The sequence below is a fragment of the Kineococcus arenarius subsp. arenarius genome (assembly GCF_050871845.1).
Classification (GTDB): Bacteria; Actinomycetota; Actinomycetes; order Actinomycetales; family Kineococcaceae; genus Kineococcus.
Genome location: NZ_JBJLSE010000007.1, coordinates 1 through 57,413, shown reverse-complemented (window position 1 = coordinate 57,413; position 57,413 = coordinate 1). Strand labels below are relative to the sequence as shown.

At 75.4% G+C, this 57,413-nt stretch carries 52 protein-coding genes and 2 pseudogenes (1 of these 54 running past the window's edge); 21 read left to right on the top strand and 33 right to left on the bottom strand.

The annotated features are described in order from the left end of the window. The 5 genes from ACRYM0_RS03560 to ACRYM0_RS03540 all read right to left on the bottom strand — a co-directional run. Positions 1–470 carry the 5' portion of a CheR family methyltransferase gene (locus ACRYM0_RS03560; RefSeq protein ID WP_432502214.1) on the bottom strand. It extends 349 nt beyond the left edge of the window, so 470 of the gene's 819 nt are visible here — the first part of the coding sequence; its start codon is at positions 468–470; its stop codon lies beyond the left edge, outside the window. Position 471: 1 nt separating this feature from the next. Continuing rightward, positions 472–1,683, bottom strand: coding sequence for a protein-glutamate methylesterase/protein-glutamine glutaminase (locus ACRYM0_RS03555; RefSeq protein WP_432502211.1), 1,212 nt, complete (start codon positions 1,681–1,683; stop codon positions 472–474). A gap of 151 nt (positions 1,684–1,834) precedes the next feature. Further along, on the bottom strand, positions 1,835–2,614 hold the full coding sequence (locus ACRYM0_RS03550) for a YcnI family copper-binding membrane protein (RefSeq protein ID WP_432502209.1): 780 nt from the start codon (positions 2,612–2,614) through the stop codon (positions 1,835–1,837). Positions 2,615–2,634: 20 nt separating this feature from the next. Then, positions 2,635–3,246, bottom strand: coding sequence for a hypothetical protein (locus ACRYM0_RS03545; RefSeq protein ID WP_432502207.1), 612 nt, complete (start codon positions 3,244–3,246; stop codon positions 2,635–2,637). A 122-nt stretch (positions 3,247–3,368) separates the two neighbouring features. Then, positions 3,369–4,295, bottom strand: a complete 927-nt coding sequence (locus ACRYM0_RS03540; protein WP_432502205.1) for a hypothetical protein — start codon at positions 4,293–4,295, stop codon at positions 3,369–3,371. A 217-nt stretch (positions 4,296–4,512) separates the two neighbouring features. On the opposite strand from ACRYM0_RS03540, the gene ACRYM0_RS03535 reads away from it, so the two are divergent. The 3 genes from ACRYM0_RS03535 to ACRYM0_RS03525 all read left to right on the top strand — a co-directional run bounded on the left by ACRYM0_RS03535 (position 4,513) and on the right by ACRYM0_RS03525 (position 6,649). Continuing rightward, positions 4,513–5,436, top strand: a complete 924-nt coding sequence (locus ACRYM0_RS03535; RefSeq protein ID WP_432502203.1) for a hypothetical protein — start codon at positions 4,513–4,515, stop codon at positions 5,434–5,436. Between the two features lie 9 nt (positions 5,437–5,445). Beyond that, positions 5,446–6,276 (top strand): hypothetical protein, encoded by an 831-nt coding sequence (locus tag ACRYM0_RS03530; protein ID WP_432502201.1) that lies wholly within the window; start codon positions 5,446–5,448, stop codon positions 6,274–6,276. A 91-nt stretch (positions 6,277–6,367) separates the two neighbouring features. Continuing rightward, on the top strand, positions 6,368–6,649 hold the full coding sequence (locus ACRYM0_RS03525; protein ID WP_432502198.1) for a hypothetical protein: 282 nt from the start codon (positions 6,368–6,370) through the stop codon (positions 6,647–6,649). 86 nt (positions 6,650–6,735) lie between these two features. On the opposite strand, the gene ACRYM0_RS03520 is transcribed toward ACRYM0_RS03525, so the two are convergent. The 7 genes from ACRYM0_RS03520 to chvE all read right to left on the bottom strand — a co-directional run bounded on the left by ACRYM0_RS03520 (position 6,736) and on the right by chvE (position 15,665). Next, positions 6,736–7,173, bottom strand: coding sequence for a chemotaxis protein CheW (locus ACRYM0_RS03520; protein ID WP_432502195.1), 438 nt, complete (start codon positions 7,171–7,173; stop codon positions 6,736–6,738). Position 7,174: 1 nt separating this feature from the next. Next, positions 7,175–9,610: a chemotaxis protein CheA gene (locus ACRYM0_RS03515; protein WP_432502193.1), complete on the bottom strand. Its 2,436-nt coding sequence runs from the start codon at positions 9,608–9,610 to the stop codon at positions 7,175–7,177. Between the two features lie 186 nt (positions 9,611–9,796). Beyond that, a complete protein-coding gene (locus ACRYM0_RS03510) occupies positions 9,797–10,426 on the bottom strand; it encodes a GTP-binding protein (protein WP_432502190.1) in 630 nt (209 codons plus the stop codon). Then, complete coding sequence (locus ACRYM0_RS03505; RefSeq protein ID WP_432502188.1) at positions 10,407–10,799, bottom strand: DUF742 domain-containing protein; 393 nt, start codon at positions 10,797–10,799, stop codon at positions 10,407–10,409. Before ACRYM0_RS03505 ends, ACRYM0_RS03510 begins: the two co-directional genes overlap by 20 nt. A gap of 7 nt (positions 10,800–10,806) precedes the next feature. Continuing rightward, entirely contained in the window at positions 10,807–11,253 is a 447-nt protein-coding gene (locus ACRYM0_RS03500) for a roadblock/LC7 domain-containing protein (RefSeq protein WP_432502186.1), read from the bottom strand. Between the two features lie 138 nt (positions 11,254–11,391). After that, positions 11,392–14,349 (bottom strand): sensor histidine kinase, encoded by a 2,958-nt coding sequence (locus ACRYM0_RS03495; RefSeq protein ID WP_432502184.1) that lies wholly within the window; start codon positions 14,347–14,349, stop codon positions 11,392–11,394. A gap of 242 nt (positions 14,350–14,591) precedes the next feature. Continuing rightward, positions 14,592–15,665, bottom strand: coding sequence for a multiple monosaccharide ABC transporter substrate-binding protein (gene chvE, locus ACRYM0_RS03490; protein ID WP_432502251.1), 1,074 nt, complete (start codon positions 15,663–15,665; stop codon positions 14,592–14,594). A gap of 110 nt (positions 15,666–15,775) precedes the next feature. Between chvE and mobA the strand changes: the two genes are divergently transcribed. Genes mobA through ACRYM0_RS03475 form a run of 3 tightly spaced genes read left to right on the top strand, consistent with a single transcriptional unit; the run spans position 15,776 to position 19,177 of the window. Then, positions 15,776–16,426, top strand: coding sequence for a molybdenum cofactor guanylyltransferase (gene mobA, locus ACRYM0_RS03485; RefSeq protein ID WP_432502182.1), 651 nt, complete (start codon positions 15,776–15,778; stop codon positions 16,424–16,426). Positions 16,427–16,436: 10 nt separating this feature from the next. Beyond that, a complete protein-coding gene (locus ACRYM0_RS03480; RefSeq protein WP_432502180.1) occupies positions 16,437–17,429 on the top strand; it encodes an NAD(P)H-quinone oxidoreductase in 993 nt (330 codons plus the stop codon). Then, positions 17,426–19,177, top strand: a complete 1,752-nt coding sequence (locus ACRYM0_RS03475) for a glycoside hydrolase family 15 protein (RefSeq protein WP_432502178.1) — start codon at positions 17,426–17,428, stop codon at positions 19,175–19,177. The genes ACRYM0_RS03480 and ACRYM0_RS03475 overlap by 4 nt, the downstream gene beginning before the upstream one ends. A 100-nt stretch (positions 19,178–19,277) precedes the next feature. Here the strand turns inward: ACRYM0_RS03475 and ACRYM0_RS03470 are convergent, their stop codons facing one another. Further along, the gene (locus ACRYM0_RS03470) at positions 19,278–19,790 is read right to left on the bottom strand and encodes an Hsp20/alpha crystallin family protein (RefSeq protein WP_432502176.1); all 513 of its coding nucleotides are present in this window, start codon (positions 19,788–19,790) and stop codon (positions 19,278–19,280) included. Between the two features lie 134 nt (positions 19,791–19,924). On the opposite strand from ACRYM0_RS03470, the gene ACRYM0_RS03465 reads away from it, so the two are divergent. Beyond that, positions 19,925–20,893, top strand: a complete 969-nt coding sequence (locus ACRYM0_RS03465) for an aldo/keto reductase (RefSeq protein WP_432502174.1) — start codon at positions 19,925–19,927, stop codon at positions 20,891–20,893. Between the two features lie 59 nt (positions 20,894–20,952). Here ACRYM0_RS03465 and ACRYM0_RS03460 read toward each other — a convergent pair whose 3' ends face one another. Then, positions 20,953–21,915, bottom strand: coding sequence for a sugar-binding transcriptional regulator (locus ACRYM0_RS03460; protein WP_432502172.1), 963 nt, complete (start codon positions 21,913–21,915; stop codon positions 20,953–20,955). Positions 21,916–22,091: 176 nt separating this feature from the next. Between ACRYM0_RS03460 and ACRYM0_RS03455 the strand changes: the two genes are divergently transcribed. The 5 genes from ACRYM0_RS03455 (at position 22,092) to hisS (ending at position 28,348) form a co-directional block, all read left to right on the top strand. Next, positions 22,092–23,462 carry an ABC transporter substrate-binding protein gene (locus ACRYM0_RS03455; protein WP_432502170.1) on the top strand — a complete coding sequence of 457 codons (1,371 nt, stop codon included), beginning with the start codon at positions 22,092–22,094 and terminating at the stop codon, positions 23,460–23,462. 99 nt (positions 23,463–23,561) lie between these two features. Further along, a complete protein-coding gene (locus tag ACRYM0_RS03450; protein WP_432502167.1) occupies positions 23,562–24,542 on the top strand; it encodes a carbohydrate ABC transporter permease in 981 nt (326 codons plus the stop codon). Continuing rightward, entirely contained in the window at positions 24,539–25,438 is a 900-nt protein-coding gene (locus ACRYM0_RS03445) for a carbohydrate ABC transporter permease (RefSeq protein WP_432502165.1), read from the top strand. Before ACRYM0_RS03450 ends, ACRYM0_RS03445 begins: the two co-directional genes overlap by 4 nt. After that, the gene (locus ACRYM0_RS03440) at positions 25,435–26,943 is read left to right on the top strand and encodes a mannitol dehydrogenase family protein (RefSeq protein ID WP_432502162.1); all 1,509 of its coding nucleotides are present in this window, start codon (positions 25,435–25,437) and stop codon (positions 26,941–26,943) included. The genes ACRYM0_RS03445 and ACRYM0_RS03440 overlap by 4 nt, the downstream gene beginning before the upstream one ends. A 124-nt stretch (positions 26,944–27,067) precedes the next feature. Continuing rightward, on the top strand, positions 27,068–28,348 hold the full coding sequence (hisS, locus tag ACRYM0_RS03435) for a histidine--tRNA ligase (RefSeq protein ID WP_432502159.1): 1,281 nt from the start codon (positions 27,068–27,070) through the stop codon (positions 28,346–28,348). Between the two features lie 19 nt (positions 28,349–28,367). Here the strand turns inward: hisS and ACRYM0_RS03430 are convergent, their stop codons facing one another. The 3 genes from ACRYM0_RS03430 to ACRYM0_RS03420 are packed head-to-tail and all read right to left on the bottom strand — an operon-like array spanning position 28,368 to position 31,880. Beyond that, positions 28,368–29,783, bottom strand: a complete 1,416-nt coding sequence (locus tag ACRYM0_RS03430; protein WP_432502157.1) for a metallophosphoesterase family protein — start codon at positions 29,781–29,783, stop codon at positions 28,368–28,370. 59 nt (positions 29,784–29,842) lie between these two features. Beyond that, positions 29,843–30,652, bottom strand: coding sequence for a DNA-formamidopyrimidine glycosylase family protein (locus tag ACRYM0_RS03425; protein ID WP_432502154.1), 810 nt, complete (start codon positions 30,650–30,652; stop codon positions 29,843–29,845). A gap of 43 nt (positions 30,653–30,695) precedes the next feature. Further along, a complete protein-coding gene (locus tag ACRYM0_RS03420) occupies positions 30,696–31,880 on the bottom strand; it encodes a DUF418 domain-containing protein (protein WP_432502153.1) in 1,185 nt (394 codons plus the stop codon). A 102-nt stretch (positions 31,881–31,982) separates the two neighbouring features. Between ACRYM0_RS03420 and ACRYM0_RS03415 the strand changes: the two genes are divergently transcribed. Together ACRYM0_RS03415 and ACRYM0_RS03410 are read left to right on the top strand one after the other, a co-directional pair. Then, positions 31,983–32,729, top strand: a complete 747-nt coding sequence (locus tag ACRYM0_RS03415) for an NAD-dependent epimerase/dehydratase family protein (RefSeq protein WP_432502151.1) — start codon at positions 31,983–31,985, stop codon at positions 32,727–32,729. A 70-nt stretch (positions 32,730–32,799) separates the two neighbouring features. Then, positions 32,800–33,570, top strand: coding sequence for a FadR/GntR family transcriptional regulator (locus ACRYM0_RS03410; RefSeq protein WP_432502149.1), 771 nt, complete (start codon positions 32,800–32,802; stop codon positions 33,568–33,570). Between the two features lie 23 nt (positions 33,571–33,593). Here the strand turns inward: ACRYM0_RS03410 and ACRYM0_RS03405 are convergent. Both ACRYM0_RS03405 and ACRYM0_RS03400 read right to left on the bottom strand, forming a co-directional pair. Further along, a pseudogene (locus ACRYM0_RS03405) lies at positions 33,594–33,962 on the bottom strand (GNAT family N-acetyltransferase); the annotation flags it as partial. Positions 33,963–34,097: 135 nt separating this feature from the next. Next, positions 34,098–34,910 (bottom strand): annotated as a pseudogene (locus tag ACRYM0_RS03400) (nucleotidyltransferase family protein); the annotation flags it as partial. A 362-nt stretch (positions 34,911–35,272) separates the two neighbouring features. Between ACRYM0_RS03400 and ACRYM0_RS03395 the strand changes: the two are divergent. Continuing rightward, positions 35,273–36,061 (top strand): hypothetical protein, encoded by a 789-nt coding sequence (locus ACRYM0_RS03395; protein WP_432502147.1) that lies wholly within the window; start codon positions 35,273–35,275, stop codon positions 36,059–36,061. Positions 36,062–36,093: 32 nt separating this feature from the next. Next, positions 36,094–36,246 carry a hypothetical protein gene (locus ACRYM0_RS03390; protein WP_432502145.1) on the top strand — a complete coding sequence of 51 codons (153 nt, stop codon included), beginning with the start codon at positions 36,094–36,096 and terminating at the stop codon, positions 36,244–36,246. A 57-nt stretch (positions 36,247–36,303) separates the two neighbouring features. On the opposite strand, the gene ACRYM0_RS03385 is transcribed toward ACRYM0_RS03390, so the two are convergent. The 10 genes from ACRYM0_RS03385 to ACRYM0_RS03340 all read right to left on the bottom strand — a co-directional run bounded on the left by ACRYM0_RS03385 (position 36,304) and on the right by ACRYM0_RS03340 (position 48,322). Further along, positions 36,304–37,644: a pectate lyase family protein gene (locus ACRYM0_RS03385; RefSeq protein ID WP_432502143.1), complete on the bottom strand. Its 1,341-nt coding sequence runs from the start codon at positions 37,642–37,644 to the stop codon at positions 36,304–36,306. Between the two features lie 91 nt (positions 37,645–37,735). Beyond that, positions 37,736–38,632, bottom strand: coding sequence for an amidohydrolase family protein (locus ACRYM0_RS03380; protein WP_432502141.1), 897 nt, complete (start codon positions 38,630–38,632; stop codon positions 37,736–37,738). Further along, positions 38,629–39,684 carry an aldo/keto reductase gene (locus ACRYM0_RS03375; RefSeq protein ID WP_432502139.1) on the bottom strand — a complete coding sequence of 352 codons (1,056 nt, stop codon included), beginning with the start codon at positions 39,682–39,684 and terminating at the stop codon, positions 38,629–38,631. The genes ACRYM0_RS03380 and ACRYM0_RS03375 overlap by 4 nt, the downstream gene beginning before the upstream one ends. Before the next feature lie 2 nt (positions 39,685–39,686). Continuing rightward, the gene (locus ACRYM0_RS03370) at positions 39,687–40,439 is read right to left on the bottom strand and encodes an SDR family NAD(P)-dependent oxidoreductase (RefSeq protein WP_432502137.1); all 753 of its coding nucleotides are present in this window, start codon (positions 40,437–40,439) and stop codon (positions 39,687–39,689) included. After that, positions 40,436–41,812 carry an L-fuconate dehydratase gene (locus ACRYM0_RS03365; protein WP_432502135.1) on the bottom strand — a complete coding sequence of 459 codons (1,377 nt, stop codon included), beginning with the start codon at positions 41,810–41,812 and terminating at the stop codon, positions 40,436–40,438. The genes ACRYM0_RS03370 and ACRYM0_RS03365 overlap by 4 nt, the downstream gene beginning before the upstream one ends. Continuing rightward, positions 41,809–42,660, bottom strand: coding sequence for a fumarylacetoacetate hydrolase family protein (locus tag ACRYM0_RS03360; RefSeq protein WP_432502133.1), 852 nt, complete (start codon positions 42,658–42,660; stop codon positions 41,809–41,811). Before ACRYM0_RS03360 ends, ACRYM0_RS03365 begins: the two co-directional genes overlap by 4 nt. After that, positions 42,657–45,110, bottom strand: coding sequence for a glycoside hydrolase family 95 protein (locus ACRYM0_RS03355; RefSeq protein WP_432502131.1), 2,454 nt, complete (start codon positions 45,108–45,110; stop codon positions 42,657–42,659). Before ACRYM0_RS03355 ends, ACRYM0_RS03360 begins: the two co-directional genes overlap by 4 nt. Before the next feature lies 1 nt (position 45,111). Continuing rightward, positions 45,112–46,059: a carbohydrate ABC transporter permease gene (locus ACRYM0_RS03350; RefSeq protein WP_432502129.1), complete on the bottom strand. Its 948-nt coding sequence runs from the start codon at positions 46,057–46,059 to the stop codon at positions 45,112–45,114. Continuing rightward, positions 46,056–47,009, bottom strand: coding sequence for a carbohydrate ABC transporter permease (locus ACRYM0_RS03345; protein WP_432502127.1), 954 nt, complete (start codon positions 47,007–47,009; stop codon positions 46,056–46,058). The genes ACRYM0_RS03350 and ACRYM0_RS03345 overlap by 4 nt, the downstream gene beginning before the upstream one ends. Beyond that, complete coding sequence (locus tag ACRYM0_RS03340; RefSeq protein WP_432502125.1) at positions 47,006–48,322, bottom strand: extracellular solute-binding protein; 1,317 nt, start codon at positions 48,320–48,322, stop codon at positions 47,006–47,008. The genes ACRYM0_RS03345 and ACRYM0_RS03340 overlap by 4 nt, the downstream gene beginning before the upstream one ends. Positions 48,323–48,509: 187 nt before the next feature. Between ACRYM0_RS03340 and ACRYM0_RS03335 the strand changes: the two genes are divergently transcribed. After that, the gene (locus ACRYM0_RS03335) at positions 48,510–49,499 is read left to right on the top strand and encodes an acetylxylan esterase (protein WP_432502123.1); all 990 of its coding nucleotides are present in this window, start codon (positions 48,510–48,512) and stop codon (positions 49,497–49,499) included. Positions 49,500–49,574: 75 nt separating this feature from the next. Then, positions 49,575–50,228 (top strand): HD domain-containing protein, encoded by a 654-nt coding sequence (locus ACRYM0_RS03330; protein WP_432502121.1) that lies wholly within the window; start codon positions 49,575–49,577, stop codon positions 50,226–50,228. A 32-nt stretch (positions 50,229–50,260) separates the two neighbouring features. On the opposite strand, the gene ACRYM0_RS03325 is transcribed toward ACRYM0_RS03330, so the two are convergent. From ACRYM0_RS03325 to ACRYM0_RS03310, 4 genes are all read right to left on the bottom strand, one after another. Continuing rightward, complete coding sequence (locus ACRYM0_RS03325; RefSeq protein ID WP_432502118.1) at positions 50,261–51,145, bottom strand: alpha/beta hydrolase; 885 nt, start codon at positions 51,143–51,145, stop codon at positions 50,261–50,263. Next, positions 51,142–52,119 carry a DMT family transporter gene (locus ACRYM0_RS03320; RefSeq protein ID WP_432502115.1) on the bottom strand — a complete coding sequence of 326 codons (978 nt, stop codon included), beginning with the start codon at positions 52,117–52,119 and terminating at the stop codon, positions 51,142–51,144. Before ACRYM0_RS03320 ends, ACRYM0_RS03325 begins: the two co-directional genes overlap by 4 nt. A gap of 63 nt (positions 52,120–52,182) precedes the next feature. Then, positions 52,183–53,835 (bottom strand): RecQ family ATP-dependent DNA helicase, encoded by a 1,653-nt coding sequence (locus ACRYM0_RS03315; RefSeq protein WP_432502112.1) that lies wholly within the window; start codon positions 53,833–53,835, stop codon positions 52,183–52,185. 199 nt (positions 53,836–54,034) lie between these two features. After that, a complete protein-coding gene (locus tag ACRYM0_RS03310) occupies positions 54,035–54,928 on the bottom strand; it encodes an SDR family oxidoreductase (RefSeq protein WP_432502110.1) in 894 nt (297 codons plus the stop codon). A 97-nt stretch (positions 54,929–55,025) separates the two neighbouring features. On the opposite strand from ACRYM0_RS03310, the gene ACRYM0_RS03305 reads away from it, so the two are divergent. The 3 genes from ACRYM0_RS03305 to ACRYM0_RS03295 all read left to right on the top strand — a co-directional run bounded on the left by ACRYM0_RS03305 (position 55,026) and on the right by ACRYM0_RS03295 (position 57,046). Then, complete coding sequence (locus tag ACRYM0_RS03305) at positions 55,026–56,090, top strand: spore photoproduct lyase family protein (protein WP_432502108.1); 1,065 nt, start codon at positions 55,026–55,028, stop codon at positions 56,088–56,090. Between the two features lie 17 nt (positions 56,091–56,107). Then, positions 56,108–56,458 carry a DUF3140 domain-containing protein gene (locus ACRYM0_RS03300; RefSeq protein WP_432502107.1) on the top strand — a complete coding sequence of 117 codons (351 nt, stop codon included), beginning with the start codon at positions 56,108–56,110 and terminating at the stop codon, positions 56,456–56,458. Positions 56,459–56,587: 129 nt separating this feature from the next. Continuing rightward, positions 56,588–57,046 (top strand): SRPBCC family protein, encoded by a 459-nt coding sequence (locus ACRYM0_RS03295; RefSeq protein WP_432502105.1) that lies wholly within the window; start codon positions 56,588–56,590, stop codon positions 57,044–57,046. The last annotated feature ends 367 nt before the right edge of the window (positions 57,047–57,413 follow it).

Below are 57,413 nucleotides of genomic sequence, written 5' to 3'. Positions count from 1 at the left end.
GAGTACGTCCCGGCCTTGGCCTTCTCCAGGACCTCCGAGGAGAGGTCCGTGCCGAGGATCTCCGCGCGCCACCCCTCGGCGATCAGGGAGTCCTGCAGCCCGATCGCCAGGCTGTAGGCCTCCTGACCGGTGGAGGAGGCCGCCGACCAGATCCGCACCGAGCGGGTGGAGGCGCGCGACTGCTTCAGCGCCGGCACCACCGTGGTGGAGAACGCCTGGAACGGGGCGCCGTCGCGGAACCACGACGTCTCGTTCGTCGTCAGCGCCTCCACGATCGCGACCTGCGTGCGCCGGTCCGGGCGCAGGCGCACCCCGTCGACGTAGGCGTTGACGTCCGCGGCCCCGGCCGCGCGCGCCAGCGGCACGAGCCGCGACTCGACGAGGTACTCCTTGCCCTTCTCCAGGACGATCGCGCTCTCCTTGCGGACGAGCGTGCAGACCCACTCGAAAGCCGTGGGGGTCAGAGCCATGTCACCACCTGCCAGTAGTGGGTCGGGCCGCTGCCGCGGCGGTGCGGTTCGCCGGCGGTGCCGCCGGCGCGAGGACGCCCACCCGGCCCGCGCCCGTGGCGGGGACGGCGGAGCGGACAGGAGCGTGGGGCAGTGCCGCGCGGGCACCGCCGAGACGACGAAGCAGGGCGTCGGGGATCGCGCCCAGCGGCAGGACCTCGTCGGCGATGCCCTCGCGGGCCACCGCACCGGGCATCCCCCACACGACGGAGGTGGCCTCGTCCTGGACGACGACCTGCCCGCCGGCCGCGGCGACGGCCTTGCAGCCGAGCTTTCCGTCGGAACCCATGCCGGTGAGGATCAACGCGAGCAGGTCCCCGCCGAACGCGGCCACCGCGGAGCGCACCATGACGTCCACGGCCGGCCGGCAGAAGTTCTCCGGCGGTCCCTGCTGCAGCTTCACGACGAGCGCGGTCCCGCGCCGCACGACCTCCATGTGGAAGTCGCCGGGCGCCACGTACACGGTGCCGGCCACGACGTCCTGGCCGTCGACGGCCTCCACGACGTTCAGCGCGCTGACCTTGTCCAGGCGCTGGGCGTACATGCGGGTGAACACCGGCGGCATGTGCTGGGTGACGAGGACGGGCACGCCCAGGCCGGCGGGCAGCTTGGCCAGCACGCTGGACAGCGCCTCGGGCCCGCCGGTGGAGGAACCCACGACCAGCGCGCGCGGCGTCCCGACGGCGCCGGTGCGCGAGCGCACGGCGACGGGCGCGGCGGGGGCCGCGGCACGGGCGCCGGTGGCCGCGGGCGGTGCGGCGACCCCCGGGACGAGCGCCTTGATCTTGGGGATGAGCTCGGCGCGCACCGACTCCATGGACTCGCTGACGCTGCCCACGTTGGCGGGCTTGGTCACGTAGTCGGAGGCGCCGGAGGACAGCGCCTCCAGGGTGGCGCTGGCACCGCGCTCGGTGAGCGTGGAGAACATGACGACGGGGAGCCGGCGGTCGAGGCGGCGGATCTCCTTGATCGTCTGCAGGCCGTCCATGACGGGCATCTCGATGTCGAGCGTGACCGCGTCGGGCTTGAGCTGCTGGATCTTGTCGAGGGCGACCTTGCCGTTGGGGGCGGTGCCGACGACCTCGACGGCGGGGTCGGAGGCCAGGACGTCGGTGACGATGCGCCGCACGACCACGGAGTCGTCGACGACCAGGACGCGGATCTTCTCGCGCACGCTGCACCCGGCCCTTCGCTCGGCGCGCCCCCGGTGGGCGGCTCACTACTCCATCGGCGCGAGCGGGCGAACCTTGAACCCCGCACCCCGTCCCGGCGCAGAACGCGCCGGGACGGGGCGGACGAGGGGTGGGCGAGGGGTGCGGGTGGTGTCAGCGGGGGGCGGGAGCGCGGCGGCGCAGCAGGGCCAGGACGAGCGCGGCCGCCCCCAGGACCAGGCCGGCGGCACCCAGGGCGCGGGCCGTCCCGTCCGCTCCGGACGTGCCGGAGGTCCCGGACGTGCCGGACGGGGCCGCCGCGGCGACGGCGGTGGCGTCCTCCCCGGCGGCGGTCGAGGCGTGGGTGCCGTGCCCGGCGGCGGCGGTGGTGGTGAACTCCGGTGCGGGGCTGTCGGGCTCGGCCGCGCCCTCGTCGGCGACCTGCGACCAGTCGGCCACCTCGCCGTCGGCGTACGTCTGCACCGCCGGCAGCACCACGCGGGTGCCCTGCGCCGGCAGCGGGCCGACCTGCAGGTCGAACTCCTGGAACTGCCCCACGGCGATCCCGGCGGTCCCCGGCTCGGCGGTCCAGGTGACGCTCAGCGGCGCCTGCGTGATCGTGGTGCCGGAGACCTCGACGGGCTCGGGCAGCGGGCCCTCCTGCACGGTCGCCGTCCAGCCCGGGACGGGTTCGACGGCGACGTGGGTGAAGGGCGTGCCCGTGGGCAGCGCGACCTGCAGCGAGGTGGTGGCGGCCGTGTCGGACTCGTTGGGCACGCGGAAGGTCACGACGCTGTAGGAGCCGGCGGCGGTGACGTCGGGCACGGCGCGCACGTGCGCGCCGGCGGGCAGGGCCGAGGCGAGCAGCAGGGCGGCGGCGCCGGCGGCGGGGACCAGCACCCGCACGGGCAGGGACGGGCGGGCGGGCAGGGTGGAGCGCAGGGTGGAGCGCACGGGGTTCCTCCGGGTGGTCTCTAGCGGGTGGTCGTGGCGGGGGCGAGCCCCGCCGGGGGACCACGGCGCGCCACCCGGCGCGCGACGACGGAGCGCGGGCGCGCCGCGACGACCACCGGTACCGGCGCCACCGGCAGCAGCACCGGCACCCGCAGCACGGCGAGCACCACGGCCCGCAGCGGCTGCAGCCACGCCCACAGGGACCACACGGCCCGCTCGCCGTGGGCCAGCACGAGGGCCGCGGCGAGCGTGGCGACGGCGTGGGCGAGCAGCATCGGCACCGGCGAGCCACCGCCGGGCGCGTGCTCGAGGGCACCGGCCGCCAGGGGCACCCACTCCTGGTGGTGCCCGTGGGAGGGCACGTCGACCGTGTCGGCGGCCAGGGCGCGCAGCGCCGCGTGCAGCGCGACCTGCCCGGCACCCAGCGCGATCAGCAGGGCGGGAGCGGACAGGCGCCGGCCGGTGAGGGTGAAGGCCGCGCAGCCGGTCAGGGCGCCCAGGGCCAGCAGGACCAGCGAGGGGGGCAGCTCCTCACCGCCGGCGACGTGCGCCAGGGAGGCGAGCGCGACGACGGTCAGCGCCACGAACCCCGCCCGGGCCAGGCGCACCGCACCCCTGGCCGGCGACTGCACGGCGACACCGTACCCACCGCTCCTGAGCGCCCCACCCGCTCCCCCCACCCCTCGGACCCGCGGTGATCATGCACTGTTGAGCGCTCAACAGTGCATGTACACCGCGGGTCCGGGGGGGGTGGTCAGGCGCCGAAGGCGGCGTGCCAGGGGCGCAGCAGCACCTCGCGCGTCTCCGAGGCCAGCATGTCGGCGACCACCTCGGCGTGCACCACGCCGCTCACCACGTTCCACAGCCCGCTCGCCCCGTCCGAGGCGTCCAGGCCCCCGGCCCGGAACGCGCGCACCGCCAGCAGCTGCGCGACGGCCGCCGTGCGGACCCGTCCGGACAGGTGCACCGCCCACGAGGCGTCGTGCACCGCGCTCGCCCACTCCCCGCCCCCGGCGCGGTGGGTGCCCGCCACCGCGCGCAGGCACGCCCGGTCGGTGCCGTCCAGGCGCGAGAGCCGCTCGAGGACGGCCCGCACGCCCGCCTGCGCCTGGCCCAGGTCCTCCGGCACGGACGGCAGCGGGGCCAGGTCCCGGGCGGCGTGCAGGTAGGGGGCGACCAGCAGCCGCCGCACCCCGTCGGGCAGCCGGTCGCCGAGGTAGGCGGACACGGCGGCGTCGGCCAGGACGTCCGCGGCGCGGCCGGCGGTCTCGGTGCGCAGCCGGGGCCCGCCGTCCAGGGGGGCGCTCCACGTCCAGTCGAAGACGTCGTGGTGCACCAGGCGCACCAGGGCGTCGGCGTCGGCGATCGTGGAGGCCTGCAGCACGCGCAGCACCCCCGTCTCCACGCGCGGGCCCACGACGTCCTCGGCGAACACCCCGCCGGCCAGGCCCTCGGCGACCTGGTTCAGCACGTCGGTGATCTGCGGCGCCGCCCGGGAGGCCTCGCGCACCGTGCGCCACGCCCGGGCGCGGGCGTCGGCGTCGTGGTGGGCGGCCAGCACGTCCACCTCGCGCGGGCCGCAGTCCAGGGCGCGCAGCAGGACCTCGGCGGCCGAGTCACCCGCCGGCAGGCGCACCAGGTCGAACCCGAGGACCGGTGAGCTCACGAGCGAGTACTGCATGGTGGTCGCCTCCAGGCTGCCGCGGCGACGCCGCCCGGCCGGGTGGCGCGTCCCCACCCTGGACCGGGTGGTGTCCCGCCACCCTGACACCGCGTGTCGGCGCTCACCACGCGCCGTCACACGTACGGGTGCGTGCCACCCCCGGGACGGCGCACGCGGCGCAGCCGCGCTGCTGCGTCGGGGGGACGGCCGGGCGGGGCGGTCGTACCGTCGGACCATGGCAGGCCGGGGCGCGCCGGACGGGCGCGAGCGGGACCACCGCCCCGCGGGCGGTCCGCAGGAGCACGCGGACCACGAGGAGCACGGGGACCACGGGGAAGGGCCCGGCGGGGACCGGGACGAGGGCTGGGCGGCGTGGCTGCTCCTCGTGGCGGCGGCCGCGCCGGTGCTCCTGGCCGCGGAGGGGTGCCGGCGCTTCCTCGCCGGGGCCCGCGACCAGGAGAACTTCGGCTGGCGCTCCGGCGACCTGTTCGGCACCGACGAGGCCGCGGACGGTGCGGCGGCCCTGGACCTGGCGGACCGCTGGCCGGCGATGCTCGGCACGGTCCCCGCGGGCACCGCGCTGCTGGCGTCGGTGGTGGGGCTGCTGGCCCTGACGGGCGCGGCGCTGGCGGGGCGGCCGGGGTGGCTGGCCCCCGGGCGCCGGCAGCGCTGGGCCGGGGTGGCGGTGGCGGTGGTGGTCGTGCTGGGTGCGCTGGGGCTGGCGGCCGGCTCGCTGGTGACGGTGTCACGCTCCGGGCAGGACGAGGCGGGCCTGCCGTCCTTCGTGCTGGACACCTGGGGGTGGCTGGAGGCCGGCGTCCCGCTGGGCACGGCGCTGCTGTCGGCGGTCCTGGCGGGGCTGTGCGGGGCGGTGCTGCTGCGCACCGGGGAGCCGCCGGCAGCTCCCGTGCGCTCCCCCGCCGCCGGGCCGGCACCGCTGCACGAGCCCTCCCCCGAGCCCGAGCCCCAGCCGCGGTCCCGGCCCGAGCCCCGGCCCGAGCCCCGGCCCGAGGTGGCACCGGTGGTCCCGGCCCGGCGGGGGGAGCGCACCACCGGGGCGGTGGAGGGCCCACCCCGGCCGAGCTCTGAGGACCTCGCCCTCTACCGGCGCCCGCAGCGGGTGCGCGGAACACCCCACCGCGGCGGCGAGGCGCACTAGCGTCGTGGTGTGGCACACCGCGACGCCCCGGCCCCGGCGGAACCCGCCGCCACCGCCCCCACCGGTCCGGCGCGCCGGTCCCGGCGCCCGGGGGCGTGGGGCGGCTGGGCGCTGACCGCGGCGGTCGCCGTCCCGCCCGCGGTGTGCCTGGAGACGGCCCGACGCGTGCTGGACGGCTCCCTGGACACCACGTTCGGGCTGGTGGACGCCGCCACGGGGATGCTGAACGGCCCGCAGGGCCAGGCGAGCGCCACCTCCGCGCAACTGCTCGCGGAACGCTGGTCGCTGCTGTGGCAGCTGCAGCCGCCGCACGTGCCGCTGCTGGCGGGCGCGCTGGGGACGGTGGTGCTGGCGGCGCTGGTGCTCGCGGGCCGCCCCGCGGCGGTGGTGCCCCGCGCGGGGGCGCGCTGGGCCGCGACCGCGGTCGCCGGGTGCACCGCGCTGGCGGCCCTGGCGGCGCTGGCCGGGTTCGTCGCCCAGGTGGCCGGGCTGCTCCCGCGGGGGACGTGGCTGGTGGGCACGCCGTTCCTCTCGCACGGCACCGCCGCGGGGGTGCTCGTCCTGACGACCGCGCTGGCGACGGCGGCGGCGCTCACGCTGCTGCGGGCCCCCGGCGAGGCGGAGGACGAGACCGACGACGACCCGGAGGACGAGACCGGGGACGAGGAGGGCGGGGTCGTTCCCGCGCAGACCGCCGCACCGGGTCCCGCGCCGACCCGCGACCCGGCCCCGGACCCCGCCGTGCGGGAGCACGCCTCGCCCGTCCCCGCGGAGCACCGCGCCGAGGGTCCGCCCCGGGTGCGCGAGGGGGAGCTGGCGCTGTACCGCCGTCCCCGCTGACGGTCCGGGCCGCGCGTCCTCCCCCGGTAGCAGGCGCGTCTCCCGCTGCGGGGCGACGCGCGGGGCGGGCGGGGCGGGTCAGGATCGCGGCATGGACGACGAGGACACCACCACCGTCTGCCCGAGCTGCGGCACCGCGTTCGCGAGCCCGGCCGCCACCCTGGACCAGGCCGGCGTGCACCGGACCGTGCGCGTCTGGTTCACCGAGCAGACGTGGGACACCGGCGAGACGACCCGCCGGGCGTACGGGCAGTACCTGGTGGAGAACGGCGGGGAGGCGGTGGGGCGGTCCAGGTTCGTCGCCGACCTGGCCCGCCTGGGGGTGCTGGAGCGACCCGGCCCGGACGGCGCGACGGTGCTGGTCTGCCCCTGAACCGCGGCGCGCTCCCGGGCCGCTGCCGCGCCCGGGAACGCCGCAGGCCCCCCACCGGTGCGGTGGGGGGCCTGCGGGGGCGGGCGTCAGGCGGTGGCCGCGCCCTCGATCTCCAGCGCCTTGTCGACGTCGAGGACGAGCAGCAGCGCGTCGTCGAGCTTGTAGGCACCGCGGATCAGCTCGCGGATCGGCCCGGACAGCGTGTCCGGCGGCGGCTCGAAGGTCGCGTCGGCGGCCTCGATGACCCCGCCGATGGAGTCGACCAGCAGGCTCCAGACCTCCTCGGCGGCGCGCACCACGACGTTCATCGCGGCCTGGCCCTCGGCGCGGTCGGGCATGCCCAGCCGGCGGCGCAGGTCCAGCGCGGTGACGACCTGACCGCGCAGGTTGATCAGGCCGGCGACCGCGCGGGGCGCCAGCGGGGCGGGCGTGCGGGGCTGCTCGGTGAGCACCTCCTGCACGCGTCGGACCTCCACGCCGAACAGGTGTCCGGCGAGGGTGAAGGTGGCGTACTGCGTCGACACGTCAGACCCCCAGTCGAGAGGAAGCGGCAGCGAACTCGTTCTGAGCCTGCTCGGAGAAGAAGTTCGGGTCGGCCGCGAGGATCGCCGCGCGGACGTCCAGCAGTTCCGTGACGCGGTCGCGGATGACCGCCGAGCCGACCAGGCCGGCGTCGTCGATGTCGCTGCGCGCGTCCTGGCCCGACACGATGTCGACGATCTCGTCGACGACGATCGCGACGGAGCGGCCGCGGGCCGAGTACACGACGCCGGGCAGCGAGGTGAGCTCCGGCTCGTCGAAGCCGCGCATGCTGCCCAGGTGGTTGGACAGGCGCACCAGCGGCAGGATCTCGCCGCGGTAGCGGACGACCTCGCGGCGCCCGACGCGCTCGATGGAGTCGGTCTTGAACTCCTCCAGGCGCGTGACGACGTCCAGCGGGATCGCGACCCGGCGGTCGTCGCCCAGGCCGACGACCAGCAGGCGCTGGCCCTCGCCGGTGGCGGCGGCGGTCGCGGCGGCCTCGGCGGCCACGTGCTCCAGGCCGTCGGCGCGCATGGTGCGCCGGGCCAGCGACTGCACGTCCAGGATCAGCGAGACGCGGCCGTCGCCGGCGATGGTGGCGCCCGCGTAGGTGCCGATGCCCTTCAGCGCCCCGGAGAGCGGCTTGACGACGATCTCCTCGGTGTCCAGGACGCGGTCGACGACGAGGCCGAAGCGGCGCCCGTCGCACTCCAGGACGGCGATGACGAGCTTGCTGGAGACCTCCACGCCGGCGGGGCGCTGCAGCTCCAGCGCCTCCTCCAGGCGGATCAGCGGCAGCAGCGCGCCGCGCAGGCGGTAGACCTTCGCACCGCCGACGTCCTCGATGGCCTTGGCCATGCGCTCGGCGTCCAGGCTGACGAGCTCGAGCAGGTTGACCTGGGGCATGGCGTAGCGCTGGCCGGCGCACTCGACCGTCAGGGCCGGCACGATCGCCAGGGTCAGCGGGATGCGCAGGCGCCAGACGGTGCCCGCACCGGGGGTGGACTCGACGTCGACGGAGCCGCCGATGCGCTCGATGTTCGTCTTGACGACGTCCATCCCGACGCCGCGGCCGGAGACGTTGGTGACCTTCGCCGCGGTGGAGAACCCGGGCAGGAAGAGGAACTGCAGGATGTCGTTGCTGGTCAGGCCCTCCAGCTTGGCGGCGGAGACCAGGCCCTTCTCGACGGCCTTGGCGCCGATGACGGCCGGGTCGATGCCCTTGCCGTCGTCGCGGACCTCGACGACGACCTGGCCGCCCTCGTGCGCGGCGCGCAGCTTCAGGGTGCCGACCTCGTTCTTGCCGGCCGCGCGGCGCACCTCCGGCGGCTCGATGCCGTGGTCGACGGCGTTGCGGACGATGTGGGTCAACGGGTCCTTGACCGCTTCCAGCAGGGTGCGGTCGAGCTCGGTCTCGCCGCCCTCCATCTCCAGCTTGATCTTGCGGCCCAGCATGTTGCCGAGGTCGCGCACGACGCGCGGCAGCTTCGACCACAGGTGGTCGATGGCCTGCATGCGGGTGCGCATGACGCTCTCCTGCATCTCGCTGGCCACCAGGTTCAGGCGGTGGCAGGCGCGGGTGAGCTCCTCGTCGCGCAGCCCGGAGGCGCGCTGGAGGATCTGGTTGCGGGCCAGGACCAGCTCACCGGCCTGGCGAACCAGGGACTCCAGCAGCTCCACGTCCACGCGGATGGTCGCCTCGGCGGCGGACGCCTTCTCGGGGGCGGCGCCGGCGGGGGCGGCACCACCGGCGGGAGCGGCGGGGACGGGGGCGGGGGCCGCGGCGGGGACCTCGGCCACCGGTGCGGCGACCTCGACGACCGGGGCCGGCTCCTCGGCGACCGTCTCCTCGACGGCGGGGGCCTCGGCCTCGGCCGGCTCCTCGACGACCGTCTCCTCGACGGCGGGGGTCTCGGCCTCGACCGGCACCTCGGCGGCGGGGGTCTCGAGGACCGGCGCCTCGACGACCGGGGCGGGGGCCTCGACCATCGGGGCCGGGGCCTCGGAGGAGACCTCCACGCCCGCGCCGTCGGCGGGCGGCAGCACCGGCTCCTCGCCGTCCAGGACGGCGCGGATCGCGGTGACCACCTGGTCGACCTCGACGGACGCCTCGGCGCCGTTCTCCTCGATGGAGGACAGCAGCGCGCGGATCGTGTCGACCATGCGCAGCAGGACGTCGGTGGTGACCGGGGTCATGACGAGCTGGCCGTCGCGCAGGCGGGCGAGCAGGTTCTCACCGACGTGGGCGACCGACTCCAGGCGGGAGAACGCCAGGAAGCCGCTGGTGCCCTTGATGGTGTGGATGGTGCGGAAGACGCTCGCCAGCAGCTCGCGGGAGCCGGGCTGCTGCTCCAGCGCGACGAGGTCGGAGTCCAGCTGGTCCAGGTTCTCGTAGCTCTCGACGAGGAACTCCTGGACGATCTCGTCCATGTCGTCCACGTGGCACTCCCGCTTCTCGCGTCGGTGCGGCCCGGTCGGGCCGCGGCATCCTGCTCACAGTGCTCATCGGCAGGTCGGGCCCCGAGCTGAAACGTCACCCGCCCGGCGGGTCCTCGACGTGGAGGTCCCCACGACGCAGGACGCCGGCCCCCCCGAGGGGGACCGGCGTCCTGCGTCGTGCCGAGCTCAGCCGGCGTTGAGCCGGGACAGGGCCGTCTGCACGAGCGTGATGAGGCTGTGCTTGGTCGCGGCCTTGCTGCGCGCGTCGGTGTAGACGAACGGCACGTGCTCCGGCACCGCGAGGGCCTCGCGGACGGAGTTCAGGTCGTGCTGCGCCACGCCGTCGAAGCAGTTCACCGCGACGACGAACGGGATGCCGCGGGACTCGAAGTAGTCCACGGCCGGGAAGCACTGGTCGAGGCGGTCGGTGTCGACCAGCACGACCGCGCCGATGGCGCCCTTCACCAGGTCGTCCCACATGAAGAGGAAGCGGTCCTGGCCGGGGGTGCCGAACAGGTACAGCCACAGGTTGCCCGGCAGGGCGATGCGGCCGAAGTCCATGGCGACGGTGGTGGAGGTCTTGCGGTCGGAGTTCAGGCCCGCGTCGTCCACGCCGACCGAGTGCTCGGTCATCGCGGCCTCGGTGCGCAGCGGCTCGATGTCGGAGATCGACCCGATGAAGGTCGTCTTGCCGACGGCGAACCCGCCGGCCACGACGATCTTGACGACGGTGGGCGGGGCGATGGGCTCCGTGGCGGTTCCCCCGGCAACAACGCCTGGCGCGGGGGTGCTCACGTCAGAGCGAGGAAATGCCATTGAGAACACTCTCCAGGACGCTGATGGTGGTCGCGGGTTGGGGGGAGGTGGCCAGCGTGAGGCCGTGGACGCGGATCTTCCCCGACGCGGCGAGATCGCTCACCACGACGCGGACGACACCGACGGGCAGGTGGACGTGGGCGGACAGCTCGGCGATCGACAGGTACGAGGTCCTGGTGAGTTCCAGGATCTTCCGCCGTTCCGGGGTCATGCCGACCTCCGGCTCCGCCAGCGCCTCCACGAGCGCCTCGACCGGCAGGTCGGCGTTCGTGGGGCGGGTGCGCCCACCGGTGACGGTGTACGGGCGGACGGTGAACTCCTCGGCGTCCTCGTCGTCGTCGGACCAGAGGTCCGCGCTCCCTGCTGCTGTCATGGCGGCGTCACCACCGGGCGCCGGCGGGCGCGGAGACGGGCAGCGCGGCCCGCATCTCCGAGACCAGCTGCGGGGTGAGGACGGACTCGAAGCGCTGCACCAGCATCGCCATCTCGTAACCGATGAGCCCGACGTCGCAGCCGGCCTCCGCGGCCACGGCCAGCACCGAGCCGTCGGAGACGTTGACGAGGAAGAAGAACGAGTCGTCCATCTCGATGATGGCCTGGCGCACCTCGCCGGACTCCAGCTGGCGGGCGGCGCCCCGGGCCAGGCTGGAGACGCCGGAGACGATGGCGGCGAGCTGGTCACCGGCCTCGCGGTGGAGCAGGTCGGACATCGCCATGAGCAGGCCGTCCGCCGAGACGACGACGGTGTGCTGAACACCGGGGGTGCTTCGGACGAAGTTGTCGAGGAGCCAGCTGAAGTCGGCGGCCTCGGAGCTAAGCGCGGTCACAGTGGGTTCCTCTTCTCGGAGCTGCTCCGGACATCCGGTGCACGGTCGGGATCGTGGTGGTTTCGGTCGTGGTCGTGCGGTCGGGCGGGCGGTGGCCCGACCCGTCCCCGCGGCCCCCGGGAGGGGCCGCGGGAAGCATCAGGCGTCGCCATCGGCACCGCCCGGGTGGGCGGGGACCGTCGGCGCGTCGCCCTCGGCGCGGCCGCGGGACACGCCGGCCTGGAAGCCGGACAGCATCGAGCGGACGTCGGCGGGGGCGCGGCGCTGGCGGGCGGCCGCGGGACGGACCGGCGCGGGCTTGGCCGCGGCCGGGGTGGCCCCGGCCTGGCGACGCACCAGCGGCGCGGAGCCCTTGCCCATCGCGGGGTTGAAGCCCTGGCCCTCGGTGAGGGCGGAGAGGGCCTCGGCGGCCAGCGCGTTGCGCTGGCGCAGCGTGTCACCCACGGTGCGGGCGACCGGCGTGACGGCGACCGGCGTGACGGCGACCGGCGTGACGGCGACCGGCGTGACGGCGGCCTCGGGGGCCGTGGCCTGGGCCGGGACGACCGGCACCGCGCGGGCGGGCTCGGCCGGGGCCGCGGCGGGCTCCGGCGCGAGGGGGGCTCGCACCGCGTCGGGGACCTGCGCGGCGGCAGCGTCCTGCGCGACGGCCGGGGCCTCGGGGGCCGGCTCCTCGGCCGCGGTCCCCGCCGCACGGCGGCGGGAGGTCCAGAAGGCCTCGGCCGCCGTCTTGGGCGGGGTGGCGGAGTCGCGCACGGCGCGGGGCTTGCGGCCGGCGCGGGGCAGGATGTCCTGCGCCGCGGCCAGCGAGGCGGGCGCCTCGGCCTTGCGCTCGCGCTTGGGCATCGCCGGCAGCGCGTCGGCCGGTGCGCTGGGCGCGGAGATCGGCTGCCAGCCCGGCTCGGCCGCCGGGGCGGCCGGGGTGACGGGGGCGGCCGGGGTGACGGGGGCGGCCGGGGCGGCGGGAGCCGCCGCGGCGCGGGCCTCGTCGGCGCCGGCGCCGCGGGTGGGCTTGCGGCGCGTGGGCAGGCTGCGGCCGGTGCCGGTCACCTGGGGCGCCGGGGCGGAGACCCCGGACTCGGTGGCCGCGCTGGCGGCGGAGCGCTCCAGCGTGACGGACAGGGCGCTGCCCACGCCGTCCGCGGCGAGCGGGTTCGCGACGATCGTCGAGGCACCCGCCGGAGCGGCGGGCAGCGCCACGGCGTCCGCGTCGGCGGCCGGCTCGGCCGCCGGCAGGGCCGGCGGGCCGTCCGGGGCGTCCAGTTCCGGCACCTGGGCCGAGACGCTGCCCGGGGTGAACACGGCCGGCCCCAGCAGCAGGGTCACCGAGGTGCCCTCGCCCTCGGTGGAGTCGAACGCGACGTCCAGGTCGAGGCGGGCGGCCAGGCGGCCGACCACGTAGAACCCGAGGCGCTGGGCGCCGACGAACTCGCTGGCGCGGCCGCCGTCGATGCGCTCGCGGGCGGCGCGCACCTCCTCCTCGTCCATGCCCAGGCCGGTGTCGGTGATCGTCACCTCGATGCCGCGCGGCCCCTCCTTGGTGCCCACGACGACGCGGGAACCGGGGTCGGAGAAGTTGGTGGCGTTCTCCAGCAGCTCGGCGAGCAGGTGCGCCATGGACAGCGCGAGGTGGCCGACGACGGGCGGGTCCACCTGCAGCGCCAGGTCGACGCGGTCGTAGTGCTCGATCTCGCCGGCCGCGGTGCGGATCACGTCCGACAGCGGCAGCGGGCGGCGCAGGCGGCGGCCGGTGTTGATGCCGGCCAGGACGAGCAGGGACTCGGCGTTGCGCCGCATCCGGGTCGCCAGGTGGTCGAGGGTGAACAGGTCCTCGAGGGTGTCAGGGTTCTCCTCGGTGCGCTCCAGCTGGTCCAGGAAGGACAGCTGGCGGGCCAGCAGCGCCTGGTCGCGGCGGGCGACGTTGATGAACATCTCGGCGATGGAGGCGCGCAGGGCGGCCTGCTCACCGGCGATCCGGAACGTGGTCTCGTTCAGGTCGTTGATGACGTGCGCGACCTGGCCGATCTCGTCGGTGCTGCTGACGGTCAGCGGGGTGAACTCCACGCCCGGGCCCTCACCCGGGGTCTGCATGCGCTCGACCATGCGGGGCAGCTCGTCGCGCACCTCGATGGCGGCGGCGGACAGGGCGCGCAGCCGGGTGCCGATGCTGCGGGCGGCGGTGAGGGCGAAGAAGACGGTGCCGCCGGCGACGAGCAGCGTCAGCAGGCTCAGCAGGAGGCCTTCCCACACGGCGGTGGCGGCGTCCTGGTCACCGTGGTCGGAGACGTGCTCGCCGGCGGTGTCGGCGGCCTGGTTGAGGGCGTCGACGACCGTGGTGGTCGCGGTCATCCACTCGTCCTGCGTGAAGGACGGGACGCCGGAACCGGCGGCGGTGAAGGCGTTGCGGTCCTTGCTGACGAAGGCGCGCGCCTGGGCGGCCTGGCTGGCGTTCAGGACGGTGTCGACCTCGGCGAGCAGCTCGGCGCTCAGCTGCGCCTCGGCCTGCTCGGCGTAGAACTCCTGCTGCGCGATGGAGGTGGCGCGCACCTGCGCCACGCTGGTGGAGGAGATGCCGCTGAGCACCAGCAGGCCGGCGGCCTGCTCGCGGGAGGCGGCCTCGCTCTGCTTGACCAGGTAGGCGAAGCCGGCCTGCTCGCGGGCGAGCTCGCGGTCGTCGGAGTCCGCCGCGATGGCCAGCGCCAGGTCGGAGTAGACGGAGATGAAGCCGTCGAAGGCGGTGAGGGTCTGCGCCGCGGTGGTGTTGCCGCCGTCGATGACCGCGCGCACGCGGGAGATCTCGGTGGTGGCGCTGGTGGCCTCGGCCACCGCCGCCGCGGTCGCGGACCCGTCGTCGGTCGCCAGGCCGACCTCGGTCAGCTCCGCGCCCAGGGCCGCGGTGGCGGCGTCGGTCGCCGCGCGGGCCGCGGTGATCTCCTCGGCGGTGGTGCCCGACCCCTCGACGAGGGAGCTGACGCTGACCAGGCGCTCGTTCTGCAGGGCCACGAGCAGCTGGCTGCCCTCGTCGGCGGTGCCGGCGAACTTCGCGATGCGCCGCGTCTCGACGGCGGCGGAGATGAATCGGACGTCGAGCGCCACGGCAGCGACCAGGAGCACCGTGAGCGGGACCGAGAGGAGTACCAGGAGCCTGGCTCTGATGCTCAGGTTGCGGAGCATGTCGACCTTCCGTACGTGAGTGGGCCTGAGGAGTGCCCACCCGGTGGTGGAGCAGACCTGCGTGTCATCGGGAGTTCCGCCCGCCGGGTTGAGCGCCGGGCGCGGCGGTTCGCCCGGAGGGACGTACCGGCGCCCCCGCCGGGCGGCCGGGGGCGCCGGACGGGTCAGCCGGCGAGCTGCTCGGCGGTGTAGTAGCCGCTGTCGACGAGCACCTGCTGGACGTTCGACGCGTCGACGCCGACGGGCTCGAGCAGGTCCGCGGGGACCTCCTTCACGCCGTTGTCGCTGACGGTGGTCGTCGTCGGCTCCTCGCCGGCCAGGACCGCCTCGGACATCTGCACGGTGGCCCGGGCGAGCTCGCGGGTGTCCTTGAACACGGTCTGGGACTGCTCACCGGCGATGATCGACCTCACCGACTCCAGCTCGGCGTCCTGGCCGGTGACCACGGGCAGCGGCTGCGAGGACCCGTAGCCGTGGGCCTGCAGGGCGGCGATGATCGCCCGGCTCATCCCGTCGTAGGGCGACAGGACGGCGTCGAGGCGGGTGCCGGAGTAGTTCGCGGCCAGGACGCTCTCCAGGCGGGACGCGGCGGTGGCGCCGTCCCAGCGCTCGGTGGAGATCTGGTCCATGGAGGTCTGGCCGCTGCGGACGACGAGGGCGCCGGAGTCCAGGTGGGGCTGCAGCACCTCCATCGCGCCGTCGAGGAAGGCGTAGGAGTTGTTGTCGTCGGGGGAACCGGCGAACAGCTCGATCGTCTTCGGGGAGGCGGGGTCCGGGGCGAGCGCGTCGACGAGGTGCTGGGCCTGCAGCCGGCCGACCTCGAGGTTGTCGAAGGAGGCGTAGTAGTCGACCGCCTCGCTGCCGACGACCAGGCGGTCGTAGGCGATGACGGGGATCTGCGCGTCCTCGGCCTGCTGCAGCACGCCGGTGAGCTGCTGGCCGTCGATGGCGGCGACGACGAGCAGGCTGACGCCGTCCTCGATCATCCCCTGGATCTGGCTGACCTGGCTGTCGACGTCGTCCTCGCCGTACTGCAGGTCGGTGGTGTACCCGGCCGCCTCGAACAGGTCGACCATGCTCGCGCCGTCGGAGAGCCAGCGGGTCGAGGAGGTGGTGGGCATGGCGATGCCCACGCTGCGCTTGCCGTCGTCCTCCGCCTCGGCGGCGTCGGCGCCGCCGCTGCAGGCGGTCAGCACCAGGGTGGCGCCGACGAGCACGAGCGCGAAGCTCTTCTTCAGCACGGGTGGCTCCTTCGTGGTCGGCGTCGGGGTCCGGGTGGTCCGGCGGCGCGTGCGGGTGGTGCGGGGGCCGGTGGGCGGGCCCGGCGGGGGCCGGGGACGATGGCCGGGTGCCCGAGCTCTCCCCGGACGGATCGGCCGACGTGGTCCTGCTGGCGGGCGGCGCGGGGCGCCGCTTCGCCGCGCAGCGCCCCGGTGTGGACAAGCTCACCGTTCAGTTGTGCGACACCACCCTCATCGGGCGCCTGGTCGCCGACCTTCAGCCCCGCTGGCGGATCCTGCTCGTGGGTCACCCGCTCGCAGCAGCGACGGCACCCGGTCGGGTGGTGCAGCTGCGCGAGGACCCGCCCGGCGGGGGGCCGCTGCCGGCGCTCGCCGCGGGCCTGGAGCGGTCCGGGGCGCCCGCGGTCGTCGTCCTGGGCGGTGACCAGCCGTTCGCGGCGAGCGCGGTGCCGCGGCTGCTGGCCGCGCTGGCCGCCGAACCCGGGGCCCTGGCCGCGGTGGGGGTGGACCCGACCGGCCGCCGGCAGCCGCTGCTCTCGGCGCTGCGGCGCGAGCGGGCCCTGCGGGCGGTGCGGGAGCTGGCCGCCGCCGGCGGCCTGGCGGGACGGCCGCTGCGGGCGCTGCTGACCCCCGGTGCGCACGGCGGCCTGGTCGAGGTGCCCGTCAGCGGGCGCGAGTGCCTGGACGTCGACGTGCCGGCGGACCTGGAGCGGGCCCGGGCGCTGCTCGCGGGGGCGCCGGAGCAGCCCGGCACGTAGTGTCCCCGGCGTGCGCGCAGTGACGGTGTCCGAGCCGGGTGGCCCCGAGGTCCTCGTGGTGCGGGAGGTGCCGGACCCGCGACCGGGCCCGGGCGAGGTGGTCGTCGAGGTGGTCGCGGCGGGCGTGAACCGCGCCGACGTGATGCAGCGGCTGGGCCGGTACCCGTCCCCGCCCGGGTCGCCCGAGCACCCCGGCCTCGAGGTCTCCGGCCGGGTGGCCGAGCTCGGCGAGGGCGTCAGCGGCTGGCGGGTGGGCGAGGAGGTGTGCGCGCTGCTGGGCGGCGGCGGGTACGCCGAGCGGGTCGCGGTGCCGGCCGGGCAGCTGCTGCCGGTGCCGGCGGGCGTGGACCTGGTGGACGCCGCCGCGCTGCCCGAGGTCGCCGCCACGGTGTGGTCCAACGTGTTCACCCTGGCGGGGCTGCGCCCGGGTGAGCTGCTGCTGGTGCACGGCGGTTCCAGCGGCATCGGCACGATGGCGGTGCAGCTGGCGCGGGCGGTGGGTGCGCGGGTGGCGGTGACGGCCGGGTCGGCGGCCAAGCTGGAGCGCTGCGCGCAGCTGGGCGCCCAGCTGGGCGTGAACTACCGCGAGGACGACTTCGTCGAGGCGGTGCGCCGCTTCGAACCGGCCGGCGCGGACGTCGTCCTGGACGTGGTGGGGGGCCCGTACCTGGCGCGCAACGTGGACGTCCTGGCCACGGGCGGGCGGCTGGTGGTCATCGGCACCCAGGGCGGCACCCGCGCCGAGCTGGACCTGGGGCGGTTGCTCGCCAAGCGCGCCTCGGTGCACGCGACGACGCTGCGGGCGCGCCCGGCGGCGGAGAAGGCGGCGATCGTGGCGGGCGTGCGCGACCACGTCTGGCCGCTGGTGGCCGACGGCGCGGTGCGGCCCGTGGTGCACGAGCGGTTCGCCCTGGAGGACGCGGCGCGCGCCCACGAGGTGATGGAGGGTTCCTCGCACGTCGGCAAGCTGCTGCTGACCACGGGGGCGCGGGGTCCGGCGTGACGCCGGAGGAGATCGCGGCGCGCTTCCCGCCGCAGGTGCTGCGCGAGTACGCCCTGGTGGCGGACGGCGCGCGCGGCGCGGTCGTCGGCCCGCGCGGGGACGTGGTGTGGATGTGCGCGCCGGGCTGGCACGACGACGCGGTGATCTCCTCGCTGCTGGGCGGGCGCGGGGTGTTCGCGGTCACGCCGGCGCACCCGTTCGTCTGGGGCGGCTGGTACGAGGAGGGCACGCTCGTCTTCCACCACCGCTGGACCAGCCGGGGCGACGGCACGGTGGAGTGCCGCGACGCCATGGCGATGCCGAGCGACCCGCACCGGGCGGTGCTGCTGCGCCAGGTCGTCGCGGTGGACGGCGACGCCGAGGTGGACGTGGTGCTGGACCTGCGGGCCCGTTTCGGCGCCCGGGCGCTGCGCGAGGTGCGCCGCGACGACGAGGGCCGCTGGCACGCGCGCACGGACGGGTTGCGGGTGCGGCTGTCGGGGCTGCCGGGCGCCGAGGTGGACGACGGGGTGCTCACCGGGCGGTTGCGGGTGCCGGCGGGCGGTCGGCACGACCTCGTGCTGGAGGTGTCCGACGCGCGGCTGCCGGAGCCGGTGGACCCGGAGCACGCGTGGGCCTCGACGCTGCACACGTGGCGCTCGGCGGTCCCGGAGATCGCGCACTCGGTGGCGCCGGCGGAGGCGCGGCACTCCTACGCGGTGATCCGCGGCCTGACCTCCGACGACGGCGGGATGGTGGCGGCGGCCACGACGTCGCTGCCCGAGCACGCCGAGCACGGCCGCAGCTACGACTACCGCTACGCGTGGGTGCGCGACCAGTGCTACGCGGGGCTGGCGATGGCGGCCTGCGGCGGCCCGTACCCGCTGTTCGACACGCTCGTGGGGTTCGTGGTGCGGCGGGTGCTGGCGGACGGGCCCGGCCTGGTGCCGGCGTACACGGTGCACGGCGAGGTGGTGCCGGCCGAGCGCAGCACGGGGCTGCCGGGGTACCCGGGCGGGTGGGACGTCGTCGGCAACCACGTGCGCGAGCAGTTCCAGCTCGACGTGTTCGGCACGGTGCTGCAGCTGCTGGCCGCGGCGATCGAGCACGACCGGCTGGACGCCGACGGGTGGCGGGCGGTGGACGTGGCCGTGACGGCGGTCGAGCAGCGCTGGCGGGAACCCGAGGCGGGGATCTGGGAGCTGGAGGGGGACTGGTGGACGCACTCGCGCCTGGAGTGCGTGGCGGGGCTGCGGGCCGTCGCGGCGGTCGCGCCCCCGCAGGACGCGGTGCGCACCGCCACGCTGGCGGACGCGATCCTCGCCGAGACGTCGCGCCGCTGCCTGCACCCGGACGAGGGGCGCTGGCAGCGCAGCCCGGGGCAGCCGGGCGTGGACGCGGCGCTGCTGCGCCCGGCGCTGCACGGCGCCACGCCGCTGGACGACCCGAGGCACCGGGCCACGCTGGTCGCCGTGCGGCGCGACCTGGTCGTCGACCACCACGTGTACCGCTACTCCCCCGACTCGATGCCGCTGGGCTCGACCGAGGGCGCGTTCCTGCTGTGCGGTTTCCTGCTGGCCGAGGCGCTGCACGCCGACGGCCAGCGGGTGGAGGCGTTCCGGTTCTTCGAGCGCAACCGGGCCGCGTGCGGGCCGGCGGCGCTGCTGGCGGAGGAGTGGGACGTGCAGCAGCGCCAGCTGCGCGGGAACCTGCCGCAGGCGTTCGTGCACGCGGCCCTGCTGCACAGCTCGGTGCGCCTGGGCACCTGACCCGCCCGAGCCCGTCGTCCCACCCCGCCACCGGAGAACCCTGCGGTGATCATGCATCGTTGAGACCTCAACCGTGCATGATCACCGCGGGGTGGGGGGGTCACTCGCCCTGCTGCTGCGGCTGCTGCTCGCCCTGCTCGGCCGGGGCCTCGACGGCCTGCGGCGCGGCGGTGGCGACGGCGATGCGGGTCGGCTGGGCGGTGGCGTGCGCACCGGCGACGCGCACGGTCAGCACACCGGCGTCGTAGCTCGCGCTCACGGCGTCGGCGGTGACGTTCGCCGGGAGGGTGAAGCTGCGGCGGAAGGCGCCGTAGCGGACCTCGCTGCGGCCGCGCTGGTCGTCGGTGCGGGTGTCCTCGCGCTCGCCGCGCACGACGAGGCGGTCGCCGTCGACCTCGACGGTCACGCCGTCGAGGGACACGCCCGGCAGGTCCAGGCGGACCAGGGCGTCGTCGCCGTCGCGGACGACCTCGGCGGCCGGCGCGAAGCCGGTGGTGCGCCCGCTGCTCGCCGGGGCGAGCGGCCCGAAGGCGCGGCGGACGAGGGTGTCGAACTGCGCGTCGAAGGCCGCCTCGAACGGGGTGCGGCGGTTCCACACGGAGAGGGTGTTCACGGCTGTCCTCCTGGGACTGTCCACGGCGCCCGGGGCGAGCGCCTTCGACTCAGACAACATGAGTCTCCCCGGCTCAATTCCGGGTTCGCCCCCGGCGAAGGGCGCAGCGGGGCGAGCCGGGGCAGGATCACCGCATGGACTACGTGAAGCTGGGTTCCACCGGCCTGGAGGTCTCCCGCCTCTGCCTGGGCTGCATGAGCTACGGCGACCCCGAGCGCGGCGGGCACCCCTGGACGCTGCCGCAGGAGGACAGCGCCCCCTTCCTGCGGAAGGCGCTGGACGCCGGCGTGAACTTCTTCGACACCGCGAACGTCTACTCGAACGGCTCCTCCGAGGAGATCCTCGGGAACGTCCTCCTCAAGCAGGTCCCCCGCGACGAGGTCGTGATCGCCACCAAGGTGCACGGGCGGATGCGCCCGGGCCCCAACGGCGCCGGCCTGTCGCGGCACGCGGTCCTCACGGAGATCGACAACAGCCTGCGCCGGCTGGGCACCGACCACGTCGACCTCTACCAGATCCACCGCTGGGACCCCGCGACGCCGGTCGAGGAGACCCTGGAGGCGCTGCACGACGTGGTGAAGGCCGGCAAGGCCCGCTACATCGGCGCCTCCAGCATGTGGGCGTGGCAGTTCGCCAAGGCCCTGCACCTGCAGGACGCCAACGGCTGGACGAGGTTCGCCACCATGCAGGACCACTACAACCTCCTCTACCGCGAGGAGGAGCGCGAGATGCTGCCGCTGTGCGCCGACGAGGGGATCGGCGTCATCCCGTGGAGCCCGCTGGCGCGCGGCAAGCTCACCCGCGACTGGGACGCGGCGACGAACCGCTCGGAGAAGGACGAGTTCGGCAAGACGCTGTACCGCGACTCCGACGAGCGGATCGTCGAGGCGGTCGCGCGCGTCGCGCAGCGCCGCGGCGTGCCGCGCGCGCAGGTGGCGCTGGCGTGGGTGGCGCGCAACCCGGTGGTCGTCGCGCCGATCGTCGGGGCGACGAAGCCGCACCACCTCGACGACGCCGTGGCCGCGCTGGAGCTGGAGCTGACCGACGAGGAGGCCGCCGAGCTGGAGGCGCCCTACGAGCCGCACGAGGTCGTCGGGTTCTGAACGTCGCCGGGCCCCGGGATCCGGCCCCGTCCCCGTCCCCGTCCCCGTCCCCGCGGGGGTCAGGCCAGGCGCAGGACCTCCCGGGCGAGCTCGGCGTGGGTGACGAGGGTGGTGACGAGGCCGCTGCGCAGCACGGCGGCCGTGGCGGGGGCCCGGGCCGCCACCTCCCCGCAGGACATGGCGACCACGTCGCCGGCGCGGCGCAGCTGCTCACCGGTGACCCCGATCACCCGGTCGGCCAGCCCGGCGACCTCACGGCCGTCGGCTCCGACGAGGACGCCGGTGACCTCGGCGACGACACCGGCGCGCGCCAGGCGCGCGCCGGTGTCCGCGTCGAGGGCGTCCAGGGCGGTGGACTCCCCCCGCCGCCAGGCGCCGACGGAGACGACGGCGCGGGTGAGGGCGTCGAGCTCGGCGAGGGCGTGCGCGATCTCCGGCTGGGAGCGCAGGCTGTCGGCGGTGGCGGCGTCGGGCACGGCCAGCGGGGCGTAGAACGTGGCGGCCCCGGAGCCGGTGGCCTCGGCGGCGCGGCGCACCAGGTCCACGGCGCTGCCCTCGACGTCCGGTCGGGGCAGGGCGCCGGCGAGCTGCACGAAGCGGGTGCGCAGCGGCGCGGACAGCGCCGCGACGAGCTGCGAGACGGTGCGTCCCCACGCCAGGCCGACGACGTCCTCGGGCAGGACGGTCTCCTCCAGCAGCCCGGCGGTGAACTGCGCGACGGCGCGCCGCCGGGCGGGCACGGAGTCGCCCTCGGCGCGCACCACGTAGGCGGCGCGCAGCCCGAAGCGGGTGCGCAGCGCCTCGCCGAGCTCGCCGTCGACGGAGGGCGGGACGAGGACGCGGATCTGCACGAGGCCGGCGTCGGCGGCGTCGGTGAGCAACCGGGCCACCTTGAAGCGGCTGATCCCGAGGTCGCGGGCGATGTCGACCTTCGTCTGCCCCTCCACGTGGAAGCGCCGGGCGACGGCGGCGGCCAGGGCCAGCCCGCTCGTGCTCGCCCCGCGCGCGGGCGCCTTCACCATCGTCCCCTCCTCGTCCCGACCGCCCGTGCGGACCGCACAGCGAGTTGACAGCCGCGGACCGCCGCGCCACTATCGCACATCTGAGACTGGCCCGCTCAAATGAGCGGGGCGGTGCACCACCCGGCAGGGCCGGCGCTGGCCCCGGCGGAGTCGTCGACGAAGACACGGAGGGCACGATGCTCGGACGTCACACCAGGCGCGGGGCACTGGCCGCAGCGCTGACCGGAGCACTGCTGGTGACCAGCTGCTCGGGGGCGGGCGGCGGCAGCGCCGGCGGGGGCGGTGACGACGGCGCGGGCGGCAGCATCAACGTCATCATGGTGAACAACCCGCAGATGGTGGACCTGCAGGAGCTCACCCCGCAGTTCACCGAGGAGACGGGCATCACGGTGAACTACACCGTCCTGCCCGAGAACGACGTGCGCGACCGCATCACCCAGGAGTTCGCCAGCCAGGCGGGTCAGTACGACGTGGCATCCATCTCCAACTACGAGGTGCCGTTCTACTCGCAGAACCAGTGGCTGGCACCGCTGGACGAGTACCTCGAAGGTGACGAGGAGTTCAACCAGGACGACATCCTCCCCGCGATGGAGTCCTCCCTGACCGGCGAGGACGGCTCCGTCTACGCCGAGCCGTTCTACGGCGAGTCCTCGTTCCTGATGTACCGCAAGGACGTGTTCGAGCAGGCCGGCCTCACCATGCCGGCCAACCCCACCTGGCAGGAGGTCGCCGACCTCGCCGCCCGGGTCGACAACGTCCAGCCCGGCATGCGCGGCATCTGCCTGCGCGGCCAGCCGGGCTGGGGGCAGGTCTTCGCACCCCTGACCACGGTCGTCAACACCTTCGGCGGCACCTGGTTCGAGGAGGACTGGACCGCGAAGGTGAACTCGCCGGAGTTCACCGAGGCCACCCAGTTCTACGTCGACCTGGTGCGCGCCCACGGCGAGGCCGGCGCCCCGCAGGCCGGGTTCACCGAGTGCCTGAACAACATGACGCAGGGCAACGTGGCGATGTGGTACGACGCGACCTCCGCCGCCGGATCGCTGGAGGCCGAGGGCTCCCCCGTCGCCGGCAAGATCGGTTACGTCGCCGCGCCGGTCGTCGAGACCGACTCCTCCGGGTGGCTGTACACCTGGGCGTGGGGCATCCAGGAGGCCTCGCAGAACAAGGAGGACGCGTGGGAGTTCATCTCCTGGGCCTCCAGCCAGGGCTACGAGGAGCTCGTCGGCGAGCAGCTCGGCTGGGCGCGCGTGCCCGCCGGCAAGCGCACCTCCACGTACGAGAACCCGCAGTACCAGGAGCAGGCCGGCCCGTTCTACGAGGCCACCCGTGACGCGATCCTGGCCGCCGACCCGCAGAACCCCGGCGTGCAGCCGCGCCCGGCACCCGGCATCCAGTTCGTCGCCATCCCCGAGTTCGCCGCGATGGCCACGCAGGTCTCGCAGTTCGTCAGCTCCGCCATCGCCGGCCAGACGACCGTCGCCGACGCCCTGAACCAGGGCCAGCAGGTCGCCACGGAGCAGGTGACCGAGGTCTACCAGGAGTGACGACAGCGGCCGTCCCGCCGCTCCACCGCGGCGAGACGGCCGCCCCTCCGGCCCGCACGGGCCGCCCCCTCACCCACGACTCCCGCAGGAGCGAAACCGATGAGCACGGGAACCGACACCCCGAGGGGGCGGCCCGCAGCCGGCACCGCCGTCACCCCTCCACCGATCACCGCGACCACCGGGGCCCGCCGGCTGTCGAACTGGGCCCGCCGGGCGCCGCTGGTGCCGGCGTTCGTCTTCCTCTTCCTCACCACCCAGATCCCGTTCATCACCACGATCGTCATCTCGTTCACGAACTGGAACGCGCTGCGCCCGGGTCAGCGCGACTTCGTCGGCGTCGACAACTACGTGGAGGTCTTCACCAACGCGCGCCTGCGTGAATCGGTGTGGAACACGATCGTCCTCACCGTCGTCGTCGTCGGCGTCAGCCTCGTCCTCGGCCTGCTCATCGCGCTGCTGCTGGACCGGAGGTTCTTCGGTCGCGGCGCGGTGCGCACCATGATGATCGCCCCCTTCCTGGTGGTCCCCATCGCCGCGGCCCTGCTGTGGAAGCACGCGCTGTTCAACCCCTCCTACGGTCTGCTCAACGGCGTGCTGACGTGGATCTGGAACCTGTTCGGCAGCGACAACCCCCCGCAGCCGGCGTACCTGACCGTCGCGCCCATGATGTCGATCCAGGCGGCGCTCATCTGGCAGTGGACGCCGTTCATGATGCTCATCCTGCTGGCCGGCCTGCAGTCCAAGCCCGCCGACGCGGAGGAGGCCGCCCGCATGGACGGCGCCAGCGGCTGGCAGATCTTCCGCTACCTGACCTTCCCGCACCTGCGGCAGTACCTGGAGCTGGGCGGCCTGCTGGGGGCCATCTACATCGTGCAGAACTTCGACGCCGTCTTCACCATCACCTCAGGCGCCCTCGGCACGGCCAACCTGCCGTACACGATCTACCAGACGTTCTTCCAGGCCGGGCAGTACGGGCTCGCCTCCGCGATGGGCGTCGTCGTCGTCATCGCCACGATCGTCATCGCCACGTTCGCGCTGCGGGTCGTCTCGACCATGTTCAAGGAGGAGGGAGCCCGATGAGCGCCACCACGAGCGGCAGCACCACCGGGGTGCGCCCGAGCGCCGGGTACGTGCCCACCAGCCGCCGCGAGCGCCGGGCCCGCGAACTGCACCGCGGCAACCCGCTGTGGGGGATGCTCGCCTGGATCGTCGGCCTGCTGTTCGTGGCGCCCGTGGTGTGGATGGTGCTCACGTCCTTCCACTCCGAGACCGACGCGGCCACCAACCCGCCGTCGATCGCGGCTGAGCTCACCCTGGAGGGCTACCGCAGCTTCTTCCAGGCCGGGCCGTGGCCGCCGCTGATCAACTCGCTGTCGGCGTCCCTCGGCTCGACGGCCCTCGTCCTCGTCCTGGCGATCCCGGCCGCCTACGCGCTGTCGATCCGCCCGGTGAAGCGCTGGACCGACGTCATGTTCTTCTTCCTGTCCACCAAGTTCATGCCGGTCGTGGCCGCCGTGCTGCCGCTGTACCTGTTCGCCCGCTACGCGGGCCTGCTGGACAACATCACCTACCTGACGCTGCTCTACACCTCGATGAACCTGCCGATCGCGGTGTGGATGATGCGCTCCTTCCTGGCCGAGGTGCCCGTCGAGATGCTGGAGGCCGCCTCCATCGACGGCGCCGGGCTGATCCGCACGCTGCGCTCGGTGGTGGCGCCGGTGGCGGTGCCGGGCATCGCCGCCACCGCGCTGATCTGCTTCATCTTCAGCTGGAACGAGCTGCTGCTGGCGCGCACCCTGACGGCCGTGGTCGCCCAGACGTCACCGGTGTTCCTCACCGGTTTCGTCACCAGTCAGGGGCTGTTCCTGGCGCAGCTGTGCGCAGCCGCGACCGTGATCTCCCTGCCGGTGCTCGTCGCCGGCTTCGCCGCCCAGGACAAGCTGGTCCAGGGCCTGTCCCTCGGAGCCGTCAAGTGACCTCGAGCTCGACCGCGTCCGCCGTCGCCCTGTCGCCGCAGAACCTCGCGGCGATCGGCGCACGGGTGCCGGTGCCCACCTACGACCGCTCGGCCGTCACCCCGGGCATCGTGCACCTCGGCGTGGGCGGTTTCCACCGCGCCCACCAGGCCATGTACCTGGACCGGCTCATGGAGCAGGGCCGGGCGCTGGACTGGGGGATCCGCGGTGTCGGCGTGCTGCCCCACGACGCGCGGATGAAGGAGGTCATGGACCGTCAGGGCGGGCTGTACACGCTGGTGCTCAAGCACCCGGACGGCACGCGCGAGCCGCGCGTGATCGGCTCGATCCTGGACTTCACCCTGGCGCCGGAGGACCCGGAGGCGGCGATCGAGGCGATGGCCGACGAGCGCATCCGCATCGTCTCGCTCACCGTCACCGAGGGCGGCTACAACGTCGACGCCGTCACCGGTGAGTTCCTGCTGGACAACCCGGACGTGGCCGCCGACCTGGTGGGCGGGGCCGCCGCACGCACCAGCTTCGGCCTGGTCACCGAGGCGCTGCGGCGCCGCCGCGACCGGGGCCTGGCGCCGTTCACGATCATGTCCTGCGACAACATCCAGGGCAACGGGCACGTGGCGCGCAAGGTGTTCACCGCCTTCGCGTGGGCCAGGGACCGTGAACTGGGCGCCTGGGTGGAGCAGAACGTCCGCTTCCCCAGCTCGATGGTGGACCGCATCACCCCCGTCACCACCGACGACGACCGCGCCGAGGTCCGTGAGCGCTTCGGCGTGGACGACGCCTGGCCGGTGGTGTGCGAGCCGTTCACCCAGTGGGTCCTGGAGGACGACTTCACCGACGGCCGGCCGCCCTACGAGGACGCCGGCGTGCAGGTCGTCGCCGACGTCGAGCCGTACGAGCTGATGAAGCTGCGGCTGCTGAACGCCAGCCACCAGGCGCTGTGCTACTTCGGGCACCTGGCCGGGTACCGGCTGGTGCACGAGGTGGTGCAGGACCCGCTGTTCGCGCGGTTCCTGCTGGCGTACATGGAGCGCGAGGGCACCCCGACCCTGCCGCCGGTGCCGGGCATCGACCTGGACGCCTACCGGCGTGAGCTGATCTCCCGGTTCTCCAACGGCGAGGTGCGCGACACCGTCGCGCGGCTGTGCAACGAGAGCTCCGACCGCATCCCCAAGTGGCTGCTGCCGGTGGTGCGCCACCAGCTCGCCCACGGCGGGGAGTTCTTCCGCGGCGCGGCCGTGGTGGCGAGCTGGGCCCGCTACGCCGAGGGCGTGGACGAGCAGGGGGACCCGATCGAGGTCTCCGACCGCCTCGCCGAGCGCCTCGTGGCGACCGCGCAGCGCAACCGCACCGAACCGACCGCGTTCATCGCCGACCGCGGCCTGTTCGGCGACCTGGTCGACGACGAGCGGTTCGTCGCCGAGTACACCGCGACGCTGGACTCCCTGCACCGGAAGGGCGCGCGCGCCACCCTGGAGGAGCTCGTCGCCCGCGACACCCCCTGACCGCCACCGCCCCCTCCCCACTCCCGGTGATCAAGGAAGTTGCCACTTCCTTGATCACCGGGGGGTGGGGAGGGGGCGGTGGCGGCGGCGGGGAGGGGACGGGGGCGCCACTACCATGGCGCGCATGGCCTCCAAGATCGTCCCCGCGCGCGGCATGCGCGACGTCCTCCCCGCGGAGAAGGCCCGCCGGGAGCACGCGCTGCGGGTGATCCGCGAGGTCTACCGCTCCTTCGGGTTCGACGAGATCGAGGCGCCCGCGCTGGAGGAGCTCAGCCGCCTGGAGTCCGGGCAGGGCGGCGAGAACGAGAAGATGCTCTTCAAGGTGCTGCGCCGCGGCCTGGACCCCGACGAGGCGCTCAAGCCCGCCGACGCCGCCGACCTGGGGCTGCGCTTCGACCTGACGGTGCCGCTGTCGCGCTACGTCGCCACCAACGCCGCCGCGCTGCGCACTCCCGCCAAGCTGCTGCAGATCGGTCCGGTGTGGCGCGCGGAGCGCCCGCAGAAGGGCCGCTACCGGCAGTTCGTCCAGTGCGACATCGACGTGGTCGGTGAGCCGGGTCCCATCGCCGAGGTGGAGCTGGTCACCGCCACCGACACCGCGCTGCGCCGGCTCGGCCTGACCGGCACGACGCTGCGCATCAACGACCGCGAGGTCCTCACCGGCCTGCTCACCGGCTGCGGGTTCGCCGAGGACGCGCACGGCAGCGTCCTGATCACCGTGGACAAGGCCGACAAGATCGGCCTGGACGGCGTGATGGCCGAGCTGCGCGAGAAGGGCTTCGCCGACGGGCACGTCGCGAGCCTGCGGTCCGCGCTCGACGAGCTCCTGACGATCACCACCCTGTCGGACCCCGCCGCGCTGGCCGCGGCGCTGCCGGGCGCGGTGCCCGAGCAGGCGGTGCAGCGCCTCGGGGAGATCGGCGCGGCCCTGGCCGTGTCGGCGCCGGAACTGCCGGTGGTGTTCGACGTCAGCCTGGTGCGCGGCATGGGGTACTACACCGGCCCCATCTTCGAGATGGCGCTGGCCGGTTCCGGTTCCTCCATCGCCGGCGGTGGGCGCTACGACCGCATGGTGGGCCGGTTCAGCGGTCGCGACCTGCCCGCGTGCGGGTTCTCCATCGGTTTCGAGCGCATCGCCGAGCACGTGGTCCTGGAGACCGACGCCTCCCGCGCGGTGGCGCTGGTGCACGCGGCGGACGTGCCCGCCGGGGACCTGGTGCGCCGCCAGCGCGAGATGGCCGCCGAGGGGTACCGGGTGGCGCTGGTGAAGCAGGCGAAGCGGATGCAGCCGCTGTTCGACAAGCTCGTCGAGGAGGGCTACGGCAGCGTCGTGCGCGCCCGCGTCGGCGACGACGGCGCCGCGGTGTTCACCGACCCCGCACCGCTGGGGTCCAGCGCCGGCTGACCGGCGCGGGGGTTCCCGCTCACCCGGCCCGCTCGGTCGGCTCGGTCGGCTCGGCGGAACCGTACGAGGAGGCCGGGCGCCGCTCGACGAGCACGCGCTGCTGCCCGAGGCCGGCGACCGTGATCTCGTCGACGGCCACCAGCGCCCGCGTGGCGGGGTCGAAGTGCAGCACGGACAGCTGCAGCGGCAGGGTCCGCCCGCCGTCCAGCATGCGCAGCCCCGCACCGCCGGAGGAACCCTGCGTCAGTTCCAGGGTTCCTCCGCGCCTGCGGCTGCGGCGCTCGTGCACGTGGCCGTCCAGCACGAGCGGGACGTGCCCGTGCAGCGGCGGCGCCATCGACGGTTCGTGCACGAGGGCCACGTCGACGGGTTCGGGCGAGGCGTCCACGGCCCGGGCCAGCGCCTCCCCCGCGCGCGCGAGCTCGGCGGCGGCCGCCCCCGGAGCCTCCTGCAGCCGCTTGACCGGGGTGAAGCGGGGGTCCCCGGTCCCGGCGAAGCGCAGCCCCGCGACCTGCGCGGTCGCGCCGTCGTCGAGGACGCGCACGTTCGGCAGCGTCGCCAGGTACGCCTGCGTGGCCGCGGAGTCGTGGTTGCCCCGCACCCACAGGTACGGCACCGGCAGGTCGGCGATGCCGGCGAGCTGCCGGTTCTCCACGTCCGTGCCGAGGTCCGTGGAGTCCCCGGTGTCGACGACCGCCTGCACGTCGTGCTGCTCGACGAGCGTGCGCACCAGCGAGTACGCCTGCGGGTTGTTGTGGACGTCGGAGACCCACAGCACCCGGGTGCCGTCCCCGGTGCTCGTCCCCGGCAGGTCCTGCAGCCGCGCGTGCAGGCGGGTGACGCCGGAGACCAGCTGCGCCAGCCGCTCGCCGTAGGCGCCGAAGTCGGTGCGGGCGTTGCGGGCGGCGCCCGCGAGGGCCGGCGCCCGGGCCAGCAGGCCGGTGCACGCGGGCCGGGTGATCGCCTGCGGGCGGGCGGTGGCCGCGACCACGGCCCCGGTGGCGGCGAGCCCCGCGAGCACCGCGGCGGCGCCCACGGCCACCGCGCGCGGGTCGCGGAACACGAGCGCACAGGCCAGGGCCCCCGCCAGGAGCGCCACCGCCGCGGAGCGCAGCGCCAGGGCCCGCAGCGCCGAGCGCACGTCCGCCTCCACGTCGCGCACCAGTTCCTCGCGCGGCACCGCACCGGTCAGCACACCGCGGGCCGCGGCCGGGTCGACGTCCTCCACGCCGACCCGCACCGCGAGGGGGCCGGAGTGGGTGTCCATCGTCAGGCGCCCCAGCGGGGGCAGCTCGACGCGCGTGCCGCCACGGGCCGCGAGCGCGAGCGAGAGCCGGGCCGTCACCGAGCCGACGCCGCGGCGCACCGCCCCGGCGCCGGGGACCGCCAGCGCCGCCGCGGTGCAGGCCACCGCCACCACGAGAAGCCAGTGCACGACGATCCTCCGATCCGCTCGTCCGCCGCCGGTGGCACGGGTTTCAGCGCTGGCAGTCCTCAGCGTTGGCAGTGCGGGCACCACCAGGTCCGGCGCCGCTCCGGGTCGCCGGGCACCTCGGCGCTCACCTGGACCGGGGTGCCGCAGCGCAGGCACGGCTGACCGGCCCGCCCGTACACCCAGTGCTGCCGCCCCGGGCGGGTGTCACCGGTGGTGACCTGGTGGGCGCCGTGCGGGGCCACGGAGAAGCGCAGCAACTTCGCCGCCAGGCGCACGAGGGGTTCCAGGTCGACCTCGCCGACGGGGCGGGTGGGCAGGTGCCCGCGCAGGAAGCACAGCTCGTTCACCCACAGGTTCCCCAGGCCGGCCAGGACGCGCTGGTCCAGCAGGGCCGCGGCCAGCGGCCTGGCCGGTTCCCGCGCGAGGTTGCGCACCGCCCCCGCGACGACCTCGTCGAGGGGGGTGCCCGCGTCGAGGAGGTCGGGGCCGAGGTGCCCCACGGCGGTGTGCTCCTGCTCGGTGGGCAGCAGTTCCACCACACCCAGCTTCAGCCCGGCCGCGGTGGGCCCGGTGGTGCGCAGCAGCACCCGCACGTCCGGGGCCAGCCTGCGCGGCAGCACCTTCCCGGCGGTCAGGACCGTCCAGGAGCCGTCCATGCGCAGGTGGGTGTGCAGGGTCAGCGCGGAACCCCCGAGGTCGAAGCGGGTCAGCAGGTGCTTGCCGCGCGGGACCGTGCCCAGGACGCGCGCACCGGTGAGGTCGGCGGTGGCGTGCCGGGGCACCCGCAGGTCGGCCGCGCGCACCGTGGTGCCGCGCAACCGGGTGTCCAGGGTGCGCGCCACCCGGTAGACGCTGTCCCCCTCCGGCACCCGCCCACTGTCACCGGTGGTGCGCCGCGGCGCGAGCCGGGGTTCAGCGGCGGCCGTAGGTGAGGCGGCGCAGCAGCACCTCGGCCGGTCCGCGACCCCCGGTGCGCTCCAGCGCCACCGCGCACAGCAGCAGCACCACCCAGGTGCCGACGGCGAGCGCCGACGCCTGCGCGACGCCCAGCTCGGCGCCCAGCCCGAGGGTGGAGGCGGGCAGCAGCGCGGCGAACACGATCGAGTGCCCCAGGTACCCGGACAGCGAGCGCCGGCCCAGGGCGACCAGGGCGCGGCCCGGCGCGGCGAGCCCCCCGCGGCGGGCCGCGCCGGCCACGACGAGCCCGGCCAGGGCCGCGTAGCCGACGCCCCCGGCGTACCCGGTGACGGCGTGCACCACCCCGGCGACCGCGACGGTGGCGCTGCCGGGTTCCCAGGCGCCGACGGCGACCAGGGCGAGGGGCAGGCCGCCGAGGGCGGCGAGCGCGACCCCGCCGGCGCCGGCGGTCAGCAGGGTGCGCCGGTGCCGCGCCGGGTCGTCGAGCACCCCGCGACGGGCGGCGAGCGCCCCGACCGCGACCGCGCCGAACACCACCAGCGGCCCGACGAGGGTGCCGGTGCACCACTCGACCAGGCGGACCGCCAGCGCCCCGGCGATGCTCTCGCGGGCGGAGGAGCCCGCGAGAGGCTGAGCGTCGTCCGGCAGCGGCACCGCGGCGAGGGCACCGAACGCACCGACCAGCACGGTCCCGGTGACGGCGAGCACGACCAGGCCGCGCGTGCGCGGCGAGGCCAGCGCCCCGGCGAGCAGGACGAGCAGCACCCCGTAGGTGGCGGCGATGTCGCCGGAGAACAGCAGCACGCCGTGCAGGGCGCCGACGAGCAGCAGCGCCCAGCCGCGGCGGCGCACGAGCCGTCGGACCTGCGGGTGCTGCGCCCCGGCGTCCAGGTGGCGGCGCACCAGCTGCCAGGTGCCGTAGCCGACGAGCACGGAGAACATCGGGAACGAGCGGGAGTCCACGAAGGCGGTCTGCAGGACGGTCACCACCCGGTCCCACTGCGACAGGCTGCCGGCGGCGGGGTAACCGGTCGGCCCGGGCGGGCGCGCGTGCAGGTACACGTGGACGTTGGCCAGGCAGATGAACAGCAGCAGCGCCCCGCGGGCCAGGTCGGGGGCGGGCACGCGTTCGGACAGGGCGGTGGCGCGCGGCGGAGCGGCGGGCAGCGTCGGGTGCACGGTCGTCATCGTGGTGCTCGCCGGGAGCGGGGCGCGTCCACCGGTGGTCGCGCCGGTGCGCTCCGGAGGGCGGATCCGGGCCCGGTGGGCCAGGCTCGGCGCATGAGCGCGGAACGGGTGCTGGTGACGGGAGCGGCGGGCAGCGTCGGCGGGCAGTTGCTGCCCGGCCTGGCGGGACGGCCGTTGCGGTTGTTCGACCGGGAGGCGGCGGACCACCCCGACGCCGAGGTGGTGACCGGGGAGCTGACCGACCCGGCCGCGCTGGAGCGTGCCCTGGACGGCGTGGGCGCGGTGGTGCACCTGGCGGGGAACCCGGACCCGTCGGCGCCGTGGGAGGAGCTGCGCGGGCCCAACGTGGAGGGTTTCGCGGCCCTGCTGGCCGCGGCGGAGCGCGCCGGGGTGCGGCGGGTGGTGTTCGCCAGCTCCGTGCACGCGATGGGTGCGTACGAGGCCGACGGGCGGGTACCGGTGGACGCGGCGTGGGCGCCGCGGGCGTGCTGCCCGTACGGGGCGACGAAGGTGTTCGACGAGGCCGTCGCGCAGGTGGCGTCCCGGCGCGGCCCGGTGAGCACGGTGGGGTTGCGGCTGGGCGCGACGGTGCCGGAACCGACGAAGCGCTCGCAGCTGGCGAGCTGGCTGGGGCCGGCGGACCTGCGCCAGCTCGTGGTGCGCGCCCTGGACGCCGACGTCCACCACGGCGTGTTCCCCGCGGTGTCGGGCGGCACCCGCCGGCACTGGGACCTCACCGCGGCGCGCACCGGCCTGGGCTACGAGCCCGCGCTGGACTCGGAGGAGTTCGCGTCCGGCGTGCAGGACGACGGCACGGACACCGGCGTCTGCCCGCGCTGACGGCCGGGCGGGGGCGCCCGGGTCCGCGCACTAGGCTCGGGGGTTCCGGCAACCGGCGGGGAGGGGGCACGTGGTCGACGAGGACCCCGCACGCGACGGGGGGCGCGGCGGACCGCGCTCGCAGACGGACGTCGTCGTGGAGGGCATCAAGCGGATGCTCGCCGAGGGCGTGCTGCGCCCGAACCAGAAGCTGCCCGTGGAGGCCGACCTGGCCCGCGAGCTCGGCGTCTCGCGCGGACCGCTGCGCGAGGGGGTGCGGGCGCTGTCGCTCATGGGCGTGCTGGAGTCGCGCCAGGGCGCCGGCACGTACGTGACCGCCCTGGACTCCTCCGTGCTGCTGACGCCGATGGCCTTCCTGGTGGACCTGCAGCAGCAGCCGGGTGCGCAGGCGCTGCACGCGGTGCGGCGCCTGCTGGAGACGGAGGCCGCGGGACTGGCCGCGCTGCACGCCGACGAGGAGCAGGTCGCGGGGCTGCGGGCGGCGCTGGAGGACTCGACGGCCGCTGCGCGGGGCGCGAGCGACCCGCACGCGTTCGTGGAGGCGGACATCCGGTTCCACGACCTGGTGGCCACGGCCAGCGGGAACCCGGTCCTCGCCTCGCTGGTGCACGCGTTCGCCGGTCGCACCGCGCGCGCCCGCGTGTGGCGGGCGATCGCCGAGGACGGCGCGCTGGAGCGCACCCTCCAGGAGCACCGGGCGATCCTGCGGGCGGTCCAGGAGCGCGACCCGGACCGGGCGCGGCTGCGGATGGGCCACCACCTGCTGGCGGTGGAGGACTTCGTGGCCGGTCCGGGCGGCGAGGGGCCGGACGAGCCGGGCGGGGCGGGCGCACCGGGCTGACCCGCCCCGGTGCGCCGGGACGGTCACGCGGGTGCAGCGCTGCGCCGCAACCGCTCCTCCCCGACGCCCGGGGAACCGGGCAGGGGTTTCCGCTCCCCCGTCGGGAGGAAACCGAGCCGCTCGTAGAACCGCCGGGCCCGCGGGTTGCCGTCGACCACCCACAGGCTCACCGTCGCCGCTCCCCCGGCGGCGGCCCGGTCGCAGGCGGCCTCCACGAGCCGGGTGGCCGTCCCGCCGCCGCGGTGCCCGGGTTCCACCCACACCGAGACGAGTTCACGCTCGCCCGCCGGGGGGAACGGCTCGACGGGGACCAGGGCCGCCACTCCCACCGCGCGCCCCGCGGACCACGCCAGGAACCAGTCGCCGCGCTCCACCCGCCGGCGCCAGGTGCCGTCGTCGAAACCCTCCTCGCGCGCCAGCGTGGAACCGAACGCCTGCGGCGCGTCGGCCAGCGCCCGCAACCGGACGTCCCGCACCACCGGCCACTGCTCCGCGGTCGCCCGCTGCACGCGCGCCGGGCCCGTGCCGCAGCAGCGCCCGGTGTCGTCCACGATCCGCTGGGCGGCGTCGAGGGCTGCCAGCAGGCCGACCGGTCCGCCGCCGAGGGAGGTCAGGGCCGCGTCGACCCGCTCGGTGAACCGCTCGGGCGCCCCCGGCAGCCGACCGGCGGCCGCCACGGCGCCCTTCTCGTTGACGACCCACCGGCCGGCGTGGGCGTGCAGGGCGTGCGCGCACAGCAGCAGCACCCGGAACAGGCAACCGGCCACGTAGGCGGTGTCACCGCGGGGCGCGGCCTTTCGGGCGCCGCCGACGAGGAAGGCGGCCTCCCCCAGCGAGCCGACCACCGCCTCGCGCAACCGCGGCGGGTACGCCCGCGCAGCGCGGTGCAGGGCCGTCAGCTCACCGGTGGAGTCGGCGAGGACGACGGCCAGGGCCGCCTCCCCGGCGTAGGCGAAACCCGGGAAACCCAGCGGGTGCCCGGTCTGGGCGTGCCAGGTGAGCTCGCCGTCCTGCGCCTGGCGCCAGCTGCGCTGCACGCGGTCCAGGTCGCGGTAGATCCAGTCCACGGCGGTCCCGTCGACGCTCAGCCAGCCGCCGCCGTCCACCCACGGCCCCCAGCCGCCGGGTGCGGTGACCCGCGCGTCCGGCCCGGCGACCTCGCGGGCGAGCCGGCCGAGCGCCGCCACGTCCAGGGGCGGGCGGTAGTACAGCCCCAGGTCGACGTCGGAGTCCGGGGAGTGCTCACCCCGGGCGCGGCTGCCGCCGAGCGCCACCGCCTCGATCCCAGGCACGCGGAGCAACCGCTCCGCGACTTCCTGCAACTGCACGTCGTCGAACACCCGGCCAGGGTGCCGCCGCCGCAGCGCGAGCGGTACTGGTTTCGCGGCCCCCCTGAGCACGCTCCCGCGACGGCGGACCACGGGTCGGCCGAACGATCGTCGACTGCGCATCACTTCGCGTGACGGGAGATGAGCCGAACGAGGGACAGTGGTGGATTCGACGGGGCAGCCCGCCCCTCGTGCGACCGAACCCCTGTCGACCCCGCTAAGTTGGCGCACAGGTCGCTCACACCGCCGGTGCGGCACGCTGCGCCGGCTGCGGCTCTCGGCAGAGAGCGGCGGGCGAACCGTTCCGCGTTCCGCCCGCCCAGCCCCGGCCCGCTCCGGAGCGCGGCGGCAGTCGACACCAGGAGATCCGCACCGTGATGACCCGCCTCCGCCGCACCGGCGCCGTCCTGGCCACCGGTTCCGCCCTCGCACTGGGCCTGACCGCGTGCGGTGGCGACGACGCCGCCGGTTCGGTGGCCGAGGCCGTCGCGCAGGGTGCGGCGACCGTCGGCCTGGACGACTGCCGGGAGGAGGCGCCGGTGGACCCGGAGGCGGCCGGCGTCTTCGGCGCCGACGAGGTGCGCGACGCCTACTGCGCCGCCGTGGCGTTCACGCTGGACACCTCGTTCGTGCCCGGCCTCGCTCACCGCGACGCCGGCTCCCGCCACGAACCCGGGGAGTTCGCCTTCGCGGCCGAGCACATGACCCCCGGTGCGGCCGCTGAGTGGTCCGAGCTCGTGGACGCCGCTCTCGCCACGGACAGCGAGGACGACGACGACGACGTCAAGATCATCACCTTGTTCGACGTCTACTTCGACAGCGGCGTCGCAGACGGCTGGGTCACGACGCCGGCAGGAGGGCCCGCAGCCGTCGACGTGGTGGTGACCCCCGGCCACACCGCGGTGCAGCCCGGCACCGTCGCGGGCACGCTGCTGGAGGTGTCCCTCACGCTGACCGCCAACCTCCTGGTCGCCGAGGCGGACGACACGGTCGTCTACGCACCCACCGCGAAGGAGATCACCTACTGGATGGCCCCTGGCGCGGAGCCGAGCGACCCGTGGCTGGTCTCCGGCTGGCAGGGGGAGTTCTCCACCGGTGAGACGAGCGCGACGCACCCCACCGCGCCCGTGACCGTCGACGCTCCGGCGACCGCCGCTTCCTGACGTCGCGCGGCGCGGGCCTGGCGCGGGCGCCGGTGAGCCTCCGGGTCGAGGACGTGGCGGCGTTCCGCGAGGACCTCATTCGCTCGGGCTCGCCCTGCTCCCCCGTCCAGGGCGACCCGGCGACGTGCCTGTTCGTCACGGCGGCGGGCCCGGACGGCAACACCGTCCTCGTCGTGGACCGCTGACCGGTTCCCGGCGCCCGCCCGGGGTGCGCGCGGTGGGCGCGCACCCCGGGGCACCCGTCAGAGGTTCCCGCTGCCCGCCAGGCGTGGTACGCGCGACGGCAGCGACTGCGCGGGGTCGACACGCTCGCGGTACCGCGGGGTCCAGTCCACCGCGTCCTCGAGGAACTCCCCGGGGGCCGCGGCGTTGTGCAGGGCGACCAGGTCGAGCTCGTGGTGCTTCGACCGGCCGTTGACGAGGTTCCCCTCGGCCCGCAGGGCCGTACCGCCCCAGCCCTTGACCACGTCGGCGGGGTCGATGCCGTCCGCCAGCTCGAGGTAGTTCTCCTCGGCGATGATCTGCGACTCCACGCCGGCCCCCCACACGTACCCGAAGAAGTCCGGGTCCGTGGCGCGGTAGACGTTGTTGTAGACGTCGACCTGACCGAACCGCACGCGCGGGGTGCGTTCCTTGGTCCGCTCGAAGACGTTGTGGTGCAGCGTGACCCGCAGCTTCCCGCGGTCGGTGGTGCGACTGTCGGAACTGCCGATGAGCATCGTCTTGTCGTGGTCGGTGAAGGTCGACCACGACACCGTGACGAGGTCCGAGGCGTTGGTGACGTCGAGGGAACCGTCGTGCACCTCGTAGCGGGCACCGAAGTACTGCGGCAGGCTGTCCGGCGGGTTCTCGCCGTCGTCGAAGCTGGCGTGGTCCACCCAGACGTTGGTGGAGCCGACGATGCCGAGCGTGTCGTACTCGGAGTTGAAGTTCCCCCCGGAATCGCCCGGGTCCCACGCGGGGAAGCAGTCGTAGGAGTCCGACAGGCGCAGGTTGCGCACGATGACGTTCGAGGAGTCGCGCACCGTGAGCGCGGCGCCCACCAACTGGGCGTCCCGCCCGACCCCCACGATGGTGACGTTGGAGCCGACGTGCTGACGGACCTGCGCCTCCTGCGCGTCCTGGCTGGCCGCCCGGGCGGCCTCCAGGGGGTTGACGAACTCGCCGTCGGCCGGGTCGTGGCCCAGGGGCCTGCCGTCCGCGTCGTAGGCCGACAGGTACCGCTCGAGGTCGTACCCGTCGACGGCGTAGTCGTCGCAGGTCAGACGCTCGCCGTCGGCGCCGGTGTTCGCATCGATCCGTCCCACGACGCGCACGATGCGCGGTTCGTCCTCACCCCGCGCCGCGTCACCGCCCAGGGCGTCGCGGAACTCCTGCCAGGTGCGGACGGTGAAGACGTTCTCCTGCGCGGCGGCGGAACCGCCGGTGGTGCCGCCACCGGCGGCGGCCCAGCCGTCGCGGTCGCCGAGGACCTGGCGCTCGAGCGGGGTGGGGGCGGCGGTCGCGGGTGCTGCGCCGGCCGCCGTCAGGGACGCCACCGCGAGGGCGGCGCCGGCGATCAGAGGGGTGGTGCGTCGTCGCACGGGGGCCTCCAGGCCACGTCGGTGTGGGAAGCGCTTTCACGCTAGGTCGCCGCGTACCGGGCGTCAACCGGCGGGCAGCTCCCCCGCAGGGTCAGCCGTCCACCTCCGGGAGCCCCGCGGCCCGCGCACCGGCCCGGCCGAGCCCGTAGACCGACCGGGCCGTGCCGGCGAGGACGGCGTCCCGCTCAGCACCGGACAGGTCGGCCAGCAGCGCGACCGTGCGCCGCACCACGTCGCCGTAACCGCCGGCGAGGGTGCTGACCGGCCAGTCGGTGCCGAACACCAGCCGCCGCGGGCCGAACACCTCCAGCAGGTGCCGCACGACGGGTAAGAGCAACTCGTCGCCGCCACCGGGCGGCAGGAGCGTGAACAGGCCCGACACCTTGCAGAACACGCCGCCGCAGCGGGCGAGGTCGGTGACGCGCTCGCGCCACACCGCCAGTCCGCCGGGGTCCAGCGGGGGTTTGGCCGCGTGGTCCAGCACGAGCACCGCACCGGGCAGCTCATGCGCCAGGGCGGTCGCGGCGGGCAGCTGGTCCGGGCGCACCAGCAGCTCGTGCACGAGGCCGGCGGCCGCGACGGCGGCGGCACCGCGGCGCACGTCGCTGCGGCGCAACCAGTCCGGGTCGGGTTCGTCCTCCACCTGGTGCCGCACGCCGCGCAGCAGCCCTCCGCCGGGGGCGGCACGCAGTTCCGCCACGTCGTCGGCGACCGCCGCGCCGCGCAGGTCCACCCAGCCGACGACGGCGGCGACGAGCCCGCCGGACGCCGCCGCCGCGGCCAGGAACTCCCGCGTCTCGGCGGTCTCGGCGACGGTCTGCACGAGCACCGTCGAACCCACCCCCGCGGCGGTCGCCTCCCGCGCCAGGTCCGCGGGCCCGAACGGTCGGTGCAGCGGTTCCAGGCCGGGGCGCCGCATCCACGGGTAGCGCCGGCGCGCAGGGTCCCACAGGTGGTGGTGAGCGTCGACGATCCCCGCCGGGTTCACCGGGGTTCGCCCGGCAGGGGTTCACCGGGCAGCAGTTCACCGGGCAGCGGTTCACCGGGCAGCGGTTCACCGGGCAGGGGCGCGTCGGCGCGCACCAGGCCCTCCGCGCGCAGCGCCGCCCAGAGCGCGGCGGGCACCGGCACGTCCGGCAGGGCGACGTCCGCGCGCACCTCCTGCTCGCTGCGCATGCCCAGCAGCACGGCGGCCACGGCGGGGTGGGCGAGGACGGCCTGCACCGCCACCGCGGGCAGCGGCACGCCGTGCGCGGCGGCGAGCGCGGCCAGCCGCTGCGCCCGCGCCAGCACGTCCGGCGGCGCGGGCGCGTAGGAGTACGTCGCGCCCGGCGCCGGGGCGTCGGCGGCCAGCAGGCCGGAACCGAACACGCCGCCGAGGACGACGGCCGCCCCGGCGCGCTGCGCCGCGGGCAGCAGGTCGTCCAGCGCGCCCTGCTCCACGAGGTTGTAGCGGCCGGCGAGCAGCACCACATCGAGGTCGAACTCCGCGAGGAACCGGGTGGGCATCGCCGCCTGGTTCATCCCCACCCCGACGGCGCGCACGACGCCCTCCTCGCGCAGCCGCAGCAGCTCCGGCAGGGCGCCGCGGCGCGCCTCGTCCTCGAACTCGTCCGGGTCGTGCACGAGCACGACGTCGACGCGGTCCACGCCGAGGCGCTCCAGGCTCTCGGACAGGCTGCGCCGCACCCCCTCCGCGGAGAAGTCCCACACCGGATCGACGTCACCCGGGACGGCGAACCCGTGCGGGTGGTGCACGGGCTCGCCGCGGCGCGGCCGCAGCAGCCGGCCCACCTTGGTCTGCAGGACGACCTCCTCGCGCGGCACGCCGCGCAGGAACGCCCCCACGCGCCGCTCGGACAGGCCCAGGCCGTAGTAGGGGGCGGTGTCGTAGTACCGCAGGCCGCCGTCCCACGCCGCCTCCAGCGCGGCGCGCGCCTGCGCCTCGGGGACCTGCTCGTACAGGTTCCCCAGCGGCGCGCACCCGAACCCGACCACGGGGACGTCGAGACCGGTCCTGCCCAGAGCTGCGGTGCGCACCCTCACACCTTGGCGGGCAGGCGCAGCGAGTGCATCCCGCCGTCGACGGCCAGGGCGGTGCCGGTGGCGCCGCAGCGCGGGTCGGCCAGGGAGGCGATGGCGTGCGCGACCTCCTCGGGGGTGACGAGCCGGCCGGTGGGCTGGCGGGCGGCGAGGCGGGCGCGCTCGGCGTCGGGGTCGTCGGCCGCGGCCAGCAACCGCTGCACCCACGGGGTGTCCACCGTGCCGGGGTCCACGCAGTTCACGCGGATCCCCTCGGCGAGGTGGTCGGCGGCCATCGCCAGCGTCAGCGCCTGCACGGCGCCCTTGGACGCCGAGTACAGCGCGCGCTGCGGCAGCCCCGCCCACGCGGCGATGGAGGAGGTGTTGACGATCGAGGCGCGCTCGGAGCGGCGCAGGTGCGCCAGCGCGGCCCGCGTCGTGCGCACCACGCCGACGACGTTGACGTCCAGGACGCGGTGCCACTGCTCGTCGTCGCCGTCCTCCACGGTGCCGCGGGCACCGATCCCCGCGTTGTTGACGAGCACGTCGAGGCCGCCCAGGGCCCCTGCGGCCTCGGCGACGGCGGCGCGCACGGACGCGTCGTCGCCGACGTCGGCGGCCAGCGCGACGGTGCCGGCGGGCGCGGCGGACGGGTCCAGGTCCAGCACGGCGACGGCCGCCCCGTCGGCGAGCAGGCGCCGGGCGGTGGCGGCGCCGATCCCGGAGGACCCCCCGGTGACCAGGGCGCGGCACCCCGCGAACGGCCCGCTCACGCGGGCACCGCGCCGTTCACCGCGCCCGACGGGGCGTCCTCCAGCACTGGTGCCCCGGGCGGTCCCGGCACGGCCCCGCCGCACCACTCCGGGCCGTCGGGGAAGGCGAACCGCTGCAGCGTCCCCGGCACCAGCTCGGCGGAGAAACCCGGCGCCAGCGGCGTCCGGTAGCGCCCGCCGGCCACCTGCACAGGGTGCACGAAGTGCTCGTGCAGGTGGTCGACGTACTCCACGACCCGGTCGTCGGTGGTCCCCGAGAGCGCCACGTAGTCGAACATCGACAGGTGCTGCACGAGCTCGCACAACCCCACCCCACCGGCGTGCGGGCACACCGGAACCCCGAACTTCGCGGCGAGCAGCAGGATCGCGACGTTCTCGTTGACGCCGGCGACCCGGGCGGCGTCGATCTGCAGGACGTCCAGGGACCCGGCCTGCAGCAGCTGCTTGAAGACGATGCGGTTCTGGACGTGCTCGCCGGTGGCGATCTTCACCGGTGCCACGGCGCGGCGGATCGCGGCGTGCCCCAGGACGTCGTCGGGGCTGGTGGGTTCCTCGATCCACCACGGGTCGAACGGGGCCAGCGCGCCGATCCACTCCACCGCCTCGGCGACGCCCCAGCGCTGGTTGGCGTCCACGGCGATGCGCACGTCCGGGCCGACGGCCTCGCGGGCCAGCCGCAGCCGGCGCACGTCGTCGCCCAGGTCGGCACCCACCTTCAGCTTGATCTGGGTGAAACCGTCCGCCACGGCCTGCCGGGACAGCGACACGAGCTTGCCGTCGGAGTACCCCAGCCAGCCGGGGGTCGTGGTGTAGGCCGGGTACCCGGTGCGCAGCAGCTCCTCGCGGCGGGCGGCCCGGCCGGGTTCGGCGTCGGTGAGCAGCCGGAGCGCCTCGGCGGGCGTGAGCGCGTCGGTGAGGTAGCGGAAGTCCACCAGGGAGACGAGCTCGGCGGGGCTCATCCGGGACAGCAGGTCCCACAGCGGCAGCCCGGCGCGCTTGGCCTTCAGGTCCCACAGGGCGTTGACGACCGCGGAGACCGCCATGTGCATGACGCCCTTCTCCGGCCCGAGCCAGCGCAGCTGCGAGTCGTCCGCGAAGGAGCGCCAGGTGGCGCCCATGTCGCCGAGGACCTCCTCCACGTCGCGCCCCACCACGTGGCCGGCCAGCGCCCGGATCGCGGCGACCTGCACGTCGTTTCCGCGCCCGATGGTGAACGCGAAGCCGTGCCCCTCCAGCCCGTCGGCGTCGTCGGTCCCCAGGACGAGGTAGGCCGCCGAGTAGTCCGGGTCCGGGTTCATCGCGTCGGAACCGTCGAGGTGCCGGGAGGTGGGGAAGCGCACGTCGTGCGTCTCGAAGCGGGTGAACGTGCTCATCGGGCGGCTCCCACGGGGTGGCGCATCCGGCCCAGGCCGTCGATCTCGAGTTCGACGACCTGACCGGCACGCAGGTACGGCTTGGGGTCGGGACGGCCCAGCGCCACGCCGGCCGGGGTCCCGGTGTTCACGACGTCCCCGGGTTCGAGGACGAGGAACCTGCTGATGTACGCGACGAGCTCACCGACGCCGAACACCATGTCGGCGGTGGTGCCGTCCTGGCGAAGCTCCCCGTCCACCGACAGGCGCAGGCCGAGGGCCTGCGGGTCGGGCACCTCGTCGGCGGTGACGAACCAGGGCCCCAGCGGGTTGAAGGTCTCGCAGTTCTTGCCCTTGTCCCACTGCCCACCGCGCTCGAGCTGGAACTCCCGCTCGGACACGTCGTGCGAGACGACGTACCCGGCGACGTGCGCCAGCCCCTCCTCGGCGCTGTCCAGGTAGCGCGCCCGGCGGCCGATGACGACGCCGAGCTCGACCTCGTAGTCGGTCTTCACGCTGCCGCGCGGCACCAGCACCTCGTCGTTCGGTCCCACCACGGTGGCCGGGGACTTCAGGAACAGGATCGGCTCGGCGGGCAGCGGGGACCCGGTCTCGGCGGCGTGGTCGCGGTAGTTCAGCCCCACGCACACGATGGTCACCGGACGCGGCAGGGGGGAACCCACCCGCTGCCCGGCCGGGTCGACCCGGGGCAGGCCCCCGCGCCGCACCGCTGCGGCGGCCGACCGCAGGTCCTCGGCCGACCAGGGCCGGTGCGGGTCCAGCACACCGGTGAGGTCGGCACCGGAACCGTCGTCCAGCAGGGCCAGCGGGCGCTCGCGGCCCACCTCCCCCACGCGCATGAGCTTCACGTCGGCTGCTCCTCGTCCTTCGAGTCCTTCGGGTCCTCGGGGTTCTCGGGGTTCTGGGGGTCCACGGGCACCTCGGCGCGCTCCCCGGCGGCCAGCCGGAACACCCCCAGGTGGCTGTCGTCGCCGGGCGGACCGGCGTGGACGGTGACGCGCGCGGCCCGCAGCGCCGTGAGCGCCGCGCGCACGGGCCGGCCCGCGCGCCAGGTCAGCTCGACGCTCACCCCGGCGCGGGTGCGCAGGCCGCGCACGGAGCCGTCCGGCCAGTCCGGCGGCAGGGCGGGCAGCAGCCGCACCACGTCGTCGCCGGACTGCACCAGGGCCTCGGCGACGGCGGCGGCCAGGCCGCTGTTGCCGTCCAGCTGGAACGGGGGGTGCGCGGAGAACAGGTTCGGGTACAGGCCGCCGGCGTGCGGGCCGGCGTCGTCCGGCACCGGGCGCAGGCAGCGCCGCAGCGTCTCGCCCACCCGGTCACCGCGACCCAGCCGCGCCCACAGGCACGCGCGCCAGGCCAGCGCCCAGCCGGTGGACTCCCGACCGCGCAGCTCCAGGGTGCGCGCCGCGGCGGCCGCCGTCGCCGGCTCGGAGCGGACGTCGAGCAGGTCCAGCGGGAACAGGCCGACGAGGTGGGAGGTGTGCCGGTGCTCCGGCTCGGCCTCGGGCAGCTCCTCGCGCCACTCCAGCAGTTCCCCGCGCGCACCGGTGCGCGGTGCGGGCAGCCCCGCCAGCGCGGTGCGGGCCCGGTGCAGCAGCTCCTCGTCGCCGGTCCCCCCGCCCGTTCCCGCACCGGTCCTCCCGGCGGTGGTGGTCAGGTCCAGCAGCGCGCGCAGCACCGCGGCGGTCAGCGCCAGGTCGCAGGTGCTGCTCACCGCGGCGGGACGGGGTTCACCCGCGCCGTCCAGGAAGCGGTTCTCCGGCGAGGTCGAGGGGGCGGTGCCCAGCTCGCCGTCGGGCAGCCGCACCAGGCGGTCCAGGACGAACCGGGCGGCGCCGGCCACGACGGGCAGCGCCTCGCGGGCCGCGGCGGGCGGGTCGGCGGCGAACCGGGCGTGCTCGTGCAGGTGGGTGGCCAGCCACGCCCCGCCGTACGGCCACGCCGACCACTCCGGTCGCGCCCACCCGCCCCCGGCGGTGCCGGTGGTGGCCCACACGTCGCTGTTGTGGTGCGCGACCCACCCGCCGGCGCCGTACGCGCGCCGCGCGGTGTCCTCGCCGGCGGCGGCCAGGCGCCGCACGAAGGCCAGCAGCGGCTCGTGCAGCGGGGCCAGTCCCCACACCTCCGCCGGCCAGTACGCCATCTGCAGGTTGATGTTCGTCGTGTAGTTGCAGCTCCACGGCGGCTGCAGCTCCGCGTTCCAGATGCCCTGCAGGGTCAGCGGGTGCGTGCCGGGGCGGGAACCGGCCAGCAGCAGGTACCGGGCGTGGGCCACGGCCAGCTCCACGAGGGCGCGCCGGGAGCCGTCGTCGTCCACGGCCCGGCGCAGCAGCTCCCCGGTGCTCGTCCCCGCCGGCACCGCGCCGCCCAGGTCCAGGTGGGCCCCGTCCCACCAGGGCGCCAGGTCCGCGCGGTGCGCGCGCAGCAGTTCTTCCGAGCCGGTGGCGGCCGCGGCGGCGACGCGGGCGCGGGCGGTGCGCACGGCCTCCCGCTCGCCGGGGCACGGGCCGCCGGGGGTGGCGCTGACCTCGGTGGCCAGCAGCACCTCGAGGGTGCGGGCCCCCAGCACCTGCAGCGCCGCGCCCTCCGGCAGCACGGTGCCGTCGGTGCGCACCCGCAGCACGACGGCGGCGCAGCGGGCCGCCGCGCCGTCCGCGGCCCAGGTGACGGGCTCGTCGTGACCGTCCGGGCTCCAGGGCCGCACGTCCACCGGCAGCTCCAGCACGGCCTCCAGCTCCGCACCCCCCTCGCCCGCACCGGAGGCGGCACCGCTGCGCACCCGCAGCGGGGAGGTGAGGCGGACGGTGACGTCCACGGCCGTCCCGGTCGCGCGCAGGCGGTGCAGCAGGACCCCGGCGGGTGCGCTGACGAGCGTCTCCTGGTGCACGCGGGCGCCGTGGGGGTGCTCGCGGCGCACCCACGCCGTCCCGGTGGGCATGTCCAGGCCGCGCTCGAACCGCGACACCGGCAGCGGGTCGCACGTCACGCGCAGGTCCCCCAGCGGCAGGTACGCCTGGGTGTGCGGGACCACCACGGGGGTCAGCAGCTCCTCGGCGAGGCGGTGGTCCCCGGCCAGCACGGCGGCGCGAGCGCGTTCGACGTCCGCGGCGTGGCCGGGGGGGACCTCGTGGCCCGGTCCCCCAGCGGGGCCGGACCAGGCGCGGTCGTCGTTCAGGGACAACCGCTCGCCGTCGGCGGCGCCCCAGCACATCGCGCCCAGGCGCCCGTTCCCCACGGGCAGGGCCTCCACCCAGGTACCGGCGGGCGCGGGGAAGCGCAGGACGGGTTCGACGGCCACGTCAGAACCGCACGCCGCCGGCCGTGAGGCCGGAGCGCCAGTACCGCTGCAGGGCGATGAACACGCCGATGACGGGAACCACGGACACCAGGGAGCCGACCACCACGAGGACCTGCAGGCCGGGGATGGTGATGGACGCCTGGCTCCAGCCGGTCAGGCCGACCGTGAGCGGCATCAGCTCGGCGTCGGTGAGGACCATCAGCGGCAGCAGGTAGTTGTTCCAGCTGCCCAGGAACGCGAACAGCAGGACCGTCACCAGCCCGGTCGTCATCAGCCGCAGGCCGATGGACACGAAGATGCGCAGCTCCCCGGCGCCGTCCAACCGGGCGGCCTCCAGCAGCTCCCCGGGGATCGAGGACCGGGCGAACACGGTGCACAGCAGGACCCCGAACGGGTACACCATCGACGGCAGCAGCACGCCCGCGTAGGTGTTGTTCAGGCCGAGCTCCACGACGAGCAGGTACGTCGGCTGCGCCAGGACGGTGCCGGGCACCAGCATGCTCGCCAGCACCGCCCCCAGCAGCACCTTGCGGCCGCGGAACTCGAACATGGCCAGCGCGTACCCGCACGCGGCGCACACCAGGACGGTCAGCACGGACCCGACGACCGAGTACACGACGGTGTTCAGGACCCAGCGCCAGAAGATGCCGTCGTCGTAGGTGGACAGCTCGCGCAGGTTCTGCAGCAGCTGCGGGTCCGCGAACGAGAAGCCGGGGGTGGTGAACAGCGAGGTGCTGGACTTGGTGGCGGCCACGACCATCCACCACACCGGCATCAGGAAGTACACCGTCGCCAGGGCGACGGCGCCGGTGGCCAGGACCCGCACGGCGGTGGAGTGCCGCTCCCCCGCGCTGGTGGCCGCGCGGCGGCGGGTGCGACCGGTGGCGGCGGGGGCGGGCGCCGGCGCTCCGGGCGTCGCCCCCGGCCCGGTGCGGGTGCTGGTGCTCACGCCAGTGCTCCGTTCCTGCGGTTCGAGATGCGCAGCACCACCAGCGACAGCACGAGCGTGGACACGCCCAGCAGCACGGCCATGGCCGCGGCGAGGTGCGGGTCCTGCGCCTCCGTGGAGGTCGTGTAGATCGCCATGTTGGGCGTGTAGTCGCTGGTGATGTTCGAGGTGATGGTGCGCAGCACGTTGGGTTCGCTGAACAGCTGCAGCGTGCCGATGACCGAGGACAGCGTGGTGAGCAGCAGGGCGGGCAGGATCATCGGCAGCTTGATGCTCAGCGCGACCCGCACCTCGCTCGCCCCGTCCACCCGGGCCGCCTCGCCCACCTCGGCGGGCACCGACTGCAGCGCGGCGTAGAGGATGACGACGTTGATGCCGGTGTTGGACCACAGCGCGATGTTCGCCAGCGACCACAGCACCGTCCCGGGGGCGAGCAGGTCCACGTCCACGCCCAGCGAGGTCAGCCCGCCCACGATCGGGCTGACGCCCGGCTGGTACAGGAACCCCCACAGCAGGGCCGCGATGACGCCGGGAACGGCGTACGGCACGAACACCGCGGCCTGGAAGAACCGCCCGAAGCGCACCGCCGCGGAGTCGAAGAGCAGGGCCAGCACGAGCGCCAGGACCAGCATGACCGGGACCTGCACGGCCCCGTACAGCAGGACGCGGGCGAACCCGGAGGTGAACCCCGTGTCGGTCAGCGCCGTCACGTAGTTGCCCAGCCCGGCGAACTCGCGCTGGCGGGTGCCGCCGAAGCCCAGCCCACCGGCGGCGCGCTGCCGGAACACGCTCTGCCACAGCGCCAGCACGATGGGGGCGACGAGGAACACCAGGAACAGCACCACGAACGGCGCGGCGAACGCGTACGGGGCCACGTGCCGGCCGCCGGTGCGGCGCGCCGCGGGCCGCCGGCCCGCAGCGCGCCGAGCCGGCAGGGGCACGACGCTCACGACGGGTCGACCACGTCGAGGCCCATGCCGGTGAGCCGTTCCGTGGCGGCGGCGTCGGCGTCGGCGAGCACCTGCGCGAAGGTGGTGGACCCGTTGGCGACCGCGCCGAACCCGTCGGTGATGTCGGCGTCGACCTGGCCGTTGGCGGGGCCGTCGGTCCAGGTCGGCGGGACGACCTCGGCGGCCTGGCGGAACACGTCGTAGATGCGCTGCCCGCCGAAGTACGGCAGCTCCTCGGCCAGCGCCTCGGACTCGAAGCCGACCAGGGCGGTGGGGAAGATGCCGCCGACGGAGATGAGCTGCTCGACCTGCTCGGGGTCGCTGTTGATCCAGGTGAGGAACTCCGCGGCACCCTCCAGGTCGTCGGCGCCGGCGAGCACCACGTCGGCCGCGCCGCCGGAGTCCCCGGCGACCGGGGTGCCGTCGTAGGTGGGCTGCGGCGCGACGCGCCACAGGCCCGCCTGCTCGGCGACGTTCTCCTGCAGCTGCACCGGGAACCAGGCGGCGTAGGTGATGGTGGCGATCTCCCCGGCGTTGACCGACGCCCAGTACTCCGGCGTCCACATCTGGGTGGTCTTCACCAGACCGGCGTCCACCAGCCGCTGCCAGCGCTCGGCGACCCGGCGGCTCTCGGGGCTGTCGACCTGGACGCTCCAGGCCTCGCCCTCGATGTCGAAGTAGGTGCCGCCCGCCTGGGAGACGTCCTGCGTCCACTGGCCGATCTCGCTGGGCGAGAACCCGGCGATGTAGACGTTCGGGTCCGCTGCGTGCAGCGCCGCGGCGGCCTGCTCGTACTCGTCCCAGGTGGTGGGCACGGCGATGCCGTGCTTCTCGAAGAGGTCCGTGCGGTACATCATCGCGGTGGGCCCGCTGCCCTGCGGGACGCCGTACACCTCACCGGCCAGCGTCACCGACTGCCACGAGGACGGGGTGTAGAGGTCCTCGGTGTCGGCGACGAACTCGGTGATGGGCTGCACCCGGTCGTTGATGACGTAGTCGGGCAGGTCGTGCGTGGACAGCTGGACGATGTCGGGGCCGGCGCCGGCGTCCACGGCGGCCTCCACCTTCTTGCCGTCGTCGCCGGTCATGCGGTGGAACTCCACCGGGTCGTCGGGGTTCTCGGCGTTCCACTGCGCGACCTGCTCCTCCAGGCCGGGGACCCACCCCCAGAACTGGATGGGGTCGTCGCCGCCGCCGGCCGCGGCGTCACCGCCACCGCCGCCGCAGGCGGCCAGCAGGCCGGCGGTGCACAGCAGGGCCGCGGCCCGGCCCGCGCGGGGCGCGGCGGGGTTGGTCCGGGTGGTCCACACCATCGTGTCTCCTCTGCGCGCACCACCGCGTCGGGGTGCGGCCTCGACGTCTCGCGGCGGAGGTCCGCCGTCGGTGACCGGTGGGAGGAGGATGCCCCCGGACGCTGACATGCGTCAAGATGTCATCTGATGAATCCGTCACCACCGGGACGATGCCGCCCCGGTGGTCACCCGCCGGAGGAGACCCGACGTGCCCCTGTCCGAGATGACCCAGGCCGACCTCGAGGCCTACGAACCGCGCTTCACCCCGCCTCCCGGGCTGCGCGGGTTCTGGGACCGCACCCTCGCGGCGGCCCGCGCGCTGCCCCTGGACCTGGAGCTCACCGAGACCCCAACTCATCTGACGACCTTGGCGCACTGGGACGTCTCGTTCGCCGGCTACGGCGGCGACCGGGTCCGCGCCTGGCTGGTGCGGCCGGCCGGCGCGGACGGCCCCCTGCCGGTCGTCGTGGAGTTCGTCGGCTACGGCGGCGGGCGCGGCCTGCCGGAGGAACGGCTCACCTGGGCCAGCGCGGGGTACGCCCACCTGGTGGTGGACACCCGCGGGCAGGGTTCGGTCTGGGGTGGCGGCGGGCACACCCCCGACCCGCACGGCTCCGGTCCCGCCACCCCCGGGTTCACCACCCGCGGCATCCTCGACCCCGAGGAGTACTACTACCGGCGCGTCTACACCGACGCCGCGCGCGCCGTGGACGCCGCCCGCGCCCTGCCGGGCGTGCTGCCGCACGCCGTGGCGGTCGCCGGCGCCAGCCAGGGCGGCGCCATCGCCCTGGCGGCCGGTTCCCTCGTGCCCGACGTGCTCGCGGTGCTCCCCGACGTGCCGTTCATGAGCCACGTGCGCCGCGCCGTGGAGGTCTGCGGGCTGGACCCCTACCTGGAGATCACCCGCTACCTGTCGGTGCACCGCGACCAGGCCGAGCGGGCCCTGGAGACCCTGGACCACTTCGACGTCGCCCACCTGGCCCCGTGGGCGAGCGCCCCCGCGCTGTTCTCCGTGGCGCTCATGGACCGGGTGTGCCCGCCGTCCACCGTGTACGCCGCGCACCGCGCCTACGGCGGCCCGGCCGAGCTGGCGGTCTACCCGTTCAACGACCACGAGGGCGGGCAGGTGCACCACTGGCGGCGCCAGCTGGAGTGGCTGGGCGCGCGGGTGCGCGGAACGGGTGGCACCTCCGGGTGACGTGCGCGCGCGAGCGGGTGGACCGGGACCACCGGTCCTGGGCCCGCACAGCCGCACCCCGTACGGTTCCCGGCCATGAGTGGAAACGACACGCTCACCACCTCCGCCCGCGCGCGATGGGAGCGACTGCTGGAAGAGCTCGACGGCGACGAGCTCGTCACCGCTGCGGCACGGCTGGCCGAGGAGCTGCTCGGGGACCTGCACCCGCGCTGGGAGCACACCCGGGCCGTGGCCGCGCGCGCGGTCGCCGGGACCCCCGCCGTGCCCGCGCAGGAGCGCGCCACCCTGGTGGCGGCGGCGTGGCTGCACGACATCGGCTACGCCGCGCCGCTGCGCCGCTGCGGCTTCCACCCCGTCGACGGCGGTGACCACCTGCGCCGGCAGAGCTGGCCGCCGCTGGTCGCCTCGCTCGTCGCCCACCACTCCGGCGCGCGCTTCGTCGCCGAGGTCCGCGGCCTCGGCCACCTGCTCGCCCCCCACGACGACCCCCGCGCCGTCGAGGGCCCGCTCGCGGACGCCCTCACCTGGGCCGACCAGACCGTCTCGGCGACCGGTGAGGTCGTCGACGTGGAGGAGCGGCTGGCGGACGTGCTGCGCCGGCACGGGCCGGACAGCCCCAACGCGCGCGCGCACCACCGGCGCGGCCCCTACGTGCGCGGCGCCGTGCGCCGCACCGAGGAACGGCTGCACCGGGTGCGGACCGGGCACGTGCCCGGTCCGCGCGACTGACGGGCCGCGGGGCCGCGCGGGCGCGGGCGGCGTCAGCGCAGGTGCGCGCGCAGCCAGTCTGTGGCCGCCGCGTCGACGCGCGCGGCGTGCGGGGTCTGCGGGGCCGCCTCCAGGCCGGGCTCGGCGGCCAGGGCGTGCCCCATGCCGGGCACGACCTCCAGGCGCACCCGCCCGGGGTCGCCGTACTCCGCGCCCAGCGCCTCGTGCAGCGCCGCCGCCGGCCGGCGGAACGCCTCCTCGTCGTCGTCCTCGCCGACGACGAGGAGGACCGGCGGACGCCCGGCGGCGGTGAACCCCGCCACCCGGGCCACGGCGTCCAGCCGGCCGGCGACCGCGTCCGCGGCGGGCGACCAGGCGTACTCGGTGCCGTAGCGCAGCGCGAACGACTCGACCAGCGGGCGCAGCTGCAGCAGCGGGCTGACGAGCACGGCCGCGGCGGCACCGAGGCCGGCCTCCAGCAGCACCAGGAACGCCACCGCCGCGCCCATGGACCCGCCCACCAGGGCCAGCGGGCCGTCGGGGCAGCCCAGGTCGGCGCGCACCTGCGCGAGCACGGCCGGGGCCTCCGCCACCGCCTGCTGCGCGATCGGCCCGTACAGCTCGAGCACCGCGTCGGACTGCGCGCGCGCCATCAGCTCCTCCGGGCCCCCGGCCGGCAGGCGCGACCCCGTCATCGGCAGTTCGAGGTGCACCCGCCAGGCGTCCACGCCCGCCAGCGGCAGGGCCGCCGCGAACGCCTCGGGCGTGCGGGGCGCGTCCATGAGGTGCCACGCCAGCACCACGGGCGTCGCCGCGGTCGGCTCCCCCGAGGGCGGCAGCGCCAGGTAGGGGACGCCGGCGGCGACACCCCGCCGGGGCCCGGGCGCGGTGGGCTCCGCGGCGGCGGGCTCGACGGTGGTGGGTGCGGGCTCGTTCACGGTGCCTCCGGGGTGTCGCGGTCGGTGGCGCCCACCCTGCCCGGTGCCACCGACACGGCGGGCCGCGCCCGCCGCGGGCCGGAGGGGGCGACGTGCACGCGGGCCCGCACCGCCGCGGCCGCGCACACCAGGACCACCGCCGCCGCCGCGAGCACGGGCGCACCGACCCGTTCGCCGAGGAACAGCGCCGACCAGGCGATCGTCAGCACGGACTGCACCAGCTGCACCTGGCTGACGCTCGTCATCGGGCCGATCGCCAGCCCCCGGTACCAGGCGAAGAACCCCAGGAACATGCTGAACACCGCGAGGTAGCCGAACGACAGCCACCCGCCGAGCCCGGCGCTTGTGCGTCCACCGGCGGCACCCACGGCCGTGAGCACCGCCGTCAGGGGCAGCGCCAGGACGAGCGCCCAGCAGATCGTCTGCCACGCACCGAGTTCCCGCGCCAGCAGACCGCCCTCGGCGTACCCGAGCGCCGCCAGCGCGACCGCCACCAGCAGCAGGAGGTCCCGGGCACCGGCACCACCGAGCCCGCCGCCGCCGAGCGCCACGAAGACGACGACCGCGACCAGGCCCGCGGCGCTCGCCACCCAGAAGCCGCGCCCGGGGCGCTCGCGGGTGCGCAGCACGGCCGCGACGGCGGTGGCCGCCGGCAGGACGCCGACGACGACGGTCCCGTGGGCGGCGGGCACGTCGCGCATGGCCGCGCTGGTGAGCAGCGGGAACCCCGCGACCACGCCGGCGACCACGAGCAGCAGGCGCGGCACCAGCCGCAGCGGTGGCCTGCGGGTCCGGGTGGCGGCCAGGACCGCCGCCGCCAGGGCACCTGCGACGACGGCGCGGCCGGCGCCGACGAACAGCGGGTCGAGGGTGCGCACGGCCACGCGGGTGAACGGCAGCGTGAAGGAGAACACCACGACGCCGACCAGGCCGAGGAGCGGCCCGGCCAGCGGGCCGGCGGCTGCGGGGGCCACGCGGGGGGTTCGAGGTAGCGGCACACGAGATGGAGGAGTAGCGCTATCCACTCTATTCATGCATCAGCGTAGCGGATCGGGTTGCAGCAGGTTCCGCTCCTCGACGAGGCCCAGCGCCAGGGTCCGGTACCCGACGCCCTCGAACAGGACGGTGACCCGGTCCTCCTCGTAGTGCATGACCTGCCCGCCGCCCCACTCCGGGTGCTCGACCGTCGAGCCGACGGGGAACGGCTCCGCAGCGGCGGCGCCGTGCTCGGCGGCGCTGCCGGTCCGGCAGGTGTCGCAGTTCCCGCAGGGGCCGGGCAGCTCCTCGCCGAAGTAGCCCAGCAGGAACCGCCGGCGGCACCCGGTGGTCTCGGCGTAGGAACGCATCATCTCCAGCCGGGAGCGCTCCACCGAGCGCTGCTGCTCGGACAGCTCCACCGCGGCCTCGGCGGCCGCGGCGGGCTTCGGGCCGTCGGGATCGGCCGCCAACCGGCCCCGCTCGTCCTCCCGGACGGCACCGGTCTCCTGCAGGAGGTTGACCACGCCCGCCAGGCGGGTCGCGGTGGTCCCCAGCTCCCGGCGCAGCTCACCGGGCTCGACCGGCTCGTCGTGGGCGCGCACCGCGGCGGCGACCTCCCGCAGCGGTTCGGGTTTGGCGACCCCGGAGGTGAAGAACGACCGCAGCCCCAGGTCCTCGGGGCGGTAGTGCAGGACGGCGCGGGCGGGCCGCCCGTCCCGGGCGGCGCGGCCGATCTCCTGGTAGTAGCTGTCCAGGGAGTCGGGGACGTGGGCGTGCACGACGGCGCGCACGTCGGGCTTGTCGATGCCCATGCCGAAGGCGTTCGTGGCGACCACCACGTCGAGGGTGCCGTCGACGAACCCGCGCAGCACCCGGTCGCGGTCGTCCCGCTTGCGGCCGGCGTGGTAGAACTCCGCCGCCCGGCCCGCCTCGCGGAGCTCCCCGGCGATCTCCTCGGCGTCGCGGCGCCGGGCCACGTACACGACGACCGGGCCGTCAGTGGAGGTGACCGACTCCAGGACCCCGGCGTGCTGGCGGTCCGCGCGCGAGTACCGGCGCACCTGCAGGTCGATCTCCGGGCGGTCGAAACCCTCCACGAGCACCAGGGGGTCGCGCATCCGCAGGTGCTCCAGCACCTCGGAACGGACCTGCGGGCTGGCGGTCGCCGTGAGCGCCACGACCTGCGGGTGGCCGAGCCGCTCGGCCGCCGCCCCCAGCCGCAGGTACTGCGGGCGGAAGTCGTGCCCCCACGAGGAGACGCAGTGCGCCTCGTCCACCACGAACAGGCGTGGGTGCAGCCGGGCCAGCTCGTCCAGGACCTCCTCGCGGGCCAGCTGCTCGGGAGCGAGGAACACGAACCGCACGTCCCCGCTGCGCAGCGCCTCCTGCGCCTCGCGCCACGCGGACGCCGGCAGCTGGGAGTTCAGCATCACCGCCCCGCCGCGGCGCACGTCCTCGCGCAGGCCGTCCACCTGGTCGCGCTGCAGGGCGATGAGGGGGGAGACCACCACGACGGGGCCGTCGAGCAGCAGCGCCGGCACCTGGTAGATCGCCGACTTGCCCGCACCGGTGGGCATGACGGCCAGGACGTCGCGCCCGGCCAGGACCGCCTCCATCGCCTCGGCCTGGCCGGGGCGCAGCTCCTCGAAGCCGAACGCCTCCCGCGCGGTACCCAGCAGGTCGGTGCCCGCCTCGGACCCTCGTCGTGCCACGAACCCTCCACGTCGCGGCGGCGTGGACCGCCACCGCAGCCTCGAGGCCCTCACCGGCCGCGTGGCTGGACCCGGGGGCCGTTCACGGTGACCGGCCCGTGGACCGGTCACCGCGGACCACCGTAGGCACCGCCCGGGCGCCTCGCCCGTCGATCTTGCCGCGGGCCCCGACCGCGGTGCCCCCGCGGTCGCGCGGAGCTCAGGGGGTCGGCATGCCGCCGTTCACGTTGAGGACCTCGCCCAGCACGTAGCTGGACTCCGGGGAGGCCAGGAACACGTACGCGGGGGCCAGCTCGGCCGGCTGGGCGGCGCGGCCCAGCGGCGTCGACTGCCCGAACTCCGGCATCGCCTCGTCCGGCTGACCACCGGCGACCTGCAGCGGCGTCCACACCGGCCCGGGCGCCACCACGTTGACGCGGATCCCCTTCGGCGCCAGCTGCTGCGCCAGCGCCTTGGACATGGCGATGATCCCGGACTTGGTGGTGGCGTAGTCCACCAGGTTCGGGGAGGGCTGGTAGCCCTGCACGGAGGAGGTGTTGACGATCGTCGAGCCCGGCGGCAGGTGCGGCACGGCCTCCTGCACGATCCAGAAGAGCGCGTTCAGGTTCGTGCGCACCGTCTCGTCGAACTGCGCGGTGGTGATGTCGGCGACGTCCTCGGCGTGCTGCTGCTTGCCGGCGATGTTGGCGATGAGGTCGATGCCGCCGAGCTCGTCGACGGTCGTGCGCACCAGGCTCCGGGCGAACGCCTCGTCGGTCAGGTCGCCGGGGGCGAGCACGGCCTTGCGGCCGGCCTCGCGCACGAGCTGCGCGACCTGCTCGGCGTCCTCCTGCTCCTCGGGCAGGTAGTTGAGGACGACGTCGGCGCCCTCCCGGGCGAAGGCGATGGTCGCGGCCCGCCCGATGCCGGAGTCGGCACCGGTGACCAGGGCCCTGCGGCCGTCCAGCCGGCCGGTGCCGCGGTAGGTGGACTCGCCGTGGTCGGGCGAGGGACCCAGCTCGGCGGCCAGACCGGGACCCTCCTGCGGCTGGGGCTCGAAACCCTCGGTGCGGTACTGGTCGACGGGGTTCTGGAACGTGTACTGGTCGCTCACGCGACCCACCGTAGGCAGCGCCCCGGCGCTGTGCGCGGCGAGCCGGGCGGTCCCCGCCGGGGCGCGGCGTGTCGGTGGCGACCGGCACACTGGACCCGTGCGGGAACAGCGGCTGGTGGACGTCACGCGGATCTACGTGGAGCCCGCCGCCGCGGAACTGCCCCGCGGCCGGCAGGTCCTGGATCGCTGGCCCGACGCCACCCGCGTGGAGGTGGACAGCCACTGGAACATCCCGGAGCTGCACGGCGACGAGACGAACGTGGCGCGCTGGGTGCGGATCAAGCGCGAGGCGCTGGTGCTGGGGGTCAAGAAGTCGCTGGCGACCCGGCCCAACGGCCGCTCGGCGGACTTCATCGCGCCCTCCACCGCGAACGGCTGCGCGATGGCCTGCGCCTACTGCTACGTGCCGCGCCGCAAGGGGTACAGCAACCCCATCACGGTGTTCGCGAACATCGAGCAGATCACCGGCTACCTGAGCCGGCACGTGGCGCGCCAGGGCGTGAAGGCCGAGCCGAACCAGTGCGACCCGCACGCCTGGGTGTACGACGTCGGGGAGAACAGCGACTGCTCGGTGGACGCGGAGGTCTCCGCCAACGTCGACGACCTCATCGCCCTGTTCCGCGGCCTGCCCACGGCCAAGGCCTCCTTCGCCACCAAGAACGTCAACCGGCGCCTGCTGGACCTGGACCCGGGCGGCCGCACCCGGGTGCGTTTCTCCCTGATGCCCGAAGAGGTCGCCAAGGTGCTGGACGTGCGCACCAGCCCGGTCGCCGAACGGCTCGCCGCGCTGGACGACTTCGTCGCCGCCGGGTACGAGGTGCACGTCAACTTCTCCCCCGTGGTCGTCACCGAAGGCTGGCTGCCGCAGTGGGCGCGGTTGCTCGACGCGCTCGGCGAGGCCACGAACGAGGCCACCAAGCGGCAGCTCGCCGCGGAGGTCATCTTCCTGACCCACAACGAACGGTTGCACCAGGTCAACCTGGGCTGGCACCCGAAGGCGGAGGACCTGCTGTGGCAGCCCGCGTTGCAGGAACACAAACGTTCCGAGGGCGGCGCCGTCAACGTGCGGTACCGCAGCGGCGAGAAGGGCCGTTACGTCCGGCAGCTGCTCGACCTCATCGCCGAGCGGGCCCCCTACCTCGACGTGCGCTACGCCTTCTGACCGGCCACGCTGGCGGCATGGCGAAGCAGGAGCTGAGCGACGACGAACGCCGGCAGGTCCGCCGCGACTTCGCCGAGGCGGTCAACATGACGCCGAAGGAGCTGGAGGACTGGCTGGGCACCGAGGAGTCGCGCTCGGCGGGCCAGAGCGACGGCGACGGCGAGTCCGTGGGGCACGCCTCCGGCCGGCGCATCGTCGAGATCCTGCGCGCGAAGCAGTCCGACCTGGACGACGACGACCACGCGCACATGAAGAAGGTCGTCGGTTACGTGCACCGGCACTCCGCGCAGCGCCCGCAGGGGGACGTCACCGGCACCAAGTGGCGGTACTCCCTGATGAACTGGGGGAACGACCCCCTCAAGGACTGACCCGCCGGTCTGCGCGGGGCGGGCCACGCTTCGAGGTGCAGGCCGGCGCTCCCGCGGGCACAGTGGGATCAGCACGCCGTCAGGACGACGAGCGGCTCCCGGACCACGAGCCGCAGGAGGAGTTCCAGAATGAGCAGCGTCACCGAGAGCATCGACGTCGACGTCCCCGTCCACACCGCGTACAACCAGTGGACGCAGTTCGAGTCGTTCCCGCAGTTCATGAGCGGTGTCGAGTCGATCACGCAGGTCACCGAGACCCGCAACCACTGGAAGACGAAGGTCGCCGGGGTCGAGCGCGAGTTCGACACCGAGATCACGGAGCAGCACCCCGACGAGCGGGTGGCGTGGAAGAGCGTGGACGGCAAGGACCACGCCGGCGTCGTGACCTTCCACCGCCTCGCCGACGACAAGACCAAGGTCACCGTCCAGATGGACTGGGAGACCGAGGGCCTCGTCGAGAAGGTCGGCGCCGCGGTCGGCGCCGACGACCGCCAGATCAAGGCGGACCTCAAGCGCTTCAAGGAGTTCATCGAGTCGCGCGGCGCCGAGACCGGCGCCTGGCGCGGGGACGTCACCCCGCCCAAGTGACGCGCTGACGAAGACCCCGGACGCCCGGGACCCCGCGAGGGTCCCGGGCTTCCTCGCGTCCGCCCCGCGCTCCCCACCCCACCCCCACCTCCCGTCCCCGCAGTGGGGGGGGGGGGGGGGGGGGGGGGGGGGGGGGGGGGGGGGGGGGGGGGGGGGGGGGGGGGGGGGGGGGGGGGGGGGGGGGGGGGGGGGGGGGGGGGGGGGGGGGGGGGGGGGGGGGGGGGCGGGGGGCCCCCCCCCGGGCCCCCGCCCCCCCTGGGCCGGGGTGGCGGTGGCGGTGGTGGTCGTGCTGGGTGCGCTGGGGCTGGCGGCCGGCTCGCTGGTGACGGTGTCACGCTCCGGGCAGGACGAGGCGGGCCTGCCGTCC

Coding starts and splice junctions, on each gene's coding strand:
- ACRYM0_RS03540 (WP_432502205.1), bottom strand. CDS start 4,295: ATGCAGTACTCGCTCGTGAGCTCACCGGTCCTCGGGTTCGACCTGGTG.
- ACRYM0_RS03535 (WP_432502203.1), top strand. CDS start 4,513: ATGGCAGGCCGGGGCGCGCCGGACGGGCGCGAGCGGGACCACCGCCCC.
- ACRYM0_RS03525 (WP_432502198.1), top strand. CDS start 6,368: ATGGACGACGAGGACACCACCACCGTCTGCCCGAGCTGCGGCACCGCG.
- ACRYM0_RS03510 (WP_432502190.1), bottom strand. CDS start 10,426: ATGGCATTTCCTCGCTCTGACGTGAGCACCCCCGCGCCAGGCGTTGTT.
- ACRYM0_RS03505 (WP_432502188.1), bottom strand. CDS start 10,799: ATGACAGCAGCAGGGAGCGCGGACCTCTGGTCCGACGACGACGAGGAC.
- ACRYM0_RS03465 (WP_432502174.1), top strand. CDS start 19,925: ATGGACTACGTGAAGCTGGGTTCCACCGGCCTGGAGGTCTCCCGCCTC.
- ACRYM0_RS03460 (WP_432502172.1), bottom strand. CDS start 21,915: ATGGTGAAGGCGCCCGCGCGCGGGGCGAGCACGAGCGGGCTGGCCCTG.
- ACRYM0_RS03455 (WP_432502170.1), top strand. CDS start 22,092: ATGCTCGGACGTCACACCAGGCGCGGGGCACTGGCCGCAGCGCTGACC.
- ACRYM0_RS03450 (WP_432502167.1), top strand. CDS start 23,562: ATGAGCACGGGAACCGACACCCCGAGGGGGCGGCCCGCAGCCGGCACC.
- ACRYM0_RS03445 (WP_432502165.1), top strand. CDS start 24,539: ATGAGCGCCACCACGAGCGGCAGCACCACCGGGGTGCGCCCGAGCGCC.
- hisS (WP_432502159.1), top strand. CDS start 27,068: ATGGCCTCCAAGATCGTCCCCGCGCGCGGCATGCGCGACGTCCTCCCC.
- ACRYM0_RS03415 (WP_432502151.1), top strand. CDS start 31,983: ATGAGCGCGGAACGGGTGCTGGTGACGGGAGCGGCGGGCAGCGTCGGC.
- ACRYM0_RS03365 (WP_432502135.1), bottom strand. CDS start 41,812: ATGAGCACGTTCACCCGCTTCGAGACGCACGACGTGCGCTTCCCCACC.
- ACRYM0_RS03340 (WP_432502125.1), bottom strand. CDS start 48,322: ATGGTGTGGACCACCCGGACCAACCCCGCCGCGCCCCGCGCGGGCCGG.
- ACRYM0_RS03330 (WP_432502121.1), top strand. CDS start 49,575: ATGAGTGGAAACGACACGCTCACCACCTCCGCCCGCGCGCGATGGGAG.
- ACRYM0_RS03300 (WP_432502107.1), top strand. CDS start 56,108: ATGGCGAAGCAGGAGCTGAGCGACGACGAACGCCGGCAGGTCCGCCGC.
- ACRYM0_RS03295 (WP_432502105.1), top strand. CDS start 56,588: ATGAGCAGCGTCACCGAGAGCATCGACGTCGACGTCCCCGTCCACACC.